The sequence below is a fragment of the Yersinia rohdei ATCC 43380 genome (genome assembly GCF_000173775.1).
Classification (GTDB): domain Bacteria; phylum Pseudomonadota; class Gammaproteobacteria; order Enterobacterales; family Enterobacteriaceae; genus Yersinia; species Yersinia rohdei.
In genome coordinates, this window is the sequence record NZ_ACCD01000013.1 from 1 (window position 1) to 57,671 (window position 57,671).

Consider the following 57,671-nt stretch of genomic DNA (forward strand, 5'->3'; position numbering starts at 1 on the left):
ATCAAGGACGAAGGGTAAGTCAGTAAATGTCGACTTCTGTCAGCAAACGTCAGTATTAAACCTGCTTTGAAACTATTGCTTAAAAAACACTCAATTAGCCCCTATATTTCCCTGTTTCATACCCTGCTATTTTGGTAGAGTGGCTGCACTTTTTTATTTGGATGCTTTGGGAGCGAAACGCAAATACATGCGCTGGTTGTTTGCTCTGTTTATTGCGGTCTCTTGCTGGGTCGGTTCTGCTTCCGGCAGCTTGCTATCGCCCACATATCCCCCATCCTCCTTCGCCTTATCTGCACTTAACTGTCATGCTGTCAAAAGCACGTTTTCATCCTTAAACGGGCTTTCATCTTATCTATATTTACAGAAGAAAAGTCTGTATTCGCAATTTCGCCTATTGGGCGTACCAGCCAAAAAAATCGCTATAAAAAACCGGCTGGGTGCTATCAAATTTACTGGGTCGACCCATCCTTTATTTGCCAATAACACATGGCCCGCGCCACATCTGGCCATATTACGCAGTAGCAGAGCAGATGAAATCTACAAACCGACACGGCAATCACAGCCGCTGTTAAAGTACTCCAATTGGATTTTCCATGTATCACCACAGCAAAATCGTGTGGGTGGCTGGAAAGAGAGTAATATTCAATATAGCGGGATGCTTACCTACCATCATTTAGTTTGATAACTTTCTTGTTGGTGTCATAGTCAAAATCTCTTAACAAGAAGTCAGTTTATCTCTAGATATCAGTGAATTGGTTTTTTCTACGTGCCTTTTGGTACCTTTATCAAAACTATCAGATATCTTTATGATCGTGTTTATATCCATAACGATGCATACAACAAACAATGACGTTTTAGGAATACCAGATGGATATTATTAAAGAACTCTTACATGCTTTATGGGCACAAGACTACGAGACACTAGCGAACCCGTCTCTCATTTGGGCCATCTACATCCTGTTGTTTGTGATACTTTTTCTGGAAAATGGTTTGCTGCCGGCGGCCTTTTTACCAGGCGACAGCTTGCTGATTCTGGTGGGTGTCCTTATTGCAAAAGGTGCTCTGAGCTTCCCCGTGACACTTGTTGTCTTGACCACCGCAGCCAGTCTGGGTTGCTGGGTCAGTTATATTCAAGGGCGATGGCTCGGGAATACAAAAATTGTACAGGGGTGGCTCGCTCACCTACCCGCCCACTACCACCAGCGCGCCCATAACCTGTTCCACCGTCATGGGTTGTCTGCTCTACTCGTCGGCCGTTTCCTGGCATTTGTGCGCACCTTATTACCAACCATTGCCGGTCTTTCCGGTCTGAGTAATGCCCGTTTTCAATTCTTTAACTGGATGAGTGGCCTGCTTTGGGTATTGATCCTGACGACGATGGGCTTTGCCTTTGGCAAAACGCCGGTATTCTTGAAATACGAAGACGAAGTGATGTTCGTCCTGATGTTGTTACCTTTGGCACTCTTGGTGATTGGCCTGTTTGGTTCTTTATATGTGCTTTGGCGCAAAAAAAACGCGGCTCCTGCTAAAGATAGCAATGATAAAAACGAAGGTAAGCCAGAGTGATCACCATTAGGGGGCGTTTTGGCCGCCCGATTTGGCACTATCTTATCCTGCCAGTAACGGTTTTGTTGCTGGTAGCGCTGTTGTTTACGCCCATGATTATGCGCACAGAAAGTGCCTTGAAAATTCGGCCTAACCAGCAGGGGCTGTCATTGCCCGACGGTTTTTATCTCTATCAACATCTTGACCAGCGAGGGATTCGCATCAAAAGCATCACTCCTGAGAATAATAGCCTGGTGGTCAGCCTGGAATCTCCGGAACAACAAAAAGAAGCTATTGAGGCATTACAGAATATTTTGCCAACTGGTTTTGTGATTGTTTCAAGCGAATCCAAAAAACGTCAGCGTTTATTGCCTGCGTTCAGAAATACCCTACAAAACGTAGGGTAACCCGGCCGATGGGGGGTTCTCTCCCCGTCGTTATCGCTTTTTTTCACCCTTCCATTCCGCTGATATATGATAAATATATAAAAAATACCTGCGTAAACTTGGGTATCACATAATTCAGCGCTATGCTTAGTCATTCAAGACAACCCTTATTGGGGGGATTAGCGTTGTAGGTCAGCAGAAAATGGACTCATCCGTGAGCTTACGTGGTCAAGTAACTCGGTGAGTTTGTCGCGCTAACCACCCGCGGTTCAAAGGACATTTTTACCCCAAGTTAATATTGTATAAAAGGAAGCTATACTATGTTGTTACGTCATTTTCTCCTGTTGGTGTTACCCATGGCTGCGTTTTACAGTACCGCAGCCCAAACAAATGGCTGCGACATCAAAGCCCAAAACATTCAACAACAGATAAATTATGCTAAACAGCATGGCAATACACAGCGCGTTGCAGGACTGGAAACCGCATTGGAAAATGTGAAAAATAATTGTACAGTTGCTAGTCTGCAAGCTGATCGTGATGAGAGAATTCAAGACAAGCAACGCAAAGTCACTGAGCGCCAACAAGATTTAACTGCAGCTCAGGAAAAAGGCGATGCTGATAAAATTACCAAACAAAAGAAAAAGTTAGCTGAAGCCAATGCTGAGTTACAAGCAGCTCAAGCACCGCGCTAGCGATACCGAATTTAACTGCAGTTCAATGAAAGAATAGTAAATTATTTGGAATTTATTAGGATAATTAACCTATCAACTCCCAGAAAAATTTACTAAATTAGATACTCACCTCAGTTATGTTAAGGAGCTATTACATGCCACAAGATAAAACCTCTGAACATTTGCGTGCTGAACTTAAGTCACTTGCAGATACCTTAGAAGAAGTCCTGCAATCGTCGACCGATAAGCCGAAAGCTGAGTTAGATAAGCTGCGGGCTAAAGCGGAAAGTGCGTTGAAAGATACTCGTGAGCGTCTGAGTGAAACTGGCGATAGAATCGCTGCTCAAACCAAAGAAATTGCTGATAAAGCTGACACTTATGTCCATGACAATCCTTGGACTGGCGTTGGTATCGGTGCCGCTGTCGGCGTGGTGTTAGGCGTTCTGTTGTCTCGCCGCTGATTATGGCTGAACTTCCTCAAACTCAGGGCCCCGGTAAAGGGGTCCTCAATACTGTCCATCGCATCGCCACTATCGTGGTTGGCATGGTTGAAACCCGTGTTCGGCTCATTGCAATTGAACTGGAAGAAGAAAAGGCAACACTGATTCAGTTGCTGATGATGGCGGGGATTACCCTGTTGTTAGCTGCTTTCGGTTTAATGAGCCTGTTAGTATTGGTGCTATGGGCTATTGATCCGGCCTATCGTTTAATCGCGTTGGGGTCGACAACCGCAGTACTCTTAATCTTGGCGATAATTGGTGTTATCTGGACAATCACCAAAGCGCGCCACTCCACTCTGCTGGGTTCTACCCGTAAACAGTTGGAAACGGATCGCGAATTATTGGAGAAAAAGCCTTGAACCGCCGCCAATTAGCACAAGAAAAGGCCGCATTGATACAGGAGATCCAGCAACAACGTCTGGATCTCGCTCAGTGTGCCGCACAATGGGTCGAGGTTACCGCGCCTTATGATCGTGGCTGGGCAACCATGGTCAGTATGCGAAAATATTTGATGGTTGGCTCCAGTCTATTGGCACTATACGGGATTCGGCACCCGAGTAAGTTAGTTCGCTGGTCGCGTAGAGCTGTCAGTGTATGGGGGACTATCCGATTGTTTCGTAGTACTTTTTTCCTCCGTTAACCCCTCTCACAGCAACATCGACACACCATTATTATCTTTTGGTTGAATACACCAGAATATAATTTCTCCTGTTTTCAACCACTTCTCCCAATAAGTCGCCTGTTATCTTCTGTCCTTTCAGTTTTTTTGATGAAAAACGACAGTTTTACTTGCTAACAACTTTCCTACTTCTCAACTAACATTCTCTTATCAACTCAGGGAGTTTGCGGAAATCACCCGTAAATAACCACACACAGACATTACTGTCCGCAATTAACGCCAGCAGATGCCAGGCATTAATACAAAAAACTTTTTGGAGAAGTCATCAATGAACAAATTACAAGATACTGGCCTGTTGGTAGCACGCATTCTGATGCCAATTTTATTTATTGTTGCCGGTTACGGCAAAATGGGTGATGCCTATGCTGGCACCCAGCAATATATGCAAGCTATGGGTGTCCCTGGTTTCTTCCTGCCACTGACTATTTTGCTGGAGTTTGGTGGTGGTTTGGCTATTTTGTTTGGTTTCCTGACCCGCACCACTGCGCTGTTCACTGCCGGTTTCACTATTCTGACCGCTTTGATCTTCCACACGAATTTTGCGGAAGGCGTTAACCAACTGATGTTCATGAAAAACCTGACTATCGCTGGCGGTTTCATCGTACTGGCAGTTGCAGGCCCCGGTGGTTTCAGTATCGACCGTCTGCTGGGTAAAAAGTGGTAAGCCAGTTTTAAAGCCATAATAGATACCCAATAGAGTTCGAATTGCGGGTAGAAGGTAACTGAATAAGCCCAATTCATTGAGATAATTCAATGAATTGGGTGAATAACAGCGGCTAACAAAGCTGTAATCTAGAAAACAAAGGGGATTTTTGATGGGACAACTCGTTGAGGGTATCTGGAAAGATATCTGGTATGACACCAAATCTACCGGCGGCCATTTCAAACGCAGCACTTCACAGTTTCGCAACTGGGTCACTGCGGATGGGCAAGCAGGCCCACAGGGCAAAGCCGGTTTTAAAGCCGAAGCCCATCGTTACCATTTATATGTTTCTCTCGCCTGCCCTTGGGCGCACCGCACTTTACTCATGCGCACCCTGAAAGGTCTGGAATCACTTATCTCAGTTTCTGTCGTGCATCCACTGATGTTAGAAAATGGCTGGACATTCGGCCGTGATTTCCCGGCAGCCACTGGCGATGATCTCTATAACCTTGATTATCTTTACCAGCTCTATCTACGGGCAGACTCCAACTATAGTGGGCGCGTGACCGTGCCAGTACTATGGGATAAACAGCAGCAAACTGTTGTAAGCAATGAGTCAGCCGATATCATTCGAATGTTCAATAGTGCTTTTGATGGTGTAGGTGCCAAAACGGGTGATTATTATCCGGCAGCGCTACGCGGCGATATTGATGATATCAATGGGTGGATTTACGATCAGGTCAATAATGGCGTGTATAAAGCCGGTTTTGCAACCACACAAGTGGCTTATGACGAAGCCGCTAACACCTTATTCAGTGCATTAGATTCCTTGGAGCAGATACTGGGAAAACACCGTTATCTGACCGGTAACCAACTGACAGAAGCCGATTTGCGTTTATGGACAACACTCATTCGTTTTGATCCCGTATATGTCACGCATTTCAAATGTGATAAACACCGAATCAGCGATTACCTCAATTTGACGGGTTTCCTGCGCGATATTTACCAGATGCCCGGTATTGCCGAGACGGTGGATTTTGCCCATATCCGCAATCATTATTATCGTAGTCATGCCACCATAAATCCTTATGGCATTATCTCCATCGGCCCACAGCAAGATCTGCTGGAACCGCATGGCAGAGATATCCGCTTTGCTTAATTAGGATAGCTGTGACTCCCACATTAAGGCGCGGTAGCAGGTTACTTATTCATATTGGCAAATAGCTTAGGGATCTCACGCAGACACCAGGATTTGGCCTCACCCATGCTGTCACGCCGCCACGCCATAATGATATCGGCTTCACGGCTATATTCTGGCCCGACAACCCGTAAACGCCCGGCTTCAATGTCTTTTTCGACCATGTCATATGGCATGGTCGCCACACCTAAACCGGCTAATAACGCTCGCCGTTTATCCTCAATGGTGCTCACCGTCAATCGCTGCTGTTTATCCAGTAATTGCACCGTTAATACCGGGCGTTCACGAGCCGTATCAGCAACCGCGACACTGCGGTATTTCACCCGTGTCAGTTCGGAAAGTGGTTCAGGTTCCAGATGGATTGGGTGGTCTGGGCTGGCAACATAAATGCTGGTCACTTTGTACAATTTGCGGCTGTTAATCTCTGAAGATGCACGAAAATGCATATCCGGCGCAATGACAATATCAGCCCGCCCCTGTTCCAACCGCTCCCATGCGCCAGCCAATACCTCGGTAAAAATTGAAACTTGCGTATTGGCTTTCAATGCCAATTTATCAACCAGCGGGAACAGTTTCCACGCCGGAGAGAGCGCCTCACTGACGATGGTAATATGGGTTTCCCAGCCCCGAGCCAGTGCTTCGGCATCCGTGGTCAGTTTATCTGCCGCTTCCAGCAGCACCCGCCCGCGATCCAAAAGCATGCGGCCGACATTGGTAAACTTGGTGCGGTGACCGGAGCGATCGAACAGCATCACATCCAGCTCTTCTTCAAGTTTTTGCATGGTATAGCTCAATGCTGAGGGAACCCGCCCCAATTCATCGGCAGCCGCAGCAAAACTGCCACGGCGGTCAATTGCATCCATCACTCTTAATGCTTCTAACGTTAGCGCCCGATCTTTACTCATCATGTTCTCAATCAGGAAATTTGAATATAGCGACCAGATTAACTGGCTAACAATCTGGCGTCCAGACGCTTACCATTTGTTTACGAATTAATATCCACAAATTTTACCCAAAGGTCGTCATTGTCATGATCACATGCAGAACAGCAAAACAGTGCGGGCAAGCTGACTTTGGTTGGCTTCAGGCCCGATATACTTTCTCTTTCGGCCACTATTTTGATCCTAAATTATTAGGCTATGCCTCTTTGCGCGTATTGAATCAGGAAGTGCTGGCTCCCGGCGCATCCTTTCAGCCACGCACTTACCCACGGGTCGATATTCTTAATCTGATCTTACAAGGTGAAGTGGAATATCGTGACAGCTTGGGTAACCATGTGCGCGCTAACACCGGCGATGCCGTGTTATTTTCAACTCAATCTGGCGTCAGCTATAGCGAGCATAATCTTAGCCCAGACAACAGCTTAACCCGGATTCAGCTATGGCTTAATGCCTGTCCGGAGCAAGAAAGTTTGCCAGCACAGCGGCTCAAACTGCGCAGCCAATCTTTGCAGCTGTTGGCCTCCCCTGACGGCGAGCAAAACAGCCTGAAACTGCGCCAGCAAGTGTGGATTCATCATCTGGATTTGGCCGCTGGTGAGCAATATAAGCTAACTTTGCATGGCCCAAGAGCTTATCTGCAATCCATTCACGGCACTGTCACGGCAGAAGGCCCACAAGCCAATGAAGCTCAACGCCTGACCTGCGGTGACGGGGCATTTGTGCAAGAAGAGCAGCATTTAGTGATTACAGCAGAAACACCATTGCGGGCCGTGTTGATTGATTTACCGGCTTAATGATATTCAGGGAGTTTGTTTTACCTCCCTGATTTATAGGATTTTATCAGGCGGTTAATGACGCCATATCAATGACAAAACGGTACTTCACATCACTTTTTAACATGCGCTCGTACGCATGGTTAATATCCTGAATATTAATCATTTCTATGTCTGAAGCAATGCCATGTTTGGCGCAAAAATCCAGCATTTCCTGTGTTTCAGCAATACCACCAATACATGAACCCGCCACAGAACGCCGCGCCAAAATTAATGGCATGGTATTAATCATCGGGCTAAGATCCCCAAGATAACCGACAAACACCAAGGTGCCATTGACATTCAATGTCGGCATATAGGGATTGATATCATGGACATAAGGTACGGTATCGATAATTAGATCAAACTGCCCTTTCGTGGCCGCCATTTGCGCGTCATCGGTGGATAACACAATGTGATGGGCACCCAAGCGGCGGGCATCTGCTTCTTTACTTGGCGAACGGGTAAAAAGCGTTACCTCTGCCCCCAGCGCATTCGCCAGCTTCAAGGCCATATGACCCAGCCCACCCAGACCAACTACCGCAACTTTACTTCCTTTCCCTACTTGCCAATGACGCAGTGGTGACCAGGTAGTGATGCCGGCACACAGCAATGGCGCAGCCGCTTTCAAATCCAATCCCTTGGGAATTTTCAACACAAAATCTTGCGAAGCAACAATGGTTTGTGAGTAACCGCCATAGGTTGGCGTATGATCGTGGCGGTCGACACCATTGTAAGTTTGCACATTGCCTTCTTCACAATATTGCTCCAGACCTTGTTGGCACGGCTGACACTGGCGACAGGAATCCACCATGCAGCCAATTCCGGCAAAATCACCCACTTTAAATTTGGTGACATCTTTCCCAACCGCAGTGACGCGCCCAATAACTTCATGGCCCGGCACCAGCGGATAAGTGCTAAATCCCCAATCATTGCGGGCCTGATGCAAATCAGAATGGCAAACACCACAATAGAGCACCTCCATGACCACATCATCAGGCCGAGGGTCACGGCGGGTAAACTCAAGTGGCGCGAGGGGAACTTGTGCTGACTTGGCAGCATAACCGAGAACTTTCATTGTCATCTTGTCTCTCCGGTATAAGGAATTCACTAACGTTAAGCTGAATAAATCTCAGCGGTTAGAGTGAGTCTTAACGCGTTGCGCACAGAGCAATACCACAGGGTTGCCATCGAGAGATTCAGCGATAGCAATGTGTGTCATCGCGGTATCCGGTGTTGCACCGTGCCAGTGCTTCATTTTTCCGCCATTGCGGTAAAAGCCACCAGATGTCATAGGGACAAGGTAACTGTAGACGCTGGCCGCCATTTCATCGCGATTACTTACTGCCCTACCGACTACAGAGCACTTAGCCAACCTAAGCGCTAATAAGTTATTACGAGAGGGGGAATTGAGGCCACAACCAAAGGATTTGGGCGGATATGGGTGCCGGAAGACACCCTAAGCACTGCAATGACTCATGCCAGCTTGGTTAGAATTTTGGCCTAAGAAAAATTAAAAATGGGCGCGAATCTCCTGGGTTAGGATGTCTGAATTATTCAGTTCACCGCCCGCACTCGCAAAGTGGCACTCATACCAGCTGACAGGCGCAGGTCATCTGGAGTGGAGGCCGAATCAATGCGCACCCGCACTGGAATACGTTGAGCCAGACGAATCCAATTAAAGGTGGGCTGCACATCTGCCAGCAGGTTATCGGCTTTCGGACTGGCGGCATCGGCAATACCATTAGAAATGCTTTCGACCATACCTTTTAGCTGCACGCCACCGGCCATCAAACGAATATCTACTGCATCACCGACATGAATTTTCGGCAGTTTAGTTTCCTCGAAATAACCGTAAATCCAGAAAGTCCCAGTCGTGACCAGCGCGATCCGCGCCTGTCCTGCATCGGCATAATCCCCCACCCGCACATCAAGATTGGTGACAGTCGAGTTTAAGGGCGCTCGCACCACAGTCCGCTCCAACTCGAGTTGGGCATGAGCCAGCGCGACCTCAGCTTGGCGTACCGAGGCAATAGCTTGTTGCTGACTCGCATTAGCAGATTGTTGTGCCGCTTGCGCCTGTTGTAAGTTGGCTTGAGCCGCACTCGCTGAGGAGTGCGCATCATCACGATCCTCGCCAGAAATAACATCACCCAAGGCGGCACGGCGTTTTGCATGGGCCTGGCGCATCGCCAATTCGGTCTGGCTGGCCTTCGTCCCTGCTGCGGCCGCAGAGATATCTGCTCCCGCAGCAGCCGCTCCCGCCCGTGCGGATTGCAGGTCAGCTTCGGCTTGCTCTAACGCCAAGCGGTAGCGCTCGGGATCAATAATAAATAACACATCACCGGCGTTAACCTGTTGATTATCCTGCACCATCACAGTGGTCACCCGGCCAGAAATATCCGGTGCCACTCGGGTGACTTCTGCCCGCACGCGCGCATCACTGGTCCAGGGGGAAAGCATATAGTGATTCCAAGCCATCCAAGCCACGAAGGCCGCCAACAGCACAATTAAGGCCGTGGTACTAAGACGGATCAGATTTGGGGTTCTCATGGTAATTCTCATTAAAATAGGATTAATGCGGTAAGGCTGTAGATCAAAATGAACAGCGCGACCCGGATCAAGGAAGGGTGAATAGCTCGGCGATACAAGCCCATGCGGGCCAACCCCAGATCCAATAGCCAGAACAGGGGCAGCATCAATATAATCAGTGCCAATGGGCCTGGCACATAGATACCGCCGAAAGATAATTCATGTGGCATTACTCAACACCTCGGGCGAGTTGGGGCTTGGCGCTGCGCGCTAATACCGAGTCGCCATCATCAAGGGCGCTGGCTAACTGGAGCAATAATTGGCGCAAAGGTGTATTCACAGGATTACCCGCTGGTACTTGCTCAAGGCACTCATCCAATTGTTGCCGTGCTTGATGCCAGACTCTGGGCGCAGGAGAGCCATACAAACTGCCCAAAGTATGAATAACCTGAGTGACTGAGTGCTGAACTGCTCGAGGGAAATTGCCAAATCGGATTGATTTACGCAGGTCAATGATGGTTTGCCCCGTTTCGTGCACCAGTAAAGTCCACTCTTGCATCCGGCGGGCAGGAAGGCTGCCGGGGCGAGTCATATTATTGACTTGCAACATAATATCTCTATTACGGCTTTCGAACTTTTCTGCCAATCCGCGCAGGGGTAAGCGGGCAGCTTGGCGAACTTGCCACCGCATTAATCTCATCATCCGGCGCAACTGGCCACGGCTCCCGGTCACACTCGGCACCACCAGGAAACTCAATAGCGCGATTATCACCCCGACCGAGATAGCAACCGCCTCATTGAGATAGCGCTGTGCATCAATAGTGGGGGCCAATGGGATCATCAATGCCACCATGAACCCCATATTCAGCGCCATACCAAATGGGGCTAATGCCGGGCGCGTTCCTATGTACAAGATGATTATCATGAAGGGCAATGTGCCAAGAACCAACAGGGGAAAAGTGTTCAATAGCGGCAACAAGCTATAGCAAGCCAGCCCTAATACCGGGGCGGCAAGATGGCCCAGCGCGACCAAGCGAGTGACAGCCACCGGATTCGGCACTGCTGAAAGCATAGATAGCAATGCCACAATACCAAACAGTGCGGTGCCACCATTGCTCCAACCACTCATCATCCACAACAGGCCGATGGCGAACATCACCCCGCCTGCACGCAACATGGTCAGTAGCACAGACATCGGATCAGTGGCGCGCATAAAGGGAGCGACCTGGCGCTCCTGGCGTTGCAACCGGTGAGGGCTATCAACATCAAGACTGCAACGCAGTGCCAGATACGTCAGAAAGTCACTGACAAAACGCAGCAACAGGCTCACTCCCATCTCGTAATTCTCTTGCGCGGCATCCGGCAAAGATGCCCCCGCAGTTTTCAGCTCATGTTCCAACTTCCCGCGCCAGCACTGTAATGCCTGCTGTAAATCAGGCAAATGAGCACGTAGCTCAGCATCGGAAAGTTTCTCTCCCAAGGGCAATAAATGCGAGGTTAATACATTGGCGGTCGGTGAGTTATTTCCGCGTTGCAAGCGCATGACAAAATGATGTAATGAGTGAAAACGGGAAACGGCAGTCATAAAGCGCTGGTTAAGTTGAGTCAGTGCGCTGCTACTGGCTCGGATGGACGGATCATCAAAAATGGCAACGCTACGTAAATCTTCGTAGCTAACAGCCCCTCGCACCAATGCTTGCTGGGATGCTTCTATCGCACTGTGATCTTGTAAACCATTACGGCAACTGTTGCACACCAAATCAAGAAATTGCTCACAGTTATCGGTGGCAGCTTTGCGTAATGGATCCCGCAGGCGCGTAGGAAGCACGATATCGAAAACACAGCTAGCAATAATCAAGCCCAAACCTACTTCAACCAACCGCCAGATGGCAGTGTCGAATACCCCAGCAGGGTTATTAACCGAGGGCAAAACAATCATGGCGACGGTGTAGCCGCCAAGCACAAAGCTGTAAGCTCGCATATTGCGGTTAAGCAATGCGCCAGCAGCCATACCGCCAGACCACAATGCCATCACCAGTAGCAATAACAGCGGTTGCTGCGGAAATAATCCCACCATAACCACACCAGCAATACAGCCAATCAGGGTCCCCATACCACGATAGAATGCTTTCGCCAGCACCATACCCGTTTGGGGATTCATCACAATCAGCACAGTAATCATGGCGGTAGCTGGCGACGGCATTTCCAGCCGCATGGCTATCCAGCAACTCAGATATAAGGCCAACAAAGCTTTGGCAATAAATAACCAGACTTGTTTTTCACCTTGCATCGCCTCAAGCCAATGTTGGTAACCACCACCTACCTTCATCTGTGCAGCCATGCTGACAGATGCAATATTCACAAGGTTTTACCTTCCACACTACCAATCACTTTGCTCAGCAACTGCTGCAACTGGCCACATTCGCTCTCATCCAACTCAGCTAAAAAGCCCTGTAATTGCGTTGAAATGGCAGGCAAAACCCGAACAATTAATTCTTCACCTGCAGGAGTCAGACAAACCGACAAACGGCGGCGATCTTCAGCATCGGCAACACGAACCACCAACCCTTTGTCGATCAACTGGTCAACAAGGCGCGTGATATTAGCGGCTTTTTCACTGGTGGCCTCGGCCAGTTCGCTCGGCCCCAAACCATGCTCGCTACTATCAATAATGATCAGCACGTTATATTCAGGATGAGTTAGCCCATATTCACGTAACAGTGCATTTGCATTGTCATTGAACAGCTTATGCAGGAGTTTGACCAAGCGAACGACTCCAGCTTGGTCACGGGGGAAATCATGACGCCGGCGTTGGTTTGCTGCCAGGCGCGATTCAATTGCCAGCACACTGGCTGAGGTAGGTTGATTATCTTTCATTTATGTATATTACATTAATGTAATAAAAAATCAAAAAAGATATCTTTTGCTGTGGGCCAGGTTTTAGACCGGCTTTTAGGTGGAGTTCAGTAATGGGTATGAGTAAAGCCACTCAGGAAATGTTAAAAAACAACAACAATTGACAATGATAATCATTCATACTTACAATCGCCGTCATGCGCGATTTAAAATATAAAAATATATTCATTACAATAACCACACTGATAAGTTTTATTGTTGTTTGGCAACTGGTGAGTTTATCAGGAAGATTTAGTATCTATATCTTACCCAAACCCATTACAGTTGTAGAAACAGCTTATGAATTACTGGTATCAGGTGAACTCATTCGGCATTTGCTAATTAGCCTGGAACGTATCTTCTGGGGATACTTACTTGCCATTATTATTTCATCAATCTTAACATTGCTACTTTGTTCGAGTAGTTTGATTAAAAGCATTATTGACCCCCCATTGAATTTTTTAAGGCAAATTCCGCCTCTAGCCCTGTTACCACTGCTGCTTGCTTGGGTCGGCATTGGAGAAGAGCAAAAAATAGCCGTTATTATTTTGGGGTGTTTATTCCCAATTTTATTTAATTTTATTGGTGGTGTAGAACAAGTTGATAAAAAACTTATTGATGTGGCTAAAGTATTAAACCTCAATAAATCACAAATATTTTACCGTATTTATTTACCTTCAGCCCTGCCCTCTATCTTAATAGGGCTAAGAGTCGGCTTAGGTTTTAGTTGGCGATCGCTTGTTGGTGCGGAATTAATTGCTAGCAGTGCAGGGCTGGGCTATATGATGCTTGATGCTGAATCTTTGGCCAGAACGGATATTATTTTGGTTGGCGTGTTAGTCATAGGTTGTATGGGTATGTTTACCGACTACCTATTATCTAAGCTAATCAATAAATTGTCACCTTGGCATGCTCAAGAAAAATGAAAAAGCAGCGACTATGATTATTCAAAACTTATCTATTCATTACCCTGGAAATCAAGGCACTATCAAGGCGTTAGAAGATATAACCTTATCTGTTGAGAAAGGGACATTTTTGACAATTATCGGTAAGAGTGGCTGTGGGAAAAGCACACTGTTACAGGCTATTGCTAATTTATGTAAAATAGATATTGGCCAAATCACTCATGCAAATAATAAAATCCCGAGTATTGGTTTTATTTTCCAAGAGCCACGTCTCATGCCTTGGTTGACGGTAAAAGAAAACATTTCTTTTGGTTTACAGCACTTAAAAAAGAAAAATCCGGAAATAATAAAAAGAAGAATTGATGACATATTACAATTAGTCAAATTAGAAAAATGTGATTATATGTATCCAAACCAGTTGTCCGGCGGAATGAAACAACGGGTATCTATTGCCCGTACCTTGGTTACTCAACCTGACCTTTTATTATTAGATGAACCTTTTTCAGCACTTGATGCCTTTACTAAAAGAACATTACAAAATGAACTACTTTCTTGGTGGGAAAATACCCACAGCAGCGTCATTTTTGTCACCCATGATATAGAAGAAGCTATATTACTCGGGCAAAGAGTGATAGTCATGGACGATGGGAGAATCACTGAAGATTTACTTATTGATTTAAAATATCCTCGAGAGATAGATCAAGACGAAGTTGTCAAAATGCGCCGTTATCTTACCGATAAACTTATGCCTCATTAACAAGAGAAATTTTTACTATGCAACATTTTATAAAGTCTATTTTACTGGTAGTCGCATTGATTACTCAAATGCCAGCATTTGCTAATGACGCTGACACATTAAATATCACATATGTGACAGCACCTTTTAATATGCCATCCATTATTATGCGCGAAAAAGGCTTTTTAGATAATGAAATGGCAGTTTACAACAAAAAAGTGAATAACTCGGTTATCACTTCTGGAGCAAAACAGACCCAAGCAATGGCCGCCGGTAAAATTGATATTGCTAGTGTTCTTGGCTCTTCATCCGCAATTTTAGCAAAAGCTAATGGGGCTCCAATTGAAATTATTGCTGCATTCTCTCGTGGACCAAAAGCTTATACCCTGATGACTATGGATAAGAATATTAAAAGTATTAGTGACCTAAAAGGCAAGAAAGTCGCAGGGCCAAAAGGGACGGTACTGAATCAATTATTAGTCGCGGCACTGAAAAGCCAAGGGCTTACTCTTAATGATATTGAATATATCAATATGGATATTCCTGCGGCGAGTGCTGCATTACTATCAGGTAAGGTCGATGCCGCCACTCTTGCAGGGGCCCATGTCATCGATGCTGAAAAATCAGGGGCGGTATTACTTGCTGATGGTAAAGGGTTAATTAGCCCAACAACAGTTATCGCTGCACGTTCCGATTGGGTTAAAAATAATCCAGAACTAGTAAAAGCCTATTTTTCTGCCCATTTGAAAGCTATTGATTTTATCAAGCAACATCCAGATGAAGCATTGGAAATTACAGCTAAAGAACAAAAAATAAGCTTAGACGATGCTAAAAAACAATTTTCATTGTATGACTTCAATCCTGTGCTGACCTCTGTAGACATTAAAAACTTAAACGAAGATCAAGATTTCATGATTGAAAATGGCATGCTGCAAGATACTAAACGCATTGATATTGCAAAAGATTTAATTTCCACGTCAGTGTATAAATAACGAACGGAAAAATAAAATCATGAAATTTTCAATTTTAGATCCTGTGATAATTGAACCTAATTCAACATCAGCAAAAGCACTACAAAGCTCTATTGATTTAGCTAAATATGTTGAATCTCTTGATTTTGCTCGTTATTGGATTGTCGAGCATCATGGTGTGCATTATGAAGCAACACCCTCACCCGAGATTCTTGCATCAGCTATTTTGAATCAAACCAAAAAAATTAACGTTGGGGTGGGTGGCTTTTTACTTAACAATTACAGCCCTTATAAAGTTGCTGAGATAATCAAAAGCTTAAATGCACTTTATCCCGACCGAGTTGATTTTGGTATTGGGCAATCGTCATCAGGTCAATTACAAGACTTTGCTCTACAAGCGAATCGGGTATCTGAAACTAATTATAATCACGACCAGGCAATGGATGAATTAATCCACTGGTTAGCTAATGATTTTGAAACTGATAATCCTTTTTCAACCATCCCAATAATGCGAGATGAGTCTAGCTATGACAATATTTGGGCACTGGTAGTGTCGGAATATAGTGCTAAAAGAGCGGCAAGTCTTGGGATTAAGTTGGCATGCAGTGCTTTCCATCAACCAGAAAAGGCGGTGAATAGTATTGCGGCTTATCGTCAAAACTATCAACACACGATGAAATATTGCGCAACCAGCAAACCAACAGACTTACTCGCTATTCGGTTGATTGTTGCAGACACTCAAGAAGAAGCAGAAAAAATGGCGATGCCGATGCGCCATCTATTCCATCAAAGAAGAAACCTTAATATTATGCCTCTTACTATGCCGACAATAGATGAGGCAATTGCTGATGCAGGGGGAATATGGCCGGCAGAAACTTCACCTTGGCCAATGTATGTCATTGGTGATAAAGAGCAGGTATATGCAAAACTGAGTAATATGATAGAACAAACAGGCGTTAATGAAATCATGTTACAAGACGTTTTACCCACATTCGATATGCGCAAAAAAATGTATGCTGATGTGGCCGAATTGGCGCATAAATTACGCTAAGCGGAAGAAAACATCGGGGTAGCGAAGTTTATAACTAAAATAACAGCAATTGATTCATTTACCGCCCTATGACACAAAACAAAAACCCCGCCTCAGCGGGGTTTTTATTGCATGAGTGAAAGTGACCGGTAAGGCTGTAAGTATCCCTGCAAAAAGAACCAGCCAAATTAAATGCCGCTTCCCGCTGCATTTACACGTAAATAATATGATGCTACTGACACTCTCGGAAAGTTTAGAAATGCCCCAATCATGGGGTTGGGAAAACACAACAACAGCTAGCTGCGTGAGGGGTTAAATAGTAAAGTTTAAGACCATTGCGGCTTTTTTTATTTATTGTTATTTTCCTTTATCCTATATATCCAATTCATATTGCTTTTTATGGTGTGCTTATCCCTGCGGGTAAATCTGTATTGTAATGAAGTATCAACAAACTCTTTATGTAAGTGTTTTAACTACGTTAAATAGTCTAAATCTCCCCCATGCGAAAGTGTATGAGAATTGCACTTTTTAAATGATATTGCCAGATTAATGTCAAAGACATTCTGCTAACCTTTCTGGAGATTTTATTTTACACACTTACGTACAACACATTGTAATAACACAAATTTTTAAGATTTATCGGTTCTACCACAAGGCCCAGATGCAATCGACTTGTAGGCTCAGGTAATTTCCTATTGAAACTTCCTACAGAAGTCAGGGCGGCGTCTCATTTCATATGTGTCTAATATAAAATATTATCTCCAGTCTTAGTTAGTTGAAAAGGTACTGTTGCAAACATAGGGTAATAATAAGCTAGAGCTCCGTTTCAGTTAAAAGACTAGTCAGAAATCCATTCGTACAGAAACGGACGATAAGTATATTGTTCCAAATAAAACGATAATACCGTCAGTACGATTCACCTTATTATAAAAACCCTTTTTGTTGAAAAAACAGGAAAATACTGGCCTACAAGTTAAATATCTGAATAACGTGATTGCATGTGACCACTATGAACTGAAGGTAAATTACGTTATCAGCCTCTAAAGCCTTTCAGGAAAAAAACATTTTTCCTGTCGGTTATTTAAATATATTTTTAGAGCGAACATTAAATATAATGCTTACATTCAGAACATTAAAATCAAATAACATCACACTATCACTATTATTAGTCAGTTTAAGTTCGTCGGCTTTAGCAGAAACGTGGAATGGCTCAGTCTCTGATGATTGGTTTGAGGGTAATAACTGGTCGCCAAATACAATACCCAACTCCACTACCTCGGCAATAATTAATAATGGACAGGTAAACCTTAGCAATGGCGCATCCATTATTAATCAGCTTCAATTGGCCCCTGCTTCAAATAATAATGCTCAATTAACCATTTCAGATAATGGTCATCTAACGATGGTCGGCACTAATGTTATTGCTGTCGGTGGTGCAAATGGAAGTAATGGCAGTGGTAAAATAGTTGTGACTGGCGACAATGCATCGTTAACCATGGCTAATACATCTCTTTATGTTGGACTATACGGCTACGGTGAGTTGCAGATTATCGACGGCGGTAAAATGTATATGCAAAATGCCAGCCGGGGATTAGTTTTAGCTGACCATCTCAGCGCCACCGGTATTGCTGAAGTCGACGGCCAGGGCTCATTGATCGATATAGCCGGTAATCTTACCGTCGGTGGTGATGGCAAAGGCTATCTGAATATTACCAATGGGGGCACAGTAAATACCCATGGCTCATATAATAATTACAGTTTACTGATTGGCGGATATAACGGTGATAACCGCGGCGGTGGAGTAGTGGTGGTCGATGGCATTGGCTCGACCTTGAATATTACTGGTGATGTTTATATTGGTAATACGGCATCAGGTAAGATGTCCGTATCTAACGGCGCTAAAGTTAATGTACTGAGTACCGCATCTTCTTATCTGGCTGACCAGCAAAACGATGTAGAAAATAGTGTGCTGGTGACCGGGCAAGGTTCTGAATGGAATGCAGGTAAAAATCTATTTATTGGCCGGAGCAACGCTAGCGGAGCATTAACCATTAATGACGGCGGTAGAGTTTCTGTCGGTCAGGCGATCGGTGTGGGCTATGGCGATGATAATGCTAGCCTGGCAAGTACCGGCATCAACGTTATTAATATTGGTGGCACTGAAAGCAGTGCGCCTCATGCCGCAGGCTATCTTGATGCTCCGGCTATTCAGCTGTTCACCGCGGATAATAGTATTCTTAACCTGAATCACACAGATAATACCGGCGACTATATTTTAGCTGCGGTAATTGACGGCAATGGCACAATTAACCAGTTGGCAGGCACTACCACATTAACCGGTGCTAGTAGTGACTTTGCCGGTAAAACTCAGATTTCTGGTGGTCGTCTGATTGTGAATAACGCATTAGGTGGCCAGGTTAATATTGCCGAGTTAGGTATGTTGGGTGGTAGCGGTGTAATTAATGGCAATGTTGAAAATGCCGGATTAATCGCTCCGGGCATTTTATCATCATCGAATGTTGATTCTCCTACTCGATTCGGCTCCGGATTTAATACATTAACTGTTAATGGTGATTATGTTAGTAACAACGGTAAGTTAGTGCTCAACAGTCATCTGTACGATGATAACTCCCCCACAGATAAATTGGTGATTAACGGAAATACGAGCGGCAATACACATGTCTGGGTGGATAACCTCGGCGGTAGTGGTGCACCAACACTGAACGGTATTGAACTTATCCAAGTGAACGGATTGTCTGACGGTGAGTTTGTCAAAAGTGGTCGCATCGTGGCTGGGGCCTATGATTACTCACTGGCCCGTGGGATAGGCAGCAATGCCACCAACTGGTATTTGACCAGCTTTAGCAATGAGCTGGTTGATCCTGAAAATCCCGTCAACCTGGGTGAAGAAATGAAACGCCCGGAGGCGGGAAGCTATACAGCGAATCTGGCGGCAGCTAGCAATATGTTTGTCACCCGCCTGCACGATCGTTTAGGGGAAACTCAATATATTGATGCCCTGACCGGCGAGCAGAAAGTGACTAGCATGTGGTTACGTAATGAAGGTGGACATAATCGCTCACGTGATACCAGTGGGCAGTTGAAAACCCAAAGCAACCGCTATGTGATGCAATTAGGTGGCGACATCGCGCAGTGGAGCAATAATGACCTGAACCGTTTACATTTAGGTGTCATGGCCGGTTACGGTAACAGCAAGAGTAAGACGCGCTCGAAATCCAGCTACCAGTCAGATGGCTCTGTTGATGGTTACACTGTCGGTATGTACAGCACCTGGTATGCCAACGATGAAGACAAGTCCGGATGGTATGTCGACGGTTGGGCGCAATACGGCTGGTTCAACAACACCGTTGCAGGTCAGGATTTAGCAAGTGAAGAGTACAAATCTAAGGGTGTGACCACCTCGGTTGAGAGTGGCTATACCTTTAAAGTGGGTGAAAATACCGCTAAGAATGCCAGCTACCTTATCCAACCTAAAATGCAGATGACCTGGATGGGAGTGAAAGCCGATGAGCATACAGAAGCCAACGGCACCCATGTCTCTGGTAAAGGTGATGGCAATATTCAAACTCGTCTCGGAGTGAAAGCCTTTATGAACGGCTACGCCGACCAGGATAAAGGTAAAGACCGCGTATTCCAGCCCTTTGTGGAAGCCAACTGGGTTCACAACACCAAAGATTTTGGTACCACGATGGACGGCATAGTCGTGAAGCAGGACGGTGCTGCCAATATTGGTGAGTTGAAGTTAGGTGTTGAAGGCCAGTTGAACAAAAAGGTGAATGTCTGGGGTAATGTCGGTCAGCAACTGGGGAATAAAGGCTACAGCGATACCGCAGTGATGTTAGGGGTTAAATATAATTTCTAATGCTGACTAACAATCACAAATAAACAGACTGGGTAATTACGCCCGGTCGGGCTGTTGGCGAAGTCGATTGTAAGGAAGAAAACAAAAGTTGGTGTATCCCATCATGTATCCCACTTAACGTGAAATGCAGACGGGACACACCAACTCATTGTTTTTAAAGAGGAGTGGAGTTGACCGGTAAGCCGGGTTCTGTCGTGGACAGTCATTCCTCTAGGCCAGCAATCACTCACTGGCTCAAGCAGCCTACCCGGGTTCAGTACGGGCCGTACCATGTGAACCCCTATTTGGCCTTGCTCCGGGTGGAGTTTACCATGCCACGGACTGTTGCCAGCCGCGCGGTGCGCTCTTACCGCACCCTTTCACCCTTACCTGATCCCACTTACGCGGGCCATCGGCGGTTTGCTCTCTGTTGCACTTGTCGTAGGCTTGCGCCTCCCAGGCGTTACCTGGCACCCTGCCCTATGGAGCCCGGACTTTCCTCCCCTTCACCTGTCTCCCCCGAAAGGGACGGCAGCGAAGCGGCGACTGTCTAGTCAACTCCGCGGCGGATTATAGACACATTCCGGTTAAATGTCATCTTCCGGTCGCACTTGAGCACCCTCTTGCTGTTCAAGTGCATATTTATAGAGCGCATTCTTTTTAACACTATGAATTTCTGCGGCCAATGCCGCGGCTTTTTTCAGGGGCAATTCTTTTTGTAGCAGCGCTAAAGTACGCAGTGCCGCAGCAGGTAATGCATCATCGGCTTGCACTTTGTGCCCTTCGACAATCAAGACCATTTCACCACGGCGGCGGGTTTCTACTTCCTGAACCCAAGCCAGTAACTCGCCAACTGGCGCGCCGTGGATAGACTCCCAAGTTTTGGTTAACTCTCTGGCCAGTACCACATAGCGTTGTGGGCCAAGTACGGTTACCATGTCTTGTAAACTTTCCAACAAGCGATGCGTTGATTCGTAGAAGATCAGTGTCCGAGGTTCCTCAATCAGCGCTTGCAGAGTATCCTTACGACCTTTGGTTTTCGCAGGCAGGAAGCCTTCGTAGCAAAAACGATCTGAGGCAATACCGGCGGCAGAAAGTGCGGTAATCGCCGCGCACGCGCCCGGCAATGGCACAACTCTGATGCCAGCTTCACGGCAGCGGCGCACTAAATGGTAGCCCGGATCGTTAATAAGTGGCGTACCTGCATCTGAAACCAGAGCTATACTCTGACCTTCTTGCAGTTTTGCCAACAAATGATCGGCTTTTTGTTGTTCGTTATGGTCATGAAGTGCAAATAGGCGGGCGTTGATCGCGAAATGCTGTAACAGCAAGCCTGTATGACGTGTATCTTCTGCCGCAATCAAATCAACGCTTTTCAGTACCTCTAGCGCCCGGTGGGTGATATCCCCTAAATTACCGATTGGGGTGGGTACCACATAAAGCGTAGATGCAGAAATCACTGCTCGATCTGGTTGATTCATTGTTTCATCCGAATTACCGATTTAATATTGAGCATCTTGAAAAAAACATCACTGGATACAGTATGCTTTCCTCAACATTCGTTCGTTCCAAAGCAGGGCTTGTCCCTGTTGTTCTGGCTGCGTTGATACTGGCAGCCTGTTCAGGCAAAGCACCACAAACGCCGCCACCCGTAAATATACAGGACGAAGCAAGCGCTAACTCTGACTATTATCTGCAACAGTTGCAACAGAGCAGTGATGATAACAAGGCTGACTGGCAATTACTTGCCATTCGTGCCCTGTTACGTGAAGGGAAAGCCCCTCAGGCCGCAGAACAGCTTGGTACCTTGCCAGCAGAGCTGAATGATGCACAGCGCCAAGAACAACAATTATTGACCGCAGAACTGTTGGTTGCACAGAAAAACAACCCTGCCGCGGCCGATATTCTTAGTAAGCTCGATGCAACCAAGCTCTCTGCAAATCAGCAGGTGCGTTTCTATCAGGCACAGATTGCGGCCAGTCAGGGTAAAGCAACGTTGCCACTGATTCGCGCATTTATTGCCCAAGAGCCGTTACTGAAAGACAAAGCACATCAAGATAATATTGATGGCACCTGGCAAGCACTGGCACAGCTAACACCACAAGAATTGAATAATATTGTGATTAATGCAGACGAAAATGTGCTGCAAGGCTGGTTAGATTTGCTGCATGTGTATCAGGACAGCAAACAAGACCCTGACCTGCTGAAGGCCGGTATTAAAGATTGGCAAAACCGTTATCCACAAAATCCGGCGGCCAAAAACCTGCCAACGGCATTGACTCAGATAAGCAACTTCAGCCAGGCCTCTACCGCGAAAATTGCGCTATTGCTGCCATTGAGTGGCCCGGCACAGGTCTTTGCTGATGCTATTCAACAAGGTTTTATTGCTGCGCAAAATGGCCTGCCGGTTACCGCCCCAGCCCCGGTAACACCTGATGCAACTGCAACCACGGCGGCCGATGGCACCACCGCCCCAGCGACGGATGTAGCCCCGGTTGCCACACCTGCGCCAGTGGCAGCGCCTGTCGCCACCAGCAATGCACAGGTAAAAGTCTATGACACCAGCACCCAACCGGTTGCTGCTTTGCTAGCCCAAGCTCAGCAAGATGGCGCAACATTGGTTGTCGGCCCGCTGTTGAAGCCCGATGTTGAGCAACTGAGTGCCAGCCCCAGCACCTTGAATATTCTGGCGCTGAATCAGCCAGAGGTCAGTACCAACAGCCCGAATATCTGTTACTTCGCGCTGTCGCCGGAAGATGAAGCCCGCGATGCGGCGCATCATCTGTGGAGCCAGGAAAAAAGAATGCCATTGTTGCTGACTCCTCGTGGTGCTTTTGGCGAGCGCATCGCCAAAGCTTTTGCCGAAGAGTGGCAAAAACAAGGTGGGCAAACAGTATTGCAGCAGAACTTCGGCTCCACTGCGGAATTGAAACAAGCCATCAACAGTGGTGCAGGCATTCGCCTGACAGGTCAGCCCGTGGCAGTTTCGAATGCACTGGCTGCGGCACCTGAATCTGTCACTATTGCTGGCCTGACAATTCCTGCCCCTCCGGTGGACGCACCCGTCGTATCAACTGCTGCCGGTGGTAACATTGATGCGGTGTATATCATTGCAACACCCGCTGAGCTGACACTGATTAAACCAATGATTGATATGGCCACCAGCTCACGTAGCAAACCGGCGCTATTCGCCAGCTCACGTAGCTATCAGGCGGGCGCTGGCCCAGATTACCGTCTGGAAATGGAAGGTGTTCAGTTTAGTGATATCCCATTGATGGCAGGGGCCAATCCCGCGTTGATGCAACAAGCCGCAGCCAAATATGCCAACGACTATTCGCTGGTGCGTTTGTACGCAATGGGAATTGATGCTTGGACATTATCCAATCATTTTGCTGAAATGCGCCAAATCCCTGGTTTCCAGGTAAGCGGCACTACCGGTGAATTAACCGCATCAGCTGATTGTGTTATCACTCGTAAATTACCTTGGTTACAATATCGCCAAGGAATGGTTGTTCCAGCGGCATAATACAGCGACACTGACAAAGTTGATGAAAGGGAAAAGTTATCTAAGGGATAATGTCTCTAAAGGATTTAGTTACGATGAGCCAACGGATGACTCACAGAAACACCGGTACACATTACGAAAATCAGGCCCGCCACTATCTTGAGCGGGCGGGTTTACTATTTCAGGCGGCCAATGTCACCTATCAAAGTGGTGAGATTGACCTTATCATGCGCGACGGAGCCACTTGGGTGTTTGTTGAGGTTCGCTTTCGGCGTAATGCCCTCTTTGGAGGTGCTGCCGCGAGTGTCACTTACAGCAAACAACAACGGTTGCTCCGGGCTGCTGCCCTTTGGCTGGCACAGCGAAATGCCAGTTTTGCCACAACACCGTGCCGTTTTGATGTTTTTGCCATTACTGGCAGTCAGGTAGAATGGCTGCCAAACGCCTTCAATGCGGATTGATGATTTTTCTCCGGTGTGTTGCCGGATTATAGCCAAACAACTTGGGATGGCAGTTTAGCACCAAGGTCGAAGGGTATATTAATTTTACTGAGTGGGTTAAATCAACGTGCTGGAAAGAATCAAAGGTTGCTTTACAGAAAGTATTCAAACCCAGATTGCCGCGGCTGAAGCTCTGCCTGATGCCATATCCCGTGCAGCAATGACATTGGTTCAGTCGCTGCTTAACGGCAATAAAATTCTCTGCTGCGGCAATGGGACTTCTGCGGCTAACGCGCAACACTTTGCTGCCAGCATGATAAACCGTTTTGAAACAGAACGGCCTAGTCTGCCCGCAATTGCTTTGAATGCTGATAATGTAGTGTTGACCGCTATTGCCAACGACCGTTTGCATGAGGAAGTTTATGCCAAACAGGTACGTGCTCTCGGTCATGCTGGCGATGTGTTGCTCGCTATTTCCACTCGTGGCAATAGCCGTGATATTGTGAAAGCGGTCGAAGCAGCAGTCACCCGTGATATGACCATTGTCGCCCTTACCGGCTATGATGGCGGTGAGCTGGCGGGCCTGTTAGGTCAGCAGGATGTTGAAATCCGCATACCTTCGCACCGCAGTGCCCGGATTCAAGAAATGCACATGCTTACAGTGAATTGCTTGTGTGACTTAATTGATAACACTCTATTTCCTCATCAGGACGATTAAAGGAGCACGAATGAAGGTTGGTTACATTTTTGCCATGCTATTCAGCGCCCTGCTATTACAAGGCTGTATTGGCGCAGTAGTTGTTGGCAGTGCCGCAGTTGCCACTAAATCCGCCACAGACCCGCGATCTGTTGGCACTCAGGTCGACGACAGCACCCTCGAGGCCAGAGTCGTCAATGCGCTAAGCCAAGATCAGCAGATAAAAAGCCAAACACGTTTCGTGGTAACGGCTTATCAAGGGAAAGTATTGCTCACCGGACAATCACCGACTGCCGAACTGTCAAACCGCGCCAAGCAAATTGCTTCAGGTGTTGATGGTGCCACAGAAGTGTATAACGAGATGCGCCTGGGTAAACCAATCGATCTGTCTACCGCATCAATGGATACCTGGATAACCACCAAAGTCCGGTCACAGCTACTGACCGCTGATTCAGTGAAGTCATCCAATGTGAAAGTGACCACCGAGAATGGCGAAGTATTCCTTTTGGGTTTGGTCACCCAGCAAGAAGGGCAATCTGCTGCTCAGATAGCCAGCCAGGTTAGTGGGGTTAAACACGTCACCACCGCATTTACCCTGGTGAAATAACGGGCCGTAAATCAGCAAGTTAACTTGCGTAGCATCCGAGTTATTAAGGGCTTAGAGCAATCTAAGCCCTTTTTTAATCGAGAGAGTTATCCTGGATAAACTCCTTCCCACCCAACTGGCGCATTTGGCGCAAAATCCACTGCTGACGAGAAATAACATAACCAGATGGCGCTTTAACCTTAAACCGATGCGGATTAGGCAGAACTGCGGCCAATAACGCCGCTTCTGAGGCGCTTAATTTACTGGCTGGTTTATTGAAATAATGGCGAGCAGCGGCTTCTACACCAAAAATACCCTCGCCAAATTCGGCGATATTCAAATATACCGTCAGGATACGCCGTTTAGTCCAGACCAACTCAATACCGGCGGTCAATCCGGCTTCCAACCCTTTACGTAACCAGCTTCGTCCATCCCAAAGGAACAGATTTTTCGCTGTTTGCTGCGACAGCGTCGAAGCACCGCGAATACGGTTTTGATTACGTTGATTATGGGACAATGCCGACTCAATAGCATCCACATCAAACCCCCAATGCTCTGGGAATTTTTGATCTTCAGCCGCCATCACCGCGAGCGCCATATAAGGTGAAATCTCATCCATTGGCACCCAATCAGAATGCGCAACATAAGAGAAATCACCGGTCAGCCAAGCTCCCAACTGCCGTTCAATCATAATCATGGAAAACGGAACCGGCAGGAAAGCAAAAATCAAAATACCGGCCAGCCATAAAGCAACCATGCCAATAGCGACCCGCTTGCCCCAGTACCAAAGCCTACTTAATCCTTGCCTGACTGACATCATTCGGTTAAATCCAGCACCTTCACCACCAGTTTATCAATGCCTTTTGCTGCTTCAGAAATGGAGGTGGCCAACATATAAGCGGGTGTCGTCACCACTTTATTTTCAGCATCAACCACCACGTCATCGGCAGGGCAAGTAACATGTAAGCCGCCCATAGCTTCAATTGCAGTAATAATATCGGGATCGTTACCAATCGTCAGGCGAATAGGTTTGCCCAACAACTTAGGAAGCATTACAGGAGAAATACACATAAAACCAATTGGTTTACCGGCCTTATGCATTGATTGAGTTAATCTCGTTAGGTCGGGATCTATAATACATTCAGAACCCTTAATTGCGAAATCACTGAGATTCTTTGCCGCACCGAAACCGCCGGGGACAATCAAGGCATCCAATAGCGCTGAGTCAGCGGAAGAAAGTGGCTTTATCTGCCCACGGGCAATGCGGGCTGACTCCACTAAAACATTGCGCTGTTCGGCTAACTCTTCACCAGTAATATGATTAATAACATGCAGTTGCGGTTTATCTGGCGCAAAGAATACAACACCAGCTCCGGCACGATCCAATGCCAGCATTGTTAAGACAGACTCATGTATCTCTGCGCCATCAAAAACTCCACATCCGCTAAGTACCACTCCGACTGTTTTCATCACAACTCTCCTTTTGTCGCTCTGTCAATCGCTTAACTGGTTCTAGTGACAAAGACCAATCTCTATCACAAATTTTAATGAATCTTGTAACAAGAGCGCTTACATTTGCTATGTTGTTGCTTGTATGATGTATGGAAGAATCCTTACAACCTGCGAATCCATTCGAAATCGAAATAATAGGCCCTAAATAATTCGAGTTACAGCAAGACGGCAACTGAGCAAATTTCCGAGTGCTTACCTCAGTAAGCGACCGGGGTGAACAAAAGAAGCCAACACATGCAACTTGAAGTATCACGGGTATCGCAGGTTAACGATTTCCCTGGTGTTGGCGCAGTATTAGCGCACCCCGGCCTCGGTCGGGGTTATTTTTTTTCAGCTGCCGCAGCCCACTCACGAAGCACCTGAACATCATTACGCCATTCTGATTTTAATTCATCGACCCAATCTTGCACGTTATCCCACCATGCTGGCAGTGTCGGGGTTTGAATTTGCTGTGCCAGTTGTTGTATATGTTTTAAACCCACCGAGCCTGCCGCCCCTTTAATCTTATGCGCCTCTTCTGTAATGCCCTTTTGATCCCGTGCTGTCATGTTTGAATCCAACACCGCCAAATAGCTCGGCATCATTTGTTCGAACATCTCCAGGCTTTGATGAATCAATTGTGGGCCAACTAAATCGATGTATTGCTCCAGCATTGCAGTATCAAGTAACGATTCATGGGTTTGCATCACTTTATGTTCCTGTTTTTTAGCAGAGGAGGAGGGCTTCTGATCCCAGAAGTGCTTAATCATGGCCGTGAGCGCAGGAACCGACAACGGCTTACTCAGCACATCATCCATCCCAGCATCTAAATATTCTTTTTTGTCCTTAAGGACGTTAGCGGTCAATGCCACTAATGGTGGCAATGATTGTGGGTCATAATTAGTCCGAATTTGCCGGGCGATATCCAACCCGCTCATATCCGGCAACTGAATATCCAACAGCACTAAATCAAAATCATCAGGTTTAAACATCGCCAATGCATCCTGGCCGTTCATGGCCACCTCAACACTGTTGCCTAATTTCTCCAGTACCGAGCGCGCGACAATGACATTTAACTCAATATCTTCGACTAACAAGACATGCAGCGCCGGCATGGGGATGTCATCTTTGGCGGGAACTGCGGAGGTTTCTTGCTCTGCCGGGGCCTTAATGGTCAAGGTAAAGCATGACCCCACCCCTTGGGTGCTTTTCACTGTAATATCGCCGCCCATACTTTGCGCCAAACGTTTTGAAACCGCCAACCCAATGCCGGTACCCGTCGCAGGACGCCCGCCATTGCTGTCTTTTACCTGATAATACATGGCAAAAATTTTGTCCTGCTCATCTTCAGGGATACCCATACCTGAATCTTCCACTTCAAAAATCAGGCGGTCAGAACCTTCACGCCATACCCGCAAGACAATTTTGCCATGTTGGGTAAATTTCACTGCGTTGCCGATCAAATTCCATAAAATCTGGCGCAGGCGGGTGCCATCGGTAATCACCTTTTCCGGCAAGGGAAGCTGTGGTTCCAAAATGAACTTCAGCCCTTTGGGTTGAACCAACAAGCCGGAGAGGTTTTCCAAATCCGCCATAAAACCTGTAAAATCAATTGGTTGATTATCCAACTGGACTTTACGTCGCTCCAACTTATCCATCTCAATGATATCGTTAAAGATATTTCCCAGAGTGATGGCGCTGACGTGAATGGTTTTCAGGTATTTCAGTTGTTCGCTGTCTAATTCGGTGTCTAGCAAGATGCGGCTCAAGCCCACAATGCCATTTAACGGCGTGCGCAGCTCGTGGCTGATTGTTGAGATGAAAGTGGTCTTATCCCTACTGGCATTCTCCAGCGCGTCCTGATAGCGCTTACGCTCGGTTATATCGCGCCCAAAGCCCATCAAGCCATGTCGCTTACCCACACGGTCGTAAAACGGCACTTTACGCAATTCAAAACAAGCTTTCCGGCCATCGGGATAAACCAGCCACTGCTCATAGGTCAGAGAAACGTTATGGCGGAAAACTTTCTCGTCGGTTTCCATGACTTTCTCGGCGATATCCGGCGCATAGACATCTTTTGGTGTCAGCCCGACCAATTGCTTTTCACTTTTACCGGTGAGTAATTCCATCGCCCGATTACAGCCAGAGAATTCATTCGCTTCGTTGCGGTAATAAACCAAGTCCGGTGAAGCATCCAAAAAAGAACGCAATAAGGCAGATTGCTGCCCCAGCTCAACTTGAGCTTGCTCACGGTGGCCCATTTCTTCTTTCAGCTTATCGACCACTTGTTGATGCGCTTTTTCTGCTTTCTCGCGCTCAACAATTTCCTGATTAAGTTGAGCAATGTTCTCAGTCAGTTGCTTATTCAGTTCTAAATCACGGTGACGCATGACCTCAAGCTTATCAACCAACCGCGACAAACGCTGGCGTGATTCCTCCAGTTGCTCGACCACCACCGACAAGAAATACACCGCCCACGGGGTTATCAATAAACCGAAGAAAATGGAACGCACCAAATCCAGGGTTCCAACAGAGCCGCTCAGTACCAGGGTCACGGCCATTTGCACCACCATGGCCAACAATACCAGCACCGAGGCCAATAGCAGGGAGAAGCGAACCAGCCCTAACTTAACCATTAAATCAACATAATACTGGGCTAATACCCTGATTTGCTTCATTACGACCCCTGTCTGTGTTTCTGGATATCCCCAAGGGGATAAATCATACCGCAAAACCAGCAAGAGATAAGATGGCTTCCTCAGAAGTGTGGAAAAGACTGCAAATCACGGCGAGATAGTGAAAAATAAGCAGATTATCTGCCAACAAATGGCAGATATAGTCAAATAAGATAGGCGTTAAAAACTGACATCACAGCCAGTTATATCAGGATGAGTGCGCGCTATCCCCTAGGACATTCACAGCGCCGATGCTTGCCCGCCTTGAGCAAGCATATAATTATTCAGCTCATTCATGCCCGTCCAGCGATTTGAGCACCACAGGGGGGCCAACAGAGTGGGTCTACGGGCGCTGGCAGAGATTCGGTGATAAACAATTTCAGCGGGAGTATGGCGAATCATCTCACCGGCAGTCAGCACATAATCTTCCAGTGTGAGTTCGGCCAAACGCCCTGCCCGCCAAGCTTTGGCCATGGTACTGCCCTCAACGATATGCAGCGGATGCAATTTCAAGCCGTCAACGCCGGTTGCCACAACTTTCTCCAACGTTTCCATTCCTTGCTCCATCCCCTCACCGGGCAAGCCGACAATTAAGTGGCAGCATACTTTCAAACCTCTGGCGCGGGCACGGCGCGCAGTTTGCTGATAGCAGGCGAAGTCATGACCACGATTAATACGTTTCAGGGTTTTATCATTCGCCGTCTGTAACCCCAGCTCAAGCCAGACTTCATAACCTTGCTGATGATAACCACTGAGTAAATCCAATACCGCATCGGGGACACAATCTGGCCGAGTTCCGACACACAAACCGACAATATCAGCCTCGGCCAGCGCCTGCTCATACATCGCTGCCAGCGCATTTACCTCTGCATAAGTACTGGTATAGGCCTGAAAGTAAGCCAGATAACGATTTGCTCGATTCGCCTTTTTTGCTTGTGCCGCTAACTGCTCGGCAATGCTTTGTTGCTGCATATTTTCATCGGCAAAAGAGGCCACCTGACAGAAAGTGCACCCGCCACGGCCCAGAGTGCCATCCCGATTAGGGCAGCTAAACCCGCCGTGCAGCGTGAGTTTATGAATTTTTTCACCGTAACGGCGCTGTAAATCCGCACCAAACATATTGACTAATCGCTGCAACTGCATAATCTTGGCACTGCCTGTCAAAAAAGAGCTTTAGCCTACCCGCCAACGAAATTATGTGCGATGACAGAGATCAACTCCCATGCCCTTGGGTGCAGCCGCGCATAACCATTCACAATAAGTGCAAATAAAATCACTTGACCGATGATTAAATTTTCTTATTTCAACCAAGGCCTTGGCGCTTCTATTACAATTCAGTTAAAAATAGTTTTAAATGCCAGAAAATATAGAAAATGCAGTATATCACTCCAGCATCCCCGCCAGCACTAGCATGGTGCAGAGATTTGTCGATTGCACTATAGTGAGACAGCTCACATTTTAGCGTCTGCCCCATGAAGCACACAACAGGGTAAAAACGTCAATAAAATTATATTTTTCATACTGATAACTCCAATTATCACCTTAGAGATAGTTCTTAAGCCTATATTTGACCTGAGTATTCTTTCTCGCTAAGTTGGAAGTCCGCTGGAAGCTTTCTAGACGGGCAAACGTCTAGTCATAATTATGCAGTAATTTAAGACTCCCTCTTAAAACAAGTCTTTTACCACTTGTGTGAACCGTCACAAGAGGCCATTGGCGGAGGGCGGAAAAGCAGATTTGCCGCGAAATACGCGCCTGTCAGCCCATACCGTCTGATATACCTAATAGAGTTCGAGTTGTGAGTCGCTGGCAACTGAATGAATCTAATATATTGAGATAACTCAATGTGTTGGGTGAGTGATGGCAGCCAACCTCTGTGCAGCTTGAAAGATGATGGGTATCACCATGTCCTTTTGAAGTCGGTTTGTTGGAGTCTCACAGAGCCTGGGGAGGTTCACTGATATGTTGTACGATAAATCCCAAGAAAGGGACAACTGTGGTTTCGGCCTAATCGCCCACATAGAAGGCGAACCTAGCCATAAGGTGGTGCGTACCGCGATACACGCGCTGGCCCGCATGCAACACCGTGGTGCTATCCTTGCTGATGGCAAGACCGGCGACGGATGTGGTTTGCTGTTACAAAAACCGGATCGCTTTTTCCGGATGGTCGCTGAAGAACGCGGATGGCGTTTGGCCAAAAACTATGCCGTGGGCATGATGTTTCTCAGTCAGGATGACGAACTCGCCAAGGCAAGCCGCCGCATTGTAGAAGAAGAACTGCAAAACGAAACGCTGTCGATTGTCGGCTGGCGTGAAGTGCCAACGAACCCCGACGTTCTTGGTGAAATCGCCCTCTCCTCCCTGCCTCGGATTGAACAAATTTTTGTGAACGCCCCTGCGGGCTGGCGTCCACGTGATATGGAGCGCCGCCTGTTTGTGGCCCGTCGCCGTATCGAAAAGCGCATCGAGAACGATAAAGATTTCTACGTGTGCAGCTTCTCAAACCTGGTCACGATCTATAAAGGCTTATGTATGCCTGCGGATCTGCCACGCTTTTATCTTGATTTGGCTGACCTGCGCCTTGAATCGGCAATTTGCCTGTTCCATCAGCGCTTCTCAACCAATACCGTGCCGCGCTGGCCACTGGCTCAGCCATTCCGCTATTTGGCGCATAATGGCGAAATCAATACCATCGCCGGTAACCGCCAATGGGCGCGAGCACGTGCTTACAAATTCAAAACGCCATTAATTCCCGATTTGCAGGATGCGGCCCCATTTGTCAATGAAACCGGCTCTGACTCCAGTTCACTGGATAACATGCTGGAGCTGTTCCTTAGCGGCGGGATGGACTTAATTCGTGCCATGCGTCTGTTAGTGCCACCGGCCTGGCAGAACAACCCAGATATGGATACCGATCTCCGCGCCTTCTTTGACTTCAACTCCATGCATATGGAGCCGTGGGATGGCCCGGCCGGGATTGTTATGTCAGATGGCCGCTATGCCGCCTGTAACCTTGACCGTAATGGCCTGCGCCCAGCGCGCTATGTCATCACCAAAGATAAACTCATCACTTGCGCCTCTGAAGTCGGTATCTGGGATTACCAGCCCGATGAAGTCGTAGAGAAAGGCCGTGTCGGCCCAGGTGAGCTGATGGTGATTGATACTCGCAGCGGAAAAATTCTGCATTCCTCCGAAACCGATAACGACCTGAAAAGCCGCCATCCTTATAAAGAATGGATGGAGAAAAACGTTAAGCGCTTGGTGCCGTTTGAGGATTTGCCAGAGGATCAGGTGGGTAGCCGTGAGCTGGATGACTCTCAGCTAGAAACCTATCAGAAGCAGTTTGGTTACAGCAATGAAGAACTGGATCAAGTCATCCGCGTGCTGGGTGAAATTGGTCAGGAAGCCACCGGTTCAATGGGTGATGACACCCCATTTGCCGTGCTTTCCAGCGGCCCACGCATTATTTATGATTACTTCCGCCAGCAGTTTGCGCAGGTAACTAACCCGCCAATCGATCCGCTGCGTGAAGCACATGTAATGTCACTGGCCACCAGTATTGGCCGGGAAATGAACGTGTTTTGTGAAGCTGAAGGTCAGGCGCACCGTCTGAGTTTTAAATCGCCAATCTTGCTGTTCTCAGATTTCCAGCAGTTAACCACCCTGGAAGGGGAACATTACCGCGCTGACAGGTTGGATCTGACCTTCGACCCGGCTGAAACTGATTTGGAACAAGCGGTGCTGGCACTGTGTGAAGAGGCCGAGCGCAAAGTGCGTGATGGTGCCGTCATGCTGGTGTTGTCAGATAGGGCGATTGCCCCGAACCGCCTGCCGGTCCCCGCCCCAATGGCTGTCGGCGCGGTTCAGACCCGATTGGTAGAAAAAAACCTGCGCTGCGATGCCAACATCATTGTTGAAACCGCCAGCGCCCGTGACCCGCACCACTTCGCCGTGTTACTCGGTTTTGGTGCGACTGCGATTTACCCTTATTTAGCTTATGAATCATTGGCTAAATTGGTTGATACCCAAGCGATTGATAAAAAGTATCGCGATGTGATGCTTAACTATCGCAACGGCATCAATAAAGGGCTGTATAAGATAATGTCCAAAATGGGCATTTCAACCGTGGCCTCTTACCGTTGCGCTAAACTGTTTGAAGCCGTGGGCCTGCATCGTGACCTGTCAGACCTCTGCTTCCAGGGTGTCGTCAGCCGCATTGGCGGAGCCAGCTTCAGTGATTTCCAACAGGATTTGCAGAATCTGTCCAAACGGGCTTGGCTGAAACGTAAACCGCTGGATCAAGGCGGTTTGCTGAAATTTGTCCATAACGGCGAATATCATGCCTATAACCCGGATGTGGTCAGCACCTTACAGACTGCGGTTCACAGCGGTGAATACAGTGATTATCAGGTTTATGCCAAACTGGTTAATGAGCGCCCAATTGCCACACTGCGCGATTTACTGGCCATAAAGCCCCAAGGCACCCCGATCCCGGTGGATCAAGTTGAACCGGCGGAATCGCTGTTTACGCGTTTTGATACCGCCGCGATGTCTATCGGCGCATTAAGCCCAGAAGCACATGAGTCACTCGCCATCGCCATGAATAGCCTCGGTGGGTTCTCGAACTCTGGTGAAGGCGGCGAAGACCCGGCACGTTACGGCACCAATAAGGTTTCCCGTATCAAGCAGGTTGCTTCAGGCCGATTTGGGGTCACACCGGCCTATCTGGTGAATGCCGATGTTATCCAGATCAAAGTAGCTCAAGGGGCGAAACCTGGCGAAGGCGGTCAATTACCGGGTGATAAAGTCACACCGTATATTGCCAAACTGCGCTATTCCGTGCCGGGTGTGACTTTGATTTCCCCACCACCGCACCATGATATTTACTCAATCGAAGACTTGGCGCAGCTGATTTTCGACTTGAAGCAAGTCAATCCGAAAGCATTGATTTCGGTGAAGCTGGTTTCTGAGCCGGGTGTCGGCACCATTGCCACCGGCGTGGCAAAAGCCTATGCCGACTTAATTACCATTGCCGGCTACGATGGCGGCACCGGTGCCAGCCCACTGTCTTCAGTGAAATATGCTGGCTGCCCGTGGGAACTGGGGTTGGTTGAAACCCAACAAGCCTTGGTTGCCAATGGCCTGCGCCATAAAATTCGCCTGCAAGTGGATGGCGGCCTGAAAACCGGCGTTGATATTGTTAAAGCCGCGATTCTGGGGGCTGAAAGCTTCGGCTTCGGCACTGGCCCTATGGTGGCGCTGGGGTGTAAATATCTGCGAATTTGCCACCTGAATAACTGCGCAACCGGCGTAGCTACTCAAGATGAAAAGCTGCGTCGTGACCATTATCACGGCCTGCCAGAACGTGTGGTTAACTATTTCCAGTTTATCGCCCGTGAAACCCGTGAAATCATGGCCGAGTTGGGTGTTAGCCAACTGGTTGATTTGATTGGCCGCACCGACATGCTGTTAGAGCTGGACGGCATTTCAGCAAAACAAAACAAACTGGATCTGTCGCCAATGCTGAAAACAGCAACGCCACATCCGGGCAAGGCGCTGCATTGCACCGAAAGTAACCCTCCGTTCGATAAAGGTTCATTGAACAAAGAGTTGCTGGCGCAAGCTGAGCCTTACATTGAAGCCAAGCAAAGCAAAACATTTTATTTTGATATCCGTAACACCGACCGCTCAGTGGGTGCTGCCCTGTCCGGCGCCATTGCCACCAAACATGGCGACCAGGGCCTGGCAACCGACCCTATCAAAGCGTATTTCTCCGGTACTGCCGGTCAGAGCTTTGGCGTTTGGAATGCGGGCGGCGTAGAGCTGACCCTGACCGGCGATGCCAACGATTATGTCGGTAAAGGCATGGCGGGCGGGCGCATTGCTGTGCGTCCTCCGGTGGGTTCTAACTTCCGCAGCCACGAAGCCAGCATTGTCGGCAACACCTGTTTGTATGGTGCAACTGGCGGCAAATTGTTCGCCGCAGGACGTGCCGGTGAGCGTTTCGCAGTGCGTAACTCTGGTGCCATCACGGTAGTTGAAGGTATCGGCGATAACGGTTGTGAATATATGACTGGCGGGATTGTCTGTGTCCTCGGCCGCACTGGAATTAACTTCGGTGCGGGCATGACCGGCGGCTTCGCTTATGTCCTTGATGAAGATGGTGAATTCCGTAAACGTGTTAACCCTGAGCTGGTAGAAGTCCTGGATGTCGACCAACTGGCAATCCATGAAGAACATCTGCGTGGGCTTATCACTGAGCATGTTCAGTTGACAAGTTCTAGTCGTGGCGAAGAAATTCTGGCTAACTGGCCAGAATGGGTGACCAAGTTTGCTTTGGTTAAACCGAAATCCAGCGATGTGAAAGCACTGTTGGGCCACCGTAGCCGTTCCGCAGCTGAGCTGCGGGTTCAAGCGCAGTAAGGGGTTGAAATGAGTCAGAATGTTTATCAGTTTATCGACCTACAGCGCGTAGATCCGCCGAAAAAGCCGCTGAAGATCCGTAAAATTGAATTTGTTGAAATTTACGAGCCGTTTTCAGAAACACAGGCCAAAGCACAGGCAGACCGCTGTTTGTCTTGCGGTAACCCTTATTGTGAATGGAAATGCCCAGTTCATAACTACATCCCTAACTGGCTGAAATTGGCCAATGAGGGGCGGATTATGGAAGCCGCGGACTTGGCTCACCAGACCAACAGCTTGCCAGAAGTCTGTGGACGTGTGTGTCCGCAAGACCGCTTGTGTGAAGGCTCTTGTACTCTGAATGACGAGTTCGGCGCGGTAACCATCGGGAATATCGAGCGCTATATAAGTGACAAAGCCATTGAGATGGGCTGGAAACCTGATATGTCTCATGTTCACCCAACCGGCAAACGTGTTGCGGTGATTGGAGCTGGCCCTGCGGGGCTGGCCTGTGCCGACGTGTTAGCGCGTAATGGTGTGCAAGCCGTGGTATTTGACCGTCATCCAGAGATTGGTGGCCTACTGACCTTTGGTATTCCGGCCTTTAAGCTGGAAAAAGAAGTGATGGTTAAACGGCGCAAAATCTTCTCCGAGATGGGCATCGAATTCCAGCTGAATACAGAAATTGGCAAAGACATCCAAATGGATGCGCTGTTGAAAGAGTATGACGCCGTGTTCCTCGGGGTCGGGACTTATCAATCAATGCGCGGTGGTCTGGAAAACGAAGATGCATCCGGCGTGTACGATGCCCTGCCGTTCCTGATTGCTAATACCAAACAGTTGATGGGCTTTGACGCCGCACCTCACGAGCCTTATATCACGATGCAAAGCAAACGCGTCGTGGTGCTTGGTGGCGGTGATACCGCAATGGACTGTGTTCGCTCCTCAATTCGCCAAGGGGCAACAGATGTGGTCTGCGCCTACCGCCGTGACGAAGCCAACATGCCGGGTTCCAAACGTGAAGTGAAAAATGCCAGAGAGGAAGGGGTCGAGTTCAAATTCAACCTGCAACCTTTAAGCATTGAAGTGAACAGTAATGGCAAAGTCTGTGGTGTGAAGATGGTTCGCACCCAACTGGGCGCACCTGATGCACAAGGCCGCAGCATGGCTGAACAGATCCCAGGTTCAGAACATGTGCTGCCAGCGGATGCGGTGATAATGGCATTTGGTTTCCGCCCACACAGTATGGAATGGTTGGCAGCTCATGACGTGGCACTCGATAAGCAAGGCCGGGTCGTGGCACCAGAGCGCACCGATAATGCTTTCCAGACCAGTAACCCTAAAATCTTTGCCGGTGGCGATATCGTCCGTGGCTCAGATTTAGTGGTCACCGCTATTGCCGAAGGCCGCAAAGCCGCAGAAGGCATTATGAGCTACCTGGAAGTCTAACATTCGGGATGCTGGATGATGAAGGGCTGGCTATCCAGCCCTTTTTTATTACTGATTTCCCCCGCAACTCAAGATTTTGTAACAATCTCAAACCGCGTTATTTGCAGCATTTTAATCATGAAGCGCTATAGTAAGGCCCGAGCTCATCTTTATTGATGCTTTTGGGCCAACGCTTCCTGGCCCCACACAGCTTTTTTCCTGTACCTTTGTTACGCCTTGTTTTAAAGAAAGGATTATCTGTTATGAAATCTCACTCACTTTTCATTGCTGGCGCTTTGCTGGCTATTAGCGGTAGCGCGTTAGCCATGTCTCTTAATTATCAAGAGGTTGGCTACAATATTGAGGCGCGTGGCGCGCGTGCAGTTGTCGCAGAACTGGCGCGTGCCGGGCAACTGCCCGCTGTAGAGAATAATATTAAACTCGGTGATGATAACTGGATTGCCATGGCGCCTAAACTGGCTGATGGTGGAAATGCGAGCTTCACTGCGGGGGTTAAATCAGCGCTCTCTTCCGCACTAATTTATAATCCAGCGGCGGTGCTTAAAGCCGTCAGTGACAGCAAAACACTCACATTATCAGAAATTTGCACTGCGCCAGCTGATGCTAAAGACAGTGCGGCCAAGGCCAGTTTCCAACAGCGTGCTTCTCATACCTTATCGACTATCCGAAACAGCGACATGATGAGCCAGCGTGATAACTGTCTGGCAGAACTGAAGAAGATTAGCAGCTGAAGATATTGCCTTGCTGACGAGTTAGACAGGTAGAAATAATAAGGGCGGCCAAAGCCGCCCTGAATAGAAATGCAAATGTAGTGCCCGAAAAAACAGTTACTTAACAACTCGTAATGCTGGACGACCACCACTACGTGGCGGTTGCGGTGGCTCATCATCAGGTGAGTTACCCTCACCTTCTACCGCCGGAGCATCACCAGTGACCAATGTCAGACTTTCAGTAGACGCAGTCTCGCTGCCGCCTTCTTCTATGCCAACAAAGTTACCGTCAACATCAGTATCGTAAGCTTCTTCCGGCTCAAACATCGTGCCCGAACCGTTTTCACGCGCATAAATAGCCATAACCGCACTCATCGGCACGATAACCTGGCGTGGAACACCACCAAAACGGGCGTTGAAACACACACCATCATTGCCCAGTTCCAGGTCACCCACTGCCCGCGGTGCCACATTCAATACAATTTGACCATCACGGGCAAATTCCATCGGCACCGAAACACCCGGGCGGGTAACATCCACAACCAGATGCGGAGTCAGTTGATTATCAATCAACCACTCATAAAATGCGCGCAACAAGTAAGGGCGGCGCGGAGACATATCAGACATCTCCATAACAATTAACCCCGAGTTTTCAGGTGCATTTCGCGTTCAGCTTCGGTCAAAGAAGCTAAGAATGCATCACGCTCAAACACACGTGTCATATAGCCTTTCAGCTCTTTAGAACCCGCGCCAGTGAACTCAATGCCTAATACCGGCAAACGCCACAACAGCGGAGCCAGGTAGCAATCGACCAGGCTAAACTCTTCGCTCATGAAGAAAGGCATTTCATTAAACACAGGTGCAATAGACAGCAGCTCTTCACGTAATTGTTTACGGGCTGCGTCTGCTTCCTGTGCATTGCCTTGCTCAATTTTGTGTAGCAAGGAATACCAATCTTGCTCAATGCGGTTCATCATCAACCGGCTGCTACCACGCGCAACAGGGTATACCGGCATCAATGGTGGGTGAGGGAAACGCTCATCCAGATATTCCATAATGATGCGGGATTCATACAGTGTCAGCTCGCGATCAACCAAAGTAGGAACGGTACGGTACGGATTGAGGTCAATCAGGTCCTGCGGCAGATTATCAGCTTCAACCTGCTCAATCTCAACACTGACACCTTTCTCCGCCAGTACGATACGTACTTGATGGCTAAAAATGTCGGTCGGGCCGGAAAACAGCGTCATTACCGAACGTTTGTTGGCAGCGACAGCCATGAAAACCTCCAAGATTATCTAGAAAACAATGCGAATAGCCCACGATGACGTTGCTATCCTGAGTCGTTTTACCGCCGGTTCGCAATCTCGACAGCTGTTGCCGTAAATAAGCCTTGGTCGAGATAATAATTCAGCCAGGGAGATACACGGACGTCAACAGTTCGCCGAACAGGCACAAAAGTGGGTGATAGTTTACCAGATTTTGCATGTTTTGTGGGGATGGCGCTGCGATTTCATGAACAATTGTCTATCAGACAACAGTTTAGCGGTAAAAATAATGTGAATAAAATGCTGAAAGAGTGTTTTTAAGGCGTGTTTTTTTGGCATACGTATTTTATGACATACGTATTTTATGACATACGTATTTTATATGCACAAATAAAAAAACCCGGTGAGACACCGGGTTTTTACCATCAATCTGATGCCATAAAGGCAAAAAATTAACGTTTGGAGAACTGTGGACGACGACGTGCTTTACGCAGACCCACTTTCTTACGCTCAACTTCACGCGCATCGCGCGTTACGAAGCCAGCTTTACGCAGTTCACCACGCAGAGACTCGTCATATTCCATCAGTGCACGAGTGATACCGTGACGGATAGCGCCAGCCTGACCTGAAATACCACCACCTTTAACAGTGATGTACATGTCAAACTTGGTAACCATGTCTACTAGTTCCAACGGTTGGTTAACTACCATGCGGGCAGTTTCACGACCGAAGTAAACTTCTAGGCTACGTTGGTTAATAACGATTTTACCGCTACCCGGCTTAAGAAAAACGCGTGCAGCAGAACTTTTGCGGCGACCAGTGCCGTAGTATTGATTTTCAGCCATTGCCATAATCCCGATTAAATGTCCAGAACTTGCGGTTGCTGCGCCGCATGATTGTGCTCAGTACCTGCGTAAACTTTAAGTTTACGATACATTGCACGGCCCAGCGGACCCTTCGGCAGCATGCCTTTAACCGCGATTTCAATCACACGCTCAGGACTGCGGGCAATCATCTCTTCAAAGGTCGCTTGTTTGATACCACCGATGTGACCGGTGTGACGGTAATAAATCTTGTCTGTACGCTTGTTACCGGTTACGGCAACTTTTTCTGCGTTCAGAACGATGATGTAATCACCAGTATCAACGTGCGGGGTGTATTCCGCTTTATGCTTGCCGCGTAGGCGACTAGCCAGTTCAGTAGCGAGGCGACCTAAGGTCTTACCATTCGCGTCAACAACATACCAGTCGCGTTTTACAGTTTCTGGTTTAGCTGTGAAAGTTTTCATTATAAAAGCTTACCCAATTAATAAGTTACACGTTGGTGAACACCCAAACGTTCAAAAACAGTTGAGGCTCACACGACTATCAGTCCAGCAAACCTACCCCTTCGAATAGCCAATGCTGGCACTATCAAAGTTTTTGGGAAAAAAACTTTGTTGTAACGTGGGGTCGCAAGATTATAGAGAAGTCGACGTTAAAGATCGAACTGTTTTTGACGTGAAAGGCATAAATTAAACATGTTAAGTAAGGGCGAAGGATAATCGCCCACACCAGAATAACATTTCTGCGGGTAAAAAGTGAAGACACCTTAGGGTAAATGCGGCAAAGAGAGATATTCCTCACTCTGCATTTCTTGTAACCGTGACAAACAGCGCTGATATTCAAACTTGAGATGTTCACCGCAATAGATCTCGAACATCGATGCCTCAGCAGCAATAATCAATTTTACCCGCCGCTCATAAAACTCATCGACCAATGCTAAAAAGCGCCGGGCGGTATTCTCATCTTTCGTCGCCATGCAGTGAACATTGTGTAGCAATACCGTGTGATAAAGCTTAGACAGTGCGATGTAATCCAGCTGACTGCGCGCCTCTTCGCATAATGTATGAAAATCCACCGCCAATACGCCTTCTGCCGAACAAATAGCCGGTAAAGGCCGGTGATTAACATCCAATACAGGTGCTCGCTCCCCCTCTTTACCCGCTAATTTGACGAAAATATCCTGCATCGCTTGCTCGGTTTGGGTGTTCAATGGCGTTAGGTAAAGATTTGCCTGAGTCAGGGTGCGCAAGCGATAGTCAATCCCTGCATCAACATTCATCACATCACAATATTGTTTAATCAGCTTAATGGCGGGCAGGAAGCGCGCCCGTTGTAGACCATTAGAGTACAAGTCATCCGGCGGAATATTAGATGTGGCAACCAAGGTGATGCCGCGGGCAAATAAGGCGTCCAGCAATGTGGCCAACAACATGGCGTCAGTGATGTCCGATACAAAAAACTCATCAAAACACAGCACGTCAGTTTCGGCCTTGAAGCCATCAGCAATGATTTCTAATGGATTTTCATGGCCTTGCAACGCGTTCAGTTCCTGATGTACCCGCAACATAAAACGGTGAAAATGCAGACGAAGCTTGCGTTCGCCGGGCAGGCTGTGGAAAAACATATCCATCAGCCAGGTTTTACCGCGCCCGACCCCGCCCCACATATATAAGCCCTGAACTGGGCGTATGGGTGTGCGCGGCGCTGTACGCCCCAAAAAACGGCCTAAGCGCCCTCTCAGGCCCGTGCTAGCCGATGGGGTGCTTTGGCGTTGATTCAGCTCCTGATAAATGGTTTCCAGCCGTGCTACAGTGCGCTGTTGTACATCATCAGGTTGGTAGTCGCCGGCATCAAGTGCCTGCTGGTAAAGTGCTCTAGGTGAACTCGGTTGCATGTTTATCAACAATCCCTGATAAAATAATTAGCTACTTTTCGCTGCTCTTTCTTGCTGATTTATCGGGCAATCGCAGCATTTACCAACTCTGTTACTGCGGAAAAAGCCTGATAACCATAGGCAAAGTTGCATCAGGATTCCACTCTGACAAGGTTAACGGTTATAGTGGGTATTATTAAGTGAAAAAGTCCTGCTGAACAATGAAGTCAAAAAAGGAGTCATCATGACCTGGGAGTATGCGCTTATTGGGTTGGTTGTGGGTATTGTGATTGGCGCGGTGGCTATGCGCTTTGGCAACCGCAAATTGCGTCAGCAGCAAGTGCTGCAAAATGAGCTGGAGAAAAGCAAAACAGATCTGGAGGAATATCGTCAGGAACTGGTGGGGCACTTTGCCCGCAGTGCTGAGTTGCTGGATAACATGGCTCGCGACTATCGCCAGCTTTATCAGCATATGGCGAAAAGCTCCAATAACTTGTTACCGGACTTGCCGTTGCAGGATAATCCGTTCCGCTATCGTCTGACAGAATCTGAAGCTGATAATGATCAGGCGCCGGTTAAAATGCCACCGCGTGATTATTCTGAAGGCGCATCTGGTTTGTTACGCCCGGAGCACCAGACCCGCGACTAAATATTTACCCGATCAATTTCGAGATGCAGGAAAGCGACAAGTAGAGATAACACCGATGAGCATATGTCTGTATGTGATTCAGGTGCACGAACGTCGCTAACACGCCTGGGTTTGAAAATGATGGGGCATATCATGCTAGCCACGGTAGGGCTGCCATAGCTTTGCCGTCGTTAGCACCTTTACACTTCTATACTTACCTCTCCTTGAATTGCTTCGCTGCGGCCCTTATATCAACGGTATCTTAAGATGCTTATTTTTAGAACAGCAGTAGCCTTTTGAAATAAGTGAATTTTTTAGCTAATGCAGAGTCTGAATCTACAATAGGTCTGTAGCAGCCATCCACCCGATTCATTCACCGTTAGGTATTGAGAGAGTTTAATTCAATGAAGAAAAAATCATTATTTCTGAGTGCGCTGGCATTGAGTGTCAGCTTAGGCCTCGCGTCTGTTCCTATGGTGAACGCAGCAGCAATTCCAGCAGCCGTAACTGGGCAAGCAGTGCCAAGTCTGGCTCCTATGCTAGAAAAAGTATTGCCTGCGGTCGTCAGTGTTCACGTCTCTGGTACTCAAGCACAACCGCAACGTTTGCCAGAAGAGTTTAAATTTTTCTTCGGCCCAAATGCACCAACCGGCAAAGAGAGTAACCGCCCATTTGAAGGTTTAGGGTCTGGCGTCATCATTAATGCTGAAAAAGGCTATGTGCTGACGAACAACCACGTTATCAATAACGCGGATAAAATTCGTGTTCAGCTTAACGATGGCCGTGAATATGATGCCAAACTGCTCGGGCGTGATGAACAAACCGATATCGCATTATTACAATTGACCGATGCCAAAAATCTGACCGCCATCAAAATGGCTGACTCAGATAACCTGCGGGTTGGTGATTTTGCCGTCGCAGTAGGTAACCCATTTGGTCTGGGGCAAACCGCAACCTCAGGGATTATTTCTGCCCTTGGGCGCAGTGGCCTGAATCTGGAAGGGTTGGAAAACTTTATTCAGACCGATGCCTCTATCAACCGAGGAAACTCGGGTGGCGCGCTGGTTAACCTAAATGGCGAATTGATTGGGATTAACACCGCAATTCTGGCACCGGGTGGCGGTAATATCGGTATCGGCTTTGCCATCCCGAGCAATATGGCGCAAAACCTTAGCCAGCAACTGATTGAGTTCGGTGAAGTGAAGCGCGGCCTGCTAGGTATTCGCGGCAGTGAAATGACCGCCGACATGGCGAAAGCCTTTAATATTGATGCTCAACGTGGGGCATTTGTCAGCGAAGTTATGCCAAAATCAGCCGCCTCTAAAGCCGGAATTAAAGCCGGTGACGTGCTGGTATCCGTGGACGGCAAGCCTATCAGCAGCTTTGCTGAGTTGCGCGCCAAAGTGGGAACCACCGGGCCGGGTAAAGCCATTAAAGTTGGGTTATTACGTGATGGGAAGCCACTGGATGTCACGGTAACATTGGAAAACAGCAGCCCAACATCCACCAGCGCAGATACCTTGTCGCCCGCATTGCAAGGTGCATCCTTGAGTAATGGCGAAATCAAAGGTGGCAGCAAAGGTGTCAAAGTTGAGAGCGTGGCGAAAGGCTCACCTGCCGCGCAATCTGGCTTGCAGAAAGACGATGTCATTATTGCCGTCAACCGTGTGCGGGTTCAGGACATCACCGAGTTGCGTAAAGCTATCGAGGCGAAACCTGCGGTCATTGCACTGAATGTTGTGCGCGGTGGCGAGAATATTTATCTGTTAATACGTTAATTTGCATAAAAATCGGACACAGCACAATGCTGTGTCCGCCAAACTCATGCTATCCTCGCGTTATCTAATCATTAATGCCATAAACTTCATGTTTCTTAAGCTATTGCGTTCTATTATTTTGGGGCTAATTGTTGCTGGTATCTTGCTGGTCGCAATACCTATGCTCCGTAGTCCGGGTCACTTTTTTTCCGGTAAGACCAATAGCCTTGATGAAGAAGTTCCGGTCAGTTATAACCAGGCGGTACGCCGCGCCGCGCCGGCAGTGGTTAATGTCTATAATCGCAGCCTAAGCCCAACACAAGAAGGCTTAGCCATCCGGACATTAGGCTCTGGTGTCATCATGAGTGACAAAGGTTATATTCTTACTAATAAGCACGTTATCAATAATGCTGAACAGATTATTGTGGCGTTACAAAATGGCCGTGTATCTGAAGCATTGCTGGTCGGCTCAGACAATCTGACTGATTTAGCGGTGTTAAAAATTGATGTAACAAACCTCCCCGTCATTCCCATCAATATTAATCGTGCACCTCATATAGGTGATGTCGTGCTGGCAATCGGTAACCCCTACAATCTTGGCCAGACAGTGACTCAGGGGATTATCAGTGCCACTGGGCGTATTGGTTTAAGTGATTCCGGACGACAAAATTTCCTTCAAACAGATGCTTCAATCAATCAGGGTAATTCTGGCGGTGCGCTGGTGAATACTTTGGGTGAACTGATGGGAATTAACACTTTATCCTTCGACAAAAGCAGCAACGGCGAAACGCCGGAAGGTATTGGGTTTGCGATTCCTACTGCACTGGCAACCAAGGTGATGGAAAAACTGATTCGTGATGGGCGGGTTATCCGTGGCTATATCGGCATTACCGGCGAGGAATATCCACCATTCAATGCCAGCGGTAATGGTTCTGATCGTATTCATGGCATTAAAGTGAATAAAATATCGCCTAACGGGCCGGCAGCAAATGCTGATTTACAAGTGGGTGATATTATTTTGAGCGTGAATAACAAACCCGCGACATCCGTGATAGAAACTATGGATCAGGTGGCAGAGATCCGCCCAGGAACCACAATTCCGGTGCTGCTGCTACGTAATGGTCAGCAAATCACTGCCCAAATTACTATTACTGAATTAGATCAAAATGAAGTCCTGGGCCAACAACCTGCGCCGCAGTGATTATCCTCAACTGAGCGGTAATATCGCCTTCAATATTTTTATTATCACCATAAAAAATGCCAGTCTGAAATTACAGACTGGCATTTTTTTGATGTGATATCAGCGGCTTTCTGCCCAACACCCTTGAAGCTTCTGGTTGCTAACCTACTCATCCCGCAAGCTGCACAGTGCGAATAGCGCTAATTTCCTGAAACATCAATGAATAAGGACGTTTACTCGCCTTTCACACGCTCAATTTTGGCACCTAGCGCGCGCAATTTATCTTCGATACCTTCATACCCGCGATCGATATGATAAATACGGTCAACAATAGTTACGCCATCAGCAATACAACCGGCCAATACCAAGCTGGCAGAAGCACGTAAATCTGTTGCCATGACCTGTGCGCCAGACAGTTGCTCAACACCATAGCAAATCACGGTATTGCTCTCGATTTCTGCATGTGCGCCCATACGAATCAGCTCAGGAACATGCATAAACCGGTTTTCAAATATAGTTTCAGTGATAACACCAGTGCCTTCAGCCACCAAATTCAATAAGCTGAATTGCGCCTGCATATCAGTCGGGAAACCAGGATGTGGCGCGGTACGCAGTGTCACAGCTTTAGGCCGCTGACCATGCATATCCAGACTTATCCAATCTTCACCGATTTCAATGTCAGCACCGGCTTCACGTAGCTTAGCCAACACCGCATCCAGCGTATCAGGGCGAGTCTGACGACAAACCACTTTACCGCCAGAAACGGCCGCAGCAACCAAGAAAGTACCGGTTTCAATACGGTCTGGCAGCACACGATAAACACCACCGCCTAAGCGAGCAACACCTTCGATAGTAATACGATCACTACCCGCACCAGTGATTTTAGCACCCAGCGTATTTAGGAAATTAGCCGTATCGACAATTTCTGGTTCGCGGGCGGCGTTTTCAATCACCGTGGTGCCTTCAGCCAATGTAGCAGCACTCATGATGGTCACGGTTGCGCCAACACTGACTTTGTCCATCACGATATGCGCCGCTTTCAGGCGACCATTAACCGACGCTTTGACATAGCCTTCTTCCAGTTTGATTTCAGCACCCAGCTGTTCTAAGCCGGTAATATGCAAATCGACCGGACGCGCGCCAATAGCACAGCCACCCGGTAAAGAAACTTGCCCTTTACCAAAACGTGCCACCAGCGGCCCCAATGCCCAAATAGAGGCCCGCATGGTTTTAACCAAATCATAAGGCGCGCAAAATTCATCTACACCGCTGGCATCGACAAAAACAGAACCTGAAGCATCACGTTCAATTTTAGTGCCTAATTGGTTAAGCAATTTAATGGTGGTATCAATGTCTTTTAGCTTTGGGACATTTTGCAGCTCTACCGGGTCTTCAGCCAATAACGCCGCGAATAATATAGGTAATGCGGCGTTTTTCGCTCCGGAAATAGTGACCTCACCACTTAGGCGAGTCCGCCCCTGCACACGAAACTTATCCATTGTGACCACTCTCTGTTGTCAAATTCGAATTCACTGCCCGCTTTAGAGGCTACCTACCGATAGGCAAAACTCTGGAGCCAACAGCATTAAAAGCCGTTTAGTTTGCGATCCCGCTGCCACTCTTGTGGCGTATAAGCCTTGATAGACAAGGCATGAATGCGGTTATCAGCGATATATTCCATCAAAGGCGCATACACGGCCTGCTGTTTTTTCACCCGGCTCATGTCGGCAAATAACTCACCCACTGCAATCACCTGAAAGTGGCTGCCTTCACCGGTAACATGTACTTCTTGTAATGCCAATGCTCGCATCAGCACGTCTTTAATTTCGGAAGTATCCATAAGATTCATTCTATTTTAAGAGGATAGTAATCAGTTGAACATATTAGTGGAATCCGGCTTTCTCTGAAACTAAAGAAAAGCCCCTGTGTTGCTATTAGGCTCAGGGGCTTGAAAACTTTAGTTTTTTTACTTTGGATATAAACGACACCAAAAGGCGTTGACTTAACTCCAATAGCTAAGCGCTGGCGGTTTCCACCGGGATGATTTGCTGAAGATTATACAGCTCAATCAGGGTTGATAACCTATCACTGACACCTGTAATAGTGAGTGTGACACCCTGTTTGCTCCGTAGTTCGCGAAAGTGAACCAGTAGTGCCAGTCCGGATGAATCAACGCGCTGTAACTGGCTGACATCAATGCAGGTTTTATCCGCCAATAATGCTTCACGTTGTTGCCACAGTGGTAACAAGGTTTCACGATCTAATTCACCTTGCAGCACCAGCGTTTCCTGCTGCGACTGCCAGCTCAGTTCATCCGTCATAATATCCATCATTACTGTTTATCTAACGTTATTGGCTGTTTCGCCGCGATCAACAGCTGCTGGGTCAAGCCATCAACCCCTTTCTGACGCAGGATTGACGCCCACTCATTTTGCTTGGTGCTTATCATGCTGACCCCTTCGGCTATCATGTCATAGGCCTGCCAGGCACCTGTTTGACTGTTTTTACGCCATTGGAAATCTAACCGCACCGGTGGGCGACCATTGGGGTCAAAAATAGTGACGCGGATGGCGACAATATTGGCATCACCCAGCGGTTGGTCTGGCGCGACGTCATAAGTTTGGCCGTGGTACAACGCCAATGCCTGGCCATAAGCTTGCTCCAGATATTGAGTGAAGGCATTAAAATAGGCCTCACGCTGTGCTGGGGTGGCGGCTTTGTAATAGCTGCCCAAAACCAGTGCCCCGGCATATTTAACTTGGACGAACGGCAGCAGCTCTTCGCGCACGATGGTGCGCAGATAGTCTGGATTCTGTTTAATCTTTGGTTGTTCAGTTTTCAGGCGCGTAAATGTTCTTTTCGCTGCTTCATCCATTAAACGGTAAGGATTTGTTTGATCGACAGCATTTGCCAGGGGTGCAACCACCAACAACGCGACCATAAGTAAACGTTTAAACATTCAAATACCCTCTTTAAGGATGTTGGGCCGCAGGTAAACTGCCGCTTGCTGCCGGCTCAGGTGCCGCAACGGTTGGCGCTGCGGGTTCATTAGCCGGAGCACCAGAATTACCATCACCGCCACTTTTGTACAAGAACTGGCCGATAAGATCTTCCAGCACTAATGCAGATTTCGTGTCTTGAATAACACCGTCGTTTTTCAGGATACCGGTGCCCATTTCTGGATCTTCAAAGCCAACATTCAATGCTAAGAACTGTTCACCTAACAAACCGGAAGTGCGCACCGCTAAGGAACTGGTGTCCGGAATATGGTCATAACGTTGCTGAATATCCATCGCCACACGTGGGCTGTAATTTTGGGTATCCAGAGTTATTCCTGCCACCCGCCCGACGACAACACCACCAATTTTGACTGGCGAATTGGTTTTCAGGCCGCCAATATTGTCAAAGGTTGCGTAAATCCGGTAAGTCGGCTGGTTGCCTACTGATTTGATATCCGCAACTTTTAGGCAGAGAAATACGACAGCCAGAATAGCAATCAGTATAAATAAACCTACCCAAACTTCACTTTTCTTCGTTTGCATCGACTCAGTTCCCAAACATCAGTGCTGTCAGCACAAAATCTAATCCCAATACTGCCAGTGATGAATGCACCACAGTACGGGTCGTCGCCCGGCTAATCCCTTCAGATGTGGGGATCGCATCATAACCATTGAATAGCGCAATCCAGGTCACGGTAATAGCAAATACCAAGCTCTTAATCAGGCAATTCAGTAAATCCGTACGCCATTCAACGGCGTTTTGCATCGCTGACCAGAAGAAGCCGCCATCAATGCCTTTCCAGTCGACACCCACGACAGCGCCACCCCAAATACCTACAGCGACAAAGATAGCTGTCAATAATGGCATGCTGATAAGACCGGCCCAAAACCGAGGGGCAACAACCCGTCGCAAGGGGTCGATGGCCATCATTTCCAGGCTAGAAATCTGCTCAGTGGCTTTCATCAGGCCGATTTCTGCCGTCAACGCAGAACCGGCACGACCGGCAAATAACAATGCCGTCACGACCGGCCCTAACTCACGTAGCAGTGATAAAGCGACCATCATGCCCAGACTGGCTTCCGCACTGTAAGTGGTGAGGATCAAAAAGCCCTGCAACCCCAAAACCATGCCGATAAACAGACCAGAAACCACAATAATCAGTAAGGATTGCACCCCAACGCTATACAGCTGTTTGACCAATAATGGCCATTGTTTTCGCGGTTCAGGTCGCCCGACCAAGGCATTGAATAGCATTAAACCTGCGCGACCAAAGGATGCGCAGACCTTAATTCCCCGGCGACCTAAAGACGCTAACGCCTGTACTAACATGAATACTCCATCAGCTTATATCCTTCGCACTTGACGTTGCAGCCGTGTTTGCGGCAAGACTTACCCGCATCACTGATTTAAGCATCCTCAGCGGAATACGCCCGCGAGTTGCCTACCGGCAACGCCAATTACCTTGGGTCTAACAGCTCAGTTTTATAATCCCCTGCCGGGAAACGGAAAGGCACCGGCCCATCGGCAATACCATCAAGGAACTGGCGCACTCGCCTATCGTCATTAGATTGTAACTGCTCAGGGGTGCCTTCAGCGATAACATGTTGATCAGCAACAATATAAGCATAATCAGCAATACTTAACACCTCAGGTACATCATGGGAAACCACCACACAGGTGACCCCCAGAGCATGATTCAGTTCATCAATCAGCTTTACCAAGACGCCCATAGTAATAGGATCCTGACCAACAAAAGGCTCATCGAACATAATTAATTCTGGATCCAGGGCTATTGCCCGCGCCAATGCCGCACGGCGCGCCATACCGCCGGAAAGCTCGGCAGGCATCAAGTTGGCGGCCCCCCGTAGCCCCACGGCTTCTAACTTCATCATTACCGTGCTGTGCAGTAGCTCCTCCGGTAAATGACTATGTTCACGTAATGGAAAAGCCACGTTCTCAAACACAGTTAAATCGGTAAATAGCGCACCAGATTGAAATAACATGCTCATTTTCTTGCGCACATCATACAAACGCTGGCGTGAAAGCGTTGGAATATTATCGCCATCAAACCAGATTTCGCCGGCATCGGGTGCCAGTTGCCCACCAATCAGACGCAACAATGTGGTTTTACCAATCCCTGAAGGCCCCATAATCGCAGTCACTTTACCGCGCGGAACCGTCATATTGATATCGGCAAAAATCGGACGCTCACCACGGGTAAAACTCATCCCGCGGATCTCTATTAAATTCGGCGCCAGTTGGTTCATTATCATTCGTCCCTTAGGCCTTTGGGTACTCATACACCGCTAATGTTACAGCAAAAGACGGCAACGAGCGCAATTGGGAAGTATTCTGGCAACTTATTGGCACTTTTTCGTAGCCAAAGTTGCCATAAGTTTTACTTTTCCGGCACGCACAGTCAAAATTAGGGAGCAGCCAAAAAAAGCGTAAAGCATTTTTAGTGGTTTTTGCCAACGGATCGGGATTATACCTAATAAAGGACTCTGCATGTTTCTTGCAATAACACTATTAATCATTGGCTTGTTTTTACTCGTCTACGGCGCTGATAGATTAGTTTATGGCGCGGCGGTGTTATCTCGGTCTTTTGGTATCCCACCACTTATTATCGGGATGACCATCGTCGGTATTGGCACCTCGCTGCCGGAACTGATTGTCTCGGTCACTGCGGCGCTGAATAACCAAAACGATATGGCCGTCGGCAATGTGCTGGGCTCCAATATTACCAATCTATTATTGATTATTGGCGGTGCAGCGCTGATACGCCCGCTGACAGTGCGCTCTGAGATTTTACGCCGCGAGCTGCCCTTAATGTTAGTCGTGACCGTGCTCTGTGGTTTCCTGCTGATGGATAATCATCTCAGCCGTGGAGATGGGGTGATTTTGCTCTTCGCAGCAGCGGTCTTTATTGTCTTGATGCTCAAGATTGCCCGCCTGGCACACGCGGAAGGCAATGACATTCTGACTCGCGAACAGCTAGCTGAACTCCCACAGGACAGCAGCAATACCGTCGCATTATTGTGGTTGGTGCTGGCATTTATTATTTTACCCCTGTCCGCCAAAATGATTATCGACAATGCCACCGTCATTGCCAGAGTCGCGGGCGTCAGTGAACTGGTTATCGGGCTGACGGTCATTGCCATTGGCACCAGTTTACCGGAACTGGCCACGTTTATCGCCGGCGCGCTGAAAGGCGAAAATGATATGGCGGTTGGTAATATCATCGGCTCCAATATTTTTAACATTGTTATTGTGTTAGGCGTTCCCGCACTGCTATCGCCTGGGGATATCAACCCCGAAGCATTCCAACGTGATTATTGGGTCATGCTCGGTGTCAGTGTGGTATTCACCGTTCTTTGCATGGGGCGAAAACATAGAATCGGTCATATCGCGGGCGCTCTGTTATTATGCGCGTTTATCGCTTATCTCGCGGTGCTGTTTTGGGTACCCTTAAGCGCTGCGTAACTCATGTTGATTCAGCGGGAACCTAGTATGTCTTCTTTTAATTTACAGTCAGGTGTGAATTCACAGTTAGATGTTAATTCGCAATCAAATGTTAATTCGCAATCAGATGTTAATTCGCAATCAAATGTTAATTCACGACCAAAAGTAGATTTTCAGCAGGCGGGTAAACAGGTACTACAGATTGAGCGCGAAGGGCTGGCACAACTCAGTCAATATATAAATGACGACTTTGCCGCTGCCTGTGAGGCCATATTTAGCTGCCGTGGTAAAATTGTCGTGATGGGCATGGGGAAATCAGGCCATATTGGGTGCAAAATTGCCGCCACTTTTGCCAGCACTGGCACGCCATCATTTTTTGTCCACCCCGGCGAGGCCAGTCATGGCGATCTCGGCATGGTCACACCACAAGATATCGTGTTAGCCATCTCCAACTCGGGGGAGTCCAACGAAATTCTTGCGCTGATCCCCGTCCTGAAACGCCAAAAAATTCAGCTGATTTGTATGAGCAACAACCCGGAAAGTACCATGGGTAAAGCGGCTGATATTCATCTGTGCATTAAAGTCCCGCAAGAAGCTTGCCCGCTAGGCTTGGCCCCAACCACCAGCACCACGGCCACATTAGTGATGGGCGATGCCCTGGCCGTGGCTTTGCTACAGGCCAGAGGCTTTACACAGGAAGACTTTGCGCTCTCTCATCCCGGCGGCGCACTCGGGCGCAAGCTGCTATTACGCATTAGCGATATCATGCACACTGGCGATGACATCCCACATGTGAGTCCCGATGCATCGTTACGAGACGCATTACTGGAAATTACTCGGAAAAATCTGGGTTTGACCGTAATTTGTGACGATTTAATGATGATTAAAGGTATCTTTACCGATGGCGATTTACGCCGGGTATTTGATATGGGCGTGGACTTGAATCATGCAAAAATCACCGATGTGATGACCAGCGGCGGCATCCGGGTTCCCCCAACCATGTTGGCGGTTGATGCACTCAACTTAATGGAATCACGTCATATTACCGCCGTGTTGGTCGCTGATGGTGACAAGCTACTGGGTGTGGTGCATATGCACGACATGCTAAGAGCCGGCGTTGTTTAATGGTCTGGTATATTTAAGTCAGGTTAAAAACTGCTAACACCGCCGCAACCTCAAGAAGAAGAGGATGACCCAAAGTCATTGGGGTTGCAGCCCAGCAGCAAACAAGTGAATCCCAGTGATTCGGATGAAAAAGAGCTGCTAACACCGCTGCAACCTCAAGTAAGAAGGGTAAATTATGAATGGCACAGTATATCAAGACACATGCTATGGCCCTGTGGCTAACGGCGTTATAGAACGAGCGGCCAAGATTCGCTTATTGATCTGTGATGTTGATGGTGTAATGTCCGATGGCCTGATTTACATGGGTAATCACGGCGAAGAACTGAAAGCCTTCAATGTGCGGGATGGCTATGGTATCCGCTGCCTGATAACCTCAGGTATCGAAGTGGCTATTATTACCGGTCGCCGCGCAAAATTAGTGGAAGACCGTGCCACCACCTTAGGCATTACCCACCTTTATCAAGGGCAATCTGATAAGCTAGTCGCTTATAATGAGTTACTGACAGCATTAAAATGCCAGCCCGAACAAGTGGCTTACATTGGTGATGACTTGATTGATTGGCCAGTAATGGCCCAAGTTGGGCTATCAGTCGCCGTGGCGGATGCTCATCCATTGCTCATTCCCAAGGCGCATTATGTGACACAGATTAATGGCGGACGCGGTGCCGTACGCGAGATATGTGATTTGATATTATTGGCCCAAGATAAACTCGAAGGTGCCAAAGGATTGTCGATATGAGTAAAACAAGACTATGGATAACACTATCCTTAGCGCTAATTGCTTTAGCATTAATTGGCTGGAATATGTCAGGCTTTAATCAGCAAGACGCCCCCATCATCGCCGATGATAATGAACCCTCTTCACAGAGTCAGCATACTGTGACTGTGGTGTTTAATCCGATTGGGCAGCTAAATTATAAGTTAGTGGCAGAAGATGTTCAAAACTTCACAGCAAAAGAACTGACCTGGTTCACCAAACCGGTCATGACGATGTTTGATGAGAATGCGGTCGCCACTTGGACTGTACGGGCGGATCGCGCCAAACTGACCAATGATAAAATGCTGTATTTGTATGGGCATGTTGAGGTTGATAGCTTGACCCCAGATGCCCAATTACAAAAAATTAAAACCGATAACGCCCAGGTTAATTTGATCACTCAGGATGTATCCTCAGACGATGAAGTTACCCTCTTTGGTGTTGGATTTAGATCTAACGGCATGAAAATGCGTGGGAACTTGCGGGATAAAACCGCCGAGCTGATTGAAAAGGTTAAAACCTCTTATGAAATCCAAAAATAAAATTCGTCATTTTTTGCTAGCCAGCTCACTTTTAGCCGCAAGCTTGCCTGCATTGGCATTAACCGGCGACTCTGACCAACCGGTGCTGGTTGACTCGGTTAAACAAGCCTTAGACATGGCTGCGAATACCGTCACATTTACTGATAATGTGGTTATCAAGCAAGGCACGATTGAAATTAAAGCTGATAAAGTTGTGGTAACCCGTCCGGGTGGTGATCAAAACAAAATGGTTATCGAGGGTTTTGGTAATCCGGTCACGTTTTATCAAATGCAAGACAGCGGCAAACCGGTCAAAGGCCACGGGCAGAAACTGCGTTACGAAGTCGCTAACGATTTAGTTATCTTGACCGGTGATGCTTATCTGGAGCAGCTTGATAGCAATATCAAAGGCGACCGCATTACTTATTTAGTGAAAAAACAGCAGATGGAAGCCTTCAGTAATAAAGGCAATCGCGTGACAACCGTGCTGTTACCGTCCCAATTACAAGACAAAGGGCCAGCAGCATCAGGCCAAAAGAAGAGTAAGTAATCATTTATGGCAACATTAATCGCAGAAAAACTGGCTAAGGCGTATAAAGGCCGTAAAGTGGTCGAAGACGTCAGCCTGACAGTGAAATCCGGTGAAATTGTCGGTCTTCTTGGGCCCAATGGCGCAGGTAAAACCACCACTTTTTATATGGTCGTCGGCATTGTCCAGCGTGACGCCGGGCGTATTGTGATTGATGATGAAGATATCAGCCTCTTGCCGCTCCATGAACGCGCCCTGCGCGGGATTGGCTATTTACCGCAAGAAGCCTCCATTTTCCGCCGCCTGAGTGTCTTTAATAATCTGATGGCAGTGCTGGAAATCCGTAAAGATCTGACATCTGAACAGCGCCAGGAACGCGCTGATGAGTTAATGGAAGAGTTCCATATTACACATTTACGTGACAATCTAGGGCAATCGCTTTCCGGTGGTGAACGCCGCCGTGTTGAGATAGCCCGTGCACTGGCGGCAAATCCTAAGTTTATTTTGCTGGATGAGCCATTTGCCGGGGTTGACCCAATTTCTGTTATCGATATCAAAAAAATAATTGAGCATTTGCGCGACAGTGGTCTCGGCGTCTTGATTACCGACCATAACGTGCGCGAAACGTTAGACGTTTGTGAGCGGGCTTATATTGTAAGCCAAGGGCATTTAATCGCTCACGGCACACCACAGGAAATTTTGGCTGACGAACAAGTTAAGCGTGTTTATCTGGGTGAAGAATTCCGTCTTTAATCTTCTCTCACTAAAAACACGTCGTCATCCATTAAGGAAAATTGATACCGTATTATGAAGCAAGGTTTGCAACTCAAGTTCAGCCAACAACTGGCAATGACTCCCCAGCTACAGCAGGCTATTCGCCTATTGCAGCTTTCTACGCTTGAACTCCAGCAGGAGATTCAACTTGCGCTGGAGAGTAACCCCCTGCTTGAGCAAACTGATCTTCATGAAGAAATAGAGACAAAAGAAACGCCAGACAGTGAATCGCTCGATACCCGCGAAGCACTGGAACAAAAAGATATGCCGGAAGAATTGCCACTGGATGCCACTTGGGATGAAATTTATACCGCAGGCACGCCATCAGGAATGAGCAATGATTACAGTGATGATGAACTGCCGGTCTATCAAGGGGAAACCACCCAAACTCTGCAAGACTATCTCATGTGGCAAGTGGATTTGACCCCATTTTCAGAGACTGACGCGGCCATTGCGACCTCTATTGTCGATGCAGTCGATGAAACTGGCTATCTCACCGTCCCGCTAGAAGACATCCTCGAGAGCATGGGTAATGAGAACGTCGCACTCGACGAAGTAGAAGCCGTGCTCAAGCGGATACAGCACTTTGATCCTATTGGAGTTGCTGCTCGCAATTTGCGCGAATGTCTATTGGTGCAGTTGTCACAATATGCTAAAGATACCCCTTATCTTGCTGAAGCGCGCTTAGTCATTAGCGAATATCTGGATTTGCTAGGCAACCATGATTTCCGCACTATGATCCGCTTAAGTCGGCTAAAAGAAGATACACTTAAAGAAGCGATCGCCCTGATTCAATCGCTAGATCCCCGCCCTGGTCAATCGATCAATACCGGGGAGTCAGAATATGTCATTCCAGATGTTCTGGTACATAAAGACAAAGGGCGCTGGACGGTCGAGCTGAATGCCGATAGCATTCCACGCCTGAAAATTAACCAGCAGTATGCAGCAATGGGTAACAATACCCGCAATGATAGCGACGGGCAGTTTATCCGCAGCAATCTGCAAGAAGCAAAATGGTTGATAAAAAGCCTTGAAAGCCGCAATGAAACGCTGTTGAAAGTGGCGCGTTGCATTGTTGAACAGCAAGTGGCATTTTTTGAAAATGGCCCAGAATTTATGAAGCCCATGGTACTGGCAGACATTGCTCAGGCTGTGGATATGCATGAATCGACAATTTCCCGCGTGACTACGCAGAAATTCCTGCACAGTCCCCGGGGTATTTTCGAGCTGAAATATTTCTTCTCCAGCCACGTCAATACCGATAGCGGAGGTGAAGCTTCCTCTACCGCAATTCGTGCACTGGTGAAAAAATTGGTTGCGGCAGAAAACCCTGCCAAACCACTGAGTGACAGTAAGCTGACCACACTATTATGTGAACAAGGCATTATGGTGGCACGGCGAACCGTCGCTAAGTACCGAGAGTCGTTATCCATCCCGCCGTCAAATCAGCGTAAACAGTTGATTTGACCTGAACTGAGAAGGAAGAGACTATGCAGCTCAATATTACCGGACATCATGTTGAAATAACCGAAGCGTTACGCGAGTTTGTTACCGCTAAATTTGCCAAACTTGAGCAATATTTTGATCGAATTAACCAAGTGTATGTGGTTTTAAGTGTCGAAAAAGTAAAACAAATTGCAGAAGCCACGGTACATGTGAATGGAGGCGAGTTGCACGCAAGTTCAGAGCAGGAAGATATGTACGCCGCAATT

At 47.7% G+C, this 57,671-nt stretch carries 56 protein-coding genes, 1 other RNA gene and 1 pseudogene (1 of these 58 running past the window's edge); 33 read left to right on the forward strand and 25 right to left on the reverse strand.

Going from position 1 to position 57,671, the window contains the following annotated elements:
- Nucleotides 1-187: 187 nt before the first annotated feature.
- The 9 genes from YROHD0001_RS20735 (at nt 188) to YROHD0001_RS08085 (ending at nt 5,583) form a co-directional block, all read left to right on the forward strand.
- The gene (locus tag YROHD0001_RS20735; protein WP_032816988.1) at nt 188-682 is read left to right on the forward strand and encodes a hypothetical protein; all 495 of its coding nucleotides are present in this window, start codon (nt 188-190) and stop codon (nt 680-682) included.
- Nucleotides 683-867: 185 nt separating this feature from the next.
- Nucleotides 868-1,566 (forward strand): DedA family protein, encoded by a 699-nt coding sequence (locus YROHD0001_RS08115; protein WP_004714882.1) that lies wholly within the window; start codon nt 868-870, stop codon nt 1,564-1,566.
- Nucleotides 1,563-1,952, forward strand: a complete 390-nt coding sequence (gene mzrA / locus YROHD0001_RS08110) for an EnvZ/OmpR regulon moderator MzrA (RefSeq protein WP_032816989.1) — start codon at nt 1,563-1,565, stop codon at nt 1,950-1,952. Before YROHD0001_RS08115 ends, mzrA begins: the two co-directional genes overlap by 4 nt.
- A gap of 299 nt (nt 1,953-2,251) precedes the next feature.
- A complete protein-coding gene (locus YROHD0001_RS08105; protein WP_032816990.1) occupies nt 2,252-2,623 on the forward strand; it encodes a DUF1090 domain-containing protein in 372 nt (123 codons plus the stop codon).
- A gap of 134 nt (nt 2,624-2,757) precedes the next feature.
- The gene (locus YROHD0001_RS08100; protein ID WP_004714885.1) at nt 2,758-3,063 is read left to right on the forward strand and encodes an ElaB/YgaM/YqjD family protein; all 306 of its coding nucleotides are present in this window, start codon (nt 2,758-2,760) and stop codon (nt 3,061-3,063) included.
- A gap of 2 nt (nt 3,064-3,065) precedes the next feature.
- A complete protein-coding gene (locus tag YROHD0001_RS08095; protein WP_004714886.1) occupies nt 3,066-3,461 on the forward strand; it encodes a phage holin family protein in 396 nt (131 codons plus the stop codon).
- Nucleotides 3,458-3,742: a YqjK-like family protein gene (locus YROHD0001_RS0117940; RefSeq protein WP_032816992.1), complete on the forward strand. Its 285-nt coding sequence runs from the start codon at nt 3,458-3,460 to the stop codon at nt 3,740-3,742. Before YROHD0001_RS08095 ends, YROHD0001_RS0117940 begins: the two co-directional genes overlap by 4 nt.
- Nucleotides 3,743-4,049: 307 nt before the next feature.
- Complete coding sequence (locus YROHD0001_RS08090) at nt 4,050-4,445, forward strand: DoxX family protein (protein WP_004714887.1); 396 nt, start codon at nt 4,050-4,052, stop codon at nt 4,443-4,445.
- A 151-nt stretch (nt 4,446-4,596) separates the two neighbouring features.
- Nucleotides 4,597-5,583 carry a glutathione S-transferase family protein gene (locus tag YROHD0001_RS08085; protein ID WP_004714888.1) on the forward strand — a complete coding sequence of 329 codons (987 nt, stop codon included), beginning with the start codon at nt 4,597-4,599 and terminating at the stop codon, nt 5,581-5,583.
- Nucleotides 5,584-5,624: 41 nt separating this feature from the next.
- Here YROHD0001_RS08085 and YROHD0001_RS08080 read toward each other — a convergent pair whose 3' ends face one another.
- Nucleotides 5,625-6,527, reverse strand: coding sequence for a LysR family transcriptional regulator (locus YROHD0001_RS08080; RefSeq protein ID WP_032816993.1), 903 nt, complete (start codon nt 6,525-6,527; stop codon nt 5,625-5,627).
- 125 nt (nt 6,528-6,652) lie between these two features.
- Between YROHD0001_RS08080 and YROHD0001_RS08075 the strand changes: the two genes are divergently transcribed.
- Nucleotides 6,653-7,357, forward strand: coding sequence for a pirin family protein (locus YROHD0001_RS08075; protein WP_004714890.1), 705 nt, complete (start codon nt 6,653-6,655; stop codon nt 7,355-7,357).
- Nucleotides 7,358-7,403: 46 nt separating this feature from the next.
- Here YROHD0001_RS08075 and YROHD0001_RS08070 read toward each other — a convergent pair whose 3' ends face one another.
- The 6 genes and pseudogenes from YROHD0001_RS08070 to YROHD0001_RS08050 all read right to left on the reverse strand — a co-directional run bounded on the left by YROHD0001_RS08070 (nt 7,404) and on the right by YROHD0001_RS08050 (nt 12,784).
- Nucleotides 7,404-8,459 carry an NAD(P)-dependent alcohol dehydrogenase gene (locus YROHD0001_RS08070; RefSeq protein ID WP_032816994.1) on the reverse strand — a complete coding sequence of 352 codons (1,056 nt, stop codon included), beginning with the start codon at nt 8,457-8,459 and terminating at the stop codon, nt 7,404-7,406.
- Between the two features lie 48 nt (nt 8,460-8,507).
- A pseudogene (locus YROHD0001_RS20825) lies at nt 8,508-8,633 on the reverse strand (hypothetical protein); the annotation flags it as partial.
- A 299-nt stretch (nt 8,634-8,932) separates the two neighbouring features.
- A complete protein-coding gene (locus YROHD0001_RS08060; RefSeq protein ID WP_032816996.1) occupies nt 8,933-9,928 on the reverse strand; it encodes an HlyD family secretion protein in 996 nt (331 codons plus the stop codon).
- 11 nt (nt 9,929-9,939) lie between these two features.
- Complete coding sequence (locus YROHD0001_RS0117945) at nt 9,940-10,137, reverse strand: DUF1656 domain-containing protein (RefSeq protein ID WP_032816997.1); 198 nt, start codon at nt 10,135-10,137, stop codon at nt 9,940-9,942.
- A complete protein-coding gene (locus YROHD0001_RS08055; protein ID WP_050413249.1) occupies nt 10,137-12,269 on the reverse strand; it encodes an FUSC family protein in 2,133 nt (710 codons plus the stop codon). The genes YROHD0001_RS0117945 and YROHD0001_RS08055 overlap by 1 nt, the downstream gene beginning before the upstream one ends.
- Entirely contained in the window at nt 12,266-12,784 is a 519-nt protein-coding gene (locus YROHD0001_RS08050; RefSeq protein ID WP_004714895.1) for a MarR family winged helix-turn-helix transcriptional regulator, read from the reverse strand. The genes YROHD0001_RS08055 and YROHD0001_RS08050 overlap by 4 nt, the downstream gene beginning before the upstream one ends.
- A 176-nt stretch (nt 12,785-12,960) precedes the next feature.
- On the opposite strand from YROHD0001_RS08050, the gene YROHD0001_RS08045 reads away from it, so the two are divergent.
- The 5 genes from YROHD0001_RS08045 to YROHD0001_RS08020 all read left to right on the forward strand — a co-directional run bounded on the left by YROHD0001_RS08045 (nt 12,961) and on the right by YROHD0001_RS08020 (nt 20,327).
- A complete protein-coding gene (locus YROHD0001_RS08045) occupies nt 12,961-13,728 on the forward strand; it encodes an ABC transporter permease (protein WP_004714896.1) in 768 nt (255 codons plus the stop codon).
- Nucleotides 13,729-13,741: 13 nt separating this feature from the next.
- Nucleotides 13,742-14,464, forward strand: a complete 723-nt coding sequence (locus YROHD0001_RS08040) for an ABC transporter ATP-binding protein (protein ID WP_004714897.1) — start codon at nt 13,742-13,744, stop codon at nt 14,462-14,464.
- A 17-nt stretch (nt 14,465-14,481) separates the two neighbouring features.
- Complete coding sequence (locus tag YROHD0001_RS08035) at nt 14,482-15,435, forward strand: ABC transporter substrate-binding protein (protein WP_004714898.1); 954 nt, start codon at nt 14,482-14,484, stop codon at nt 15,433-15,435.
- Between the two features lie 19 nt (nt 15,436-15,454).
- Nucleotides 15,455-16,465 carry an MsnO8 family LLM class oxidoreductase gene (locus YROHD0001_RS08030; RefSeq protein WP_032817000.1) on the forward strand — a complete coding sequence of 337 codons (1,011 nt, stop codon included), beginning with the start codon at nt 15,455-15,457 and terminating at the stop codon, nt 16,463-16,465.
- A 1,093-nt stretch (nt 16,466-17,558) separates the two neighbouring features.
- Nucleotides 17,559-20,327, forward strand: coding sequence for an autotransporter outer membrane beta-barrel domain-containing protein (locus YROHD0001_RS08020; protein ID WP_081452051.1), 2,769 nt, complete (start codon nt 17,559-17,561; stop codon nt 20,325-20,327).
- 162 nt (nt 20,328-20,489) lie between these two features.
- Here YROHD0001_RS08020 and rnpB read toward each other — a convergent pair.
- Together rnpB and rsmI are read right to left on the reverse strand one after the other, a co-directional pair.
- An RNA gene (gene rnpB / locus YROHD0001_RS19460) (RNase P RNA component class A) lies at nt 20,490-20,868 on the reverse strand.
- 25 nt (nt 20,869-20,893) lie between these two features.
- Nucleotides 20,894-21,787 (reverse strand): 16S rRNA (cytidine(1402)-2'-O)-methyltransferase, encoded by an 894-nt coding sequence (gene rsmI, locus YROHD0001_RS08015; RefSeq protein ID WP_032817001.1) that lies wholly within the window; start codon nt 21,785-21,787, stop codon nt 20,894-20,896.
- Nucleotides 21,788-21,849: 62 nt separating this feature from the next.
- Here rsmI and YROHD0001_RS08010 point away from each other — a divergent pair, with 62 nt between their 5' ends.
- The 4 genes from YROHD0001_RS08010 (at nt 21,850) to dolP (ending at nt 25,555) form a co-directional block, all read left to right on the forward strand.
- Nucleotides 21,850-23,832, forward strand: a complete 1,983-nt coding sequence (locus YROHD0001_RS08010) for a penicillin-binding protein activator (RefSeq protein WP_032817036.1) — start codon at nt 21,850-21,852, stop codon at nt 23,830-23,832.
- Nucleotides 23,833-23,918: 86 nt separating this feature from the next.
- On the forward strand, nt 23,919-24,272 hold the full coding sequence (locus YROHD0001_RS08005) for a YraN family protein (protein WP_042542374.1): 354 nt from the start codon (nt 23,919-23,921) through the stop codon (nt 24,270-24,272).
- Nucleotides 24,273-24,378: 106 nt separating this feature from the next.
- On the forward strand, nt 24,379-24,969 hold the full coding sequence (gene diaA, locus YROHD0001_RS08000) for a DnaA initiator-associating protein DiaA (protein ID WP_004714908.1): 591 nt from the start codon (nt 24,379-24,381) through the stop codon (nt 24,967-24,969).
- 10 nt (nt 24,970-24,979) lie between these two features.
- Nucleotides 24,980-25,555 carry a division/outer membrane stress-associated lipid-binding lipoprotein gene (dolP, locus tag YROHD0001_RS07995; RefSeq protein WP_004714909.1) on the forward strand — a complete coding sequence of 192 codons (576 nt, stop codon included), beginning with the start codon at nt 24,980-24,982 and terminating at the stop codon, nt 25,553-25,555.
- A 73-nt stretch (nt 25,556-25,628) separates the two neighbouring features.
- On the opposite strand, the gene mtgA is transcribed toward dolP, so the two are convergent.
- From mtgA to mnmL, 4 genes are all read right to left on the reverse strand, one after another.
- Nucleotides 25,629-26,354 carry a monofunctional biosynthetic peptidoglycan transglycosylase gene (mtgA, locus tag YROHD0001_RS07990; protein WP_032817002.1) on the reverse strand — a complete coding sequence of 242 codons (726 nt, stop codon included), beginning with the start codon at nt 26,352-26,354 and terminating at the stop codon, nt 25,629-25,631.
- The gene (elbB, locus tag YROHD0001_RS0117950) at nt 26,351-27,004 is read right to left on the reverse strand and encodes an isoprenoid biosynthesis glyoxalase ElbB (RefSeq protein WP_032817003.1); all 654 of its coding nucleotides are present in this window, start codon (nt 27,002-27,004) and stop codon (nt 26,351-26,353) included. Before elbB ends, mtgA begins: the two co-directional genes overlap by 4 nt.
- A gap of 362 nt (nt 27,005-27,366) precedes the next feature.
- Nucleotides 27,367-29,703: an aerobic respiration two-component sensor histidine kinase ArcB gene (arcB, locus tag YROHD0001_RS07985; protein ID WP_032817004.1), complete on the reverse strand. Its 2,337-nt coding sequence runs from the start codon at nt 29,701-29,703 to the stop codon at nt 27,367-27,369.
- Nucleotides 29,704-29,940: 237 nt separating this feature from the next.
- On the reverse strand, nt 29,941-30,843 hold the full coding sequence (gene mnmL / locus YROHD0001_RS07980; RefSeq protein WP_004714915.1) for a tRNA modification radical SAM protein MnmL/YtqA: 903 nt from the start codon (nt 30,841-30,843) through the stop codon (nt 29,941-29,943).
- 819 nt (nt 30,844-31,662) lie between these two features.
- Here mnmL and gltB point away from each other — a divergent pair.
- The 3 genes from gltB to YROHD0001_RS07965 all read left to right on the forward strand — a co-directional run bounded on the left by gltB (nt 31,663) and on the right by YROHD0001_RS07965 (nt 38,282).
- Nucleotides 31,663-36,123 carry a glutamate synthase large subunit gene (gene gltB, locus YROHD0001_RS07975; protein ID WP_032817005.1) on the forward strand — a complete coding sequence of 1,487 codons (4,461 nt, stop codon included), beginning with the start codon at nt 31,663-31,665 and terminating at the stop codon, nt 36,121-36,123.
- A 9-nt stretch (nt 36,124-36,132) separates the two neighbouring features.
- Entirely contained in the window at nt 36,133-37,551 is a 1,419-nt protein-coding gene (locus tag YROHD0001_RS07970; protein ID WP_004714921.1) for a glutamate synthase small subunit, read from the forward strand.
- 242 nt (nt 37,552-37,793) lie between these two features.
- A complete protein-coding gene (locus YROHD0001_RS07965) occupies nt 37,794-38,282 on the forward strand; it encodes a hypothetical protein (protein WP_032817006.1) in 489 nt (162 codons plus the stop codon).
- Between the two features lie 96 nt (nt 38,283-38,378).
- Here YROHD0001_RS07965 and sspB read toward each other — a convergent pair whose 3' ends face one another.
- The 5 genes from sspB to zapE form a co-directional block, all read right to left on the reverse strand.
- Nucleotides 38,379-38,894 carry a ClpXP protease specificity-enhancing factor gene (gene sspB / locus YROHD0001_RS07960; protein ID WP_004714927.1) on the reverse strand — a complete coding sequence of 172 codons (516 nt, stop codon included), beginning with the start codon at nt 38,892-38,894 and terminating at the stop codon, nt 38,379-38,381.
- 5 nt (nt 38,895-38,899) lie between these two features.
- Nucleotides 38,900-39,541, reverse strand: a complete 642-nt coding sequence (sspA, locus tag YROHD0001_RS07955; RefSeq protein WP_004714928.1) for a stringent starvation protein SspA — start codon at nt 39,539-39,541, stop codon at nt 38,900-38,902.
- A gap of 440 nt (nt 39,542-39,981) precedes the next feature.
- Entirely contained in the window at nt 39,982-40,374 is a 393-nt protein-coding gene (gene rpsI / locus YROHD0001_RS07950) for a 30S ribosomal protein S9 (protein ID WP_005162424.1), read from the reverse strand.
- Between the two features lie 14 nt (nt 40,375-40,388).
- Nucleotides 40,389-40,817: a 50S ribosomal protein L13 gene (gene rplM / locus YROHD0001_RS07945; protein ID WP_004710905.1), complete on the reverse strand. Its 429-nt coding sequence runs from the start codon at nt 40,815-40,817 to the stop codon at nt 40,389-40,391.
- 302 nt (nt 40,818-41,119) lie between these two features.
- Nucleotides 41,120-42,247, reverse strand: coding sequence for a cell division protein ZapE (gene zapE / locus YROHD0001_RS07940; RefSeq protein ID WP_004714932.1), 1,128 nt, complete (start codon nt 42,245-42,247; stop codon nt 41,120-41,122).
- Between the two features lie 223 nt (nt 42,248-42,470).
- Here zapE and zapG point away from each other — a divergent pair, with 223 nt between their 5' ends.
- The 3 genes from zapG (at nt 42,471) to degS (ending at nt 45,812) form a co-directional block, all read left to right on the forward strand.
- Nucleotides 42,471-42,875, forward strand: a complete 405-nt coding sequence (zapG, locus tag YROHD0001_RS07935) for a Z-ring associated protein ZapG (RefSeq protein WP_004714934.1) — start codon at nt 42,471-42,473, stop codon at nt 42,873-42,875.
- 383 nt (nt 42,876-43,258) lie between these two features.
- Complete coding sequence (gene degQ / locus YROHD0001_RS07930) at nt 43,259-44,632, forward strand: serine endoprotease DegQ (RefSeq protein ID WP_004714935.1); 1,374 nt, start codon at nt 43,259-43,261, stop codon at nt 44,630-44,632.
- 88 nt (nt 44,633-44,720) lie between these two features.
- Complete coding sequence (degS, locus tag YROHD0001_RS07925; protein WP_004714936.1) at nt 44,721-45,812, forward strand: outer membrane-stress sensor serine endopeptidase DegS; 1,092 nt, start codon at nt 44,721-44,723, stop codon at nt 45,810-45,812.
- 212 nt (nt 45,813-46,024) lie between these two features.
- On the opposite strand, the gene murA is transcribed toward degS, so the two are convergent.
- The 7 genes from murA to mlaF all read right to left on the reverse strand — a co-directional run bounded on the left by murA (nt 46,025) and on the right by mlaF (nt 51,058).
- A complete protein-coding gene (gene murA, locus YROHD0001_RS07920) occupies nt 46,025-47,290 on the reverse strand; it encodes a UDP-N-acetylglucosamine 1-carboxyvinyltransferase (RefSeq protein WP_004714938.1) in 1,266 nt (421 codons plus the stop codon).
- Nucleotides 47,291-47,376: 86 nt separating this feature from the next.
- A complete protein-coding gene (gene ibaG / locus YROHD0001_RS07915; RefSeq protein ID WP_004714940.1) occupies nt 47,377-47,631 on the reverse strand; it encodes a BolA family iron metabolism protein IbaG in 255 nt (84 codons plus the stop codon).
- A gap of 175 nt (nt 47,632-47,806) precedes the next feature.
- The gene (mlaB, locus tag YROHD0001_RS0117955; RefSeq protein ID WP_032817037.1) at nt 47,807-48,112 is read right to left on the reverse strand and encodes a lipid asymmetry maintenance protein MlaB; all 306 of its coding nucleotides are present in this window, start codon (nt 48,110-48,112) and stop codon (nt 47,807-47,809) included.
- A gap of 11 nt (nt 48,113-48,123) precedes the next feature.
- The gene (gene mlaC / locus YROHD0001_RS07910) at nt 48,124-48,750 is read right to left on the reverse strand and encodes a phospholipid-binding protein MlaC (protein ID WP_004714941.1); all 627 of its coding nucleotides are present in this window, start codon (nt 48,748-48,750) and stop codon (nt 48,124-48,126) included.
- A gap of 13 nt (nt 48,751-48,763) precedes the next feature.
- Nucleotides 48,764-49,333, reverse strand: coding sequence for an outer membrane lipid asymmetry maintenance protein MlaD (gene mlaD / locus YROHD0001_RS07905; protein WP_004714942.1), 570 nt, complete (start codon nt 49,331-49,333; stop codon nt 48,764-48,766).
- 4 nt (nt 49,334-49,337) lie between these two features.
- On the reverse strand, nt 49,338-50,120 hold the full coding sequence (mlaE, locus tag YROHD0001_RS07900; RefSeq protein ID WP_004714943.1) for a lipid asymmetry maintenance ABC transporter permease subunit MlaE: 783 nt from the start codon (nt 50,118-50,120) through the stop codon (nt 49,338-49,340).
- 128 nt (nt 50,121-50,248) lie between these two features.
- On the reverse strand, nt 50,249-51,058 hold the full coding sequence (gene mlaF, locus YROHD0001_RS07895) for a phospholipid ABC transporter ATP-binding protein MlaF (RefSeq protein WP_004714945.1): 810 nt from the start codon (nt 51,056-51,058) through the stop codon (nt 50,249-50,251).
- Between the two features lie 241 nt (nt 51,059-51,299).
- On the opposite strand from mlaF, the gene YROHD0001_RS07890 reads away from it, so the two are divergent.
- The 8 genes from YROHD0001_RS07890 to hpf form a co-directional block, all read left to right on the forward strand.
- The gene (locus YROHD0001_RS07890) at nt 51,300-52,274 is read left to right on the forward strand and encodes a calcium/sodium antiporter (protein ID WP_004714946.1); all 975 of its coding nucleotides are present in this window, start codon (nt 51,300-51,302) and stop codon (nt 52,272-52,274) included.
- 27 nt (nt 52,275-52,301) lie between these two features.
- On the forward strand, nt 52,302-53,378 hold the full coding sequence (gene kdsD, locus YROHD0001_RS07885; RefSeq protein WP_231586307.1) for an arabinose-5-phosphate isomerase KdsD: 1,077 nt from the start codon (nt 52,302-52,304) through the stop codon (nt 53,376-53,378).
- 175 nt (nt 53,379-53,553) lie between these two features.
- Nucleotides 53,554-54,117 carry a 3-deoxy-manno-octulosonate-8-phosphatase KdsC gene (gene kdsC, locus YROHD0001_RS07880; protein WP_004714949.1) on the forward strand — a complete coding sequence of 188 codons (564 nt, stop codon included), beginning with the start codon at nt 53,554-53,556 and terminating at the stop codon, nt 54,115-54,117.
- On the forward strand, nt 54,114-54,677 hold the full coding sequence (lptC, locus tag YROHD0001_RS07875) for an LPS export ABC transporter periplasmic protein LptC (RefSeq protein ID WP_032817007.1): 564 nt from the start codon (nt 54,114-54,116) through the stop codon (nt 54,675-54,677). The genes kdsC and lptC overlap by 4 nt, the downstream gene beginning before the upstream one ends.
- Nucleotides 54,661-55,206 (forward strand): lipopolysaccharide ABC transporter substrate-binding protein LptA, encoded by a 546-nt coding sequence (gene lptA, locus YROHD0001_RS07870; RefSeq protein WP_032817008.1) that lies wholly within the window; start codon nt 54,661-54,663, stop codon nt 55,204-55,206. The genes lptC and lptA overlap by 17 nt, the downstream gene beginning before the upstream one ends.
- Before the next feature lie 6 nt (nt 55,207-55,212).
- Nucleotides 55,213-55,938, forward strand: coding sequence for an LPS export ABC transporter ATP-binding protein (lptB, locus tag YROHD0001_RS07865; protein WP_004714952.1), 726 nt, complete (start codon nt 55,213-55,215; stop codon nt 55,936-55,938).
- 54 nt (nt 55,939-55,992) lie between these two features.
- A complete protein-coding gene (gene rpoN, locus YROHD0001_RS07860) occupies nt 55,993-57,426 on the forward strand; it encodes an RNA polymerase factor sigma-54 (protein ID WP_004714954.1) in 1,434 nt (477 codons plus the stop codon).
- A 23-nt stretch (nt 57,427-57,449) separates the two neighbouring features.
- On the forward strand, nt 57,450-57,671 hold the 5' portion of the coding sequence (gene hpf / locus YROHD0001_RS07855) for a ribosome hibernation promoting factor (RefSeq protein ID WP_004714955.1). It continues 66 nt past the right edge of the window; the window shows 222 of its 288 coding nt (coding positions 1-222); its start codon is at nt 57,450-57,452; its stop codon lies beyond the right edge, outside the window.

Bases quoted from the DNA above. Each gene is read 5' to 3' on its own strand.
- rpoN (WP_004714954.1), top strand. From the start codon at position 55,993: ATGAAGCAAGGTTTGCAACTCAAGTTCAGCCAACAACTGGCAATGACT.
- degS (WP_004714936.1), top strand. From the start codon at position 44,721: ATGTTTCTTAAGCTATTGCGTTCTATTATTTTGGGGCTAATTGTTGCT.
- YROHD0001_RS08035 (WP_004714898.1), top strand. From the start codon at position 14,482: ATGCAACATTTTATAAAGTCTATTTTACTGGTAGTCGCATTGATTACT.
- YROHD0001_RS08085 (WP_004714888.1), top strand. From the start codon at position 4,597: ATGGGACAACTCGTTGAGGGTATCTGGAAAGATATCTGGTATGACACC.
- arcB (WP_032817004.1), bottom strand. From the start codon at position 29,703: ATGAAGCAAATCAGGGTATTAGCCCAGTATTATGTTGATTTAATGGTT.
- mlaE (WP_004714943.1), bottom strand. From the start codon at position 50,120: ATGTTAGTACAGGCGTTAGCGTCTTTAGGTCGCCGGGGAATTAAGGTC.
- mlaF (WP_004714945.1), bottom strand. From the start codon at position 51,058: ATGAACCAACTGGCGCCGAATTTAATAGAGATCCGCGGGATGAGTTTT.
- YROHD0001_RS07970 (WP_004714921.1), top strand. From the start codon at position 36,133: ATGAGTCAGAATGTTTATCAGTTTATCGACCTACAGCGCGTAGATCCG.
- rsmI (WP_032817001.1), bottom strand. From the start codon at position 21,787: ATGAATCAACCAGATCGAGCAGTGATTTCTGCATCTACGCTTTATGTG.
- ibaG (WP_004714940.1), bottom strand. From the start codon at position 47,631: ATGGATACTTCCGAAATTAAAGACGTGCTGATGCGAGCATTGGCATTA.
- lptA (WP_032817008.1), top strand. From the start codon at position 54,661: ATGAAATCCAAAAATAAAATTCGTCATTTTTTGCTAGCCAGCTCACTT.
- zapG (WP_004714934.1), top strand. From the start codon at position 42,471: ATGACCTGGGAGTATGCGCTTATTGGGTTGGTTGTGGGTATTGTGATT.
- YROHD0001_RS08075 (WP_004714890.1), top strand. From the start codon at position 6,653: ATGATCACATGCAGAACAGCAAAACAGTGCGGGCAAGCTGACTTTGGT.
- mtgA (WP_032817002.1), bottom strand. From the start codon at position 26,354: ATGATGTCAGTCAGGCAAGGATTAAGTAGGCTTTGGTACTGGGGCAAG.
- rplM (WP_004710905.1), bottom strand. From the start codon at position 40,817: ATGAAAACTTTCACAGCTAAACCAGAAACTGTAAAACGCGACTGGTAT.
- YROHD0001_RS07965 (WP_032817006.1), top strand. From the start codon at position 37,794: ATGAAATCTCACTCACTTTTCATTGCTGGCGCTTTGCTGGCTATTAGC.
- YROHD0001_RS08095 (WP_004714886.1), top strand. From the start codon at position 3,066: ATGGCTGAACTTCCTCAAACTCAGGGCCCCGGTAAAGGGGTCCTCAAT.
- zapE (WP_004714932.1), bottom strand. From the start codon at position 42,247: ATGCAACCGAGTTCACCTAGAGCACTTTACCAGCAGGCACTTGATGCC.
- mnmL (WP_004714915.1), bottom strand. From the start codon at position 30,843: ATGCAGTTGCAGCGATTAGTCAATATGTTTGGTGCGGATTTACAGCGC.
- YROHD0001_RS08115 (WP_004714882.1), top strand. From the start codon at position 868: ATGGATATTATTAAAGAACTCTTACATGCTTTATGGGCACAAGACTAC.
- mlaD (WP_004714942.1), bottom strand. From the start codon at position 49,333: ATGCAAACGAAGAAAAGTGAAGTTTGGGTAGGTTTATTTATACTGATT.
- YROHD0001_RS08070 (WP_032816994.1), bottom strand. From the start codon at position 8,459: ATGACAATGAAAGTTCTCGGTTATGCTGCCAAGTCAGCACAAGTTCCC.
- YROHD0001_RS08090 (WP_004714887.1), top strand. From the start codon at position 4,050: ATGAACAAATTACAAGATACTGGCCTGTTGGTAGCACGCATTCTGATG.
- mlaB (WP_032817037.1), bottom strand. From the start codon at position 48,112: ATGACGGATGAACTGAGCTGGCAGTCGCAGCAGGAAACGCTGGTGCTG.
- YROHD0001_RS08005 (WP_042542374.1), top strand. From the start codon at position 23,919: ATGACTCACAGAAACACCGGTACACATTACGAAAATCAGGCCCGCCAC.
- YROHD0001_RS08030 (WP_032817000.1), top strand. From the start codon at position 15,455: ATGAAATTTTCAATTTTAGATCCTGTGATAATTGAACCTAATTCAACA.
- kdsD (WP_231586307.1), top strand. From the start codon at position 52,302: ATGTCTTCTTTTAATTTACAGTCAGGTGTGAATTCACAGTTAGATGTT.
- YROHD0001_RS08100 (WP_004714885.1), top strand. From the start codon at position 2,758: ATGCCACAAGATAAAACCTCTGAACATTTGCGTGCTGAACTTAAGTCA.
- YROHD0001_RS08105 (WP_032816990.1), top strand. From the start codon at position 2,252: ATGTTGTTACGTCATTTTCTCCTGTTGGTGTTACCCATGGCTGCGTTT.
- YROHD0001_RS20735 (WP_032816988.1), top strand. From the start codon at position 188: ATGCGCTGGTTGTTTGCTCTGTTTATTGCGGTCTCTTGCTGGGTCGGT.
- YROHD0001_RS08040 (WP_004714897.1), top strand. From the start codon at position 13,742: ATGATTATTCAAAACTTATCTATTCATTACCCTGGAAATCAAGGCACT.
- YROHD0001_RS08020 (WP_081452051.1), top strand. From the start codon at position 17,559: ATGCTTACATTCAGAACATTAAAATCAAATAACATCACACTATCACTA.
- murA (WP_004714938.1), bottom strand. From the start codon at position 47,290: ATGGATAAGTTTCGTGTGCAGGGGCGGACTCGCCTAAGTGGTGAGGTC.
- YROHD0001_RS08060 (WP_032816996.1), bottom strand. From the start codon at position 9,928: ATGAGAACCCCAAATCTGATCCGTCTTAGTACCACGGCCTTAATTGTG.
- YROHD0001_RS0117945 (WP_032816997.1), bottom strand. From the start codon at position 10,137: ATGCCACATGAATTATCTTTCGGCGGTATCTATGTGCCAGGCCCATTG.
- mlaC (WP_004714941.1), bottom strand. From the start codon at position 48,750: ATGTTTAAACGTTTACTTATGGTCGCGTTGTTGGTGGTTGCACCCCTG.
- sspB (WP_004714927.1), bottom strand. From the start codon at position 38,894: ATGGAGATGTCTGATATGTCTCCGCGCCGCCCTTACTTGTTGCGCGCA.
- YROHD0001_RS08010 (WP_032817036.1), top strand. From the start codon at position 21,850: ATGCTTTCCTCAACATTCGTTCGTTCCAAAGCAGGGCTTGTCCCTGTT.
- dolP (WP_004714909.1), top strand. From the start codon at position 24,980: ATGAAGGTTGGTTACATTTTTGCCATGCTATTCAGCGCCCTGCTATTA.
- sspA (WP_004714928.1), bottom strand. From the start codon at position 39,541: ATGGCTGTCGCTGCCAACAAACGTTCGGTAATGACGCTGTTTTCCGGC.
- lptB (WP_004714952.1), top strand. From the start codon at position 55,213: ATGGCAACATTAATCGCAGAAAAACTGGCTAAGGCGTATAAAGGCCGT.
- kdsC (WP_004714949.1), top strand. From the start codon at position 53,554: ATGAATGGCACAGTATATCAAGACACATGCTATGGCCCTGTGGCTAAC.
- degQ (WP_004714935.1), top strand. From the start codon at position 43,259: ATGAAGAAAAAATCATTATTTCTGAGTGCGCTGGCATTGAGTGTCAGC.
- elbB (WP_032817003.1), bottom strand. From the start codon at position 27,004: ATGAAAACAGTCGGAGTGGTACTTAGCGGATGTGGAGTTTTTGATGGC.
- YROHD0001_RS08080 (WP_032816993.1), bottom strand. From the start codon at position 6,527: ATGAGTAAAGATCGGGCGCTAACGTTAGAAGCATTAAGAGTGATGGAT.
- gltB (WP_032817005.1), top strand. From the start codon at position 31,663: ATGTTGTACGATAAATCCCAAGAAAGGGACAACTGTGGTTTCGGCCTA.
- YROHD0001_RS07890 (WP_004714946.1), top strand. From the start codon at position 51,300: ATGTTTCTTGCAATAACACTATTAATCATTGGCTTGTTTTTACTCGTC.
- lptC (WP_032817007.1), top strand. From the start codon at position 54,114: ATGAGTAAAACAAGACTATGGATAACACTATCCTTAGCGCTAATTGCT.
- rpsI (WP_005162424.1), bottom strand. From the start codon at position 40,374: ATGGCTGAAAATCAATACTACGGCACTGGTCGCCGCAAAAGTTCTGCT.
- YROHD0001_RS08045 (WP_004714896.1), top strand. From the start codon at position 12,961: ATGCGCGATTTAAAATATAAAAATATATTCATTACAATAACCACACTG.
- YROHD0001_RS08050 (WP_004714895.1), bottom strand. From the start codon at position 12,784: ATGAAAGATAATCAACCTACCTCAGCCAGTGTGCTGGCAATTGAATCG.